The organism is Salinarchaeum sp. IM2453 (genome assembly GCF_019693215.1).
GTDB lineage: Archaea > Halobacteriota > Halobacteria > Halobacteriales > Salinarchaeaceae > IM2453.
On record NZ_CP081183.1, the window covers coordinates 57,672 to 115,342 of the forward strand.

Sequence of the window (57,671 nt, forward strand, 5' to 3'; positions counted from 1 at the left end):
AAACTCAGCAAGTTCATCGCCAGGGTCATTACAAAGAGTGTCATTCCAACAGCAAACAACGATTGATAACCGATACTCCCGACCGAGACATCGCCAGTGCCAACCTCAACCATGTATGCTGTCATCGTTTGAATCGGTTCAAAAATATTCGTTGTAATCTGCGGCTGCATCCCCGCAGCGAGAGTTACTGCCATCGTTTCACCAATCGCCCGTGACACGGCGAGCACATATGCTGAAACAATGCCAGACAACGCCGCTGGGGTAACGATTTGTGTTGAAACCTCGAACTTCGTCGCCCCAAGGCCGTATCCAGCATTTCGGAGTTCATCTGGAACAGCTGACATTGCGTCTTCACTCAAACTAGATACCATCGGGATGATCATAATGCCGACTACGATTGCACCAGCAGCGGCATTGAATGTTCCTGTCTCTGGGACGAATCGCTGAATAACTGGGGTAAGAAACGAGATTGCAAAGAACCCGTATACGATCGTTGGAATTCCTGCAAGGATCTCTAATGTTGGCTTAAGTATTGATCGAACTCGAGGTGAAGCATATTCACTAAGATAAATCGCTGTCAGTGTACCAAGTGGGATAGCAATAATTGCTGATCCAACAGTGATGACCAGTGTTCCCCAGATCAATGGCCAAATGCCAAATTCGCCGCTTCGTGGAGCCCAGTCAAGTCCGCTGAAGTATTCAATAATAGATACCTCGCGGAAGAAATCAATTGATCCGTTAACCAACACGAAGATAATACCTAGCGTAGTGAGAACCGTGATAAGAGCACAGGTTCCAAAGACAATACGGGTCAGCTGATTCATTCGCTTCTCACGCTGACTACCTGCTTGCGAAATATCAACCGACGATGCATCCGAGTTACTCATTGTGATCACCCCAGTGTTCATGCGCTTCTTCTGGCAACAGAATATATCCCTCATCTTCGTAGTCCAGTAACTCTTCTCGGGTATCTTGTTCAATAAGATTTAGTAGTCCACCGTGATGACCGTGCTCATTATCGTCATATTTGCCATCGTCAGCACCGAATAGACACAGGTGGATGGTCTCTTCATCGACTTCATAGAATTTGACCTCACGAGCAACGAACTGGGTCCAGCGTCGGTTCTCTATCTCATCAGTAGGACTAAAGTTAATTAGGTCAGCATAGAACTCATCATCGGCCATTGTAAAGAGGTACAGAACAAATGCAGCGACTTCAGTCCGTTGCAGCTCCTCAACGTTTATATATAGGTACATGTCTCTGGATAGTGGATATGTGCCTCTTCTGATTGTATCCTCATTTGGTTCAACGAAGGTGCCTGCTTCACCATCATCCGCCGGCAATTTGATCAAACCAAGATCGTCTTCATTCTCATAATAGTAGCCGGCTCCACCGAACCCAATTGCATACTCATCACCACGAACACCGCGCACAATATTGTTCGTATCAGTTGTTCCAGAATAATCATCCCGGATATTTCCTACTTCACCGGTCACCGACTCAGTAAAGAAATCAAATGTCCCGGACGCGGAGTCCCGGCCGTAGAGTGATATCTCTTCATCAGGCCAATCATCATCAATATCGGACCAATTATCAGAGATATCTCTCCATGTCTCAATTTCAGAGTCTCGTTCCCAGATTTCTTCCAACTGTTCCATCGTAAGCTGGTCGCACCAGTCATTATCTGGGTGTTTATAGATTGCAATACCGTCACGCAGTGCTGGGAGCTCAACCCACTCAATATCGTTGTCACGACATTGGTCTTGCTCCCCGTCAGAGATTCTACGACTGGCATTTTGTATCTCTGTTTCACCGAGAGAAAACCGTTGGAATCCAGCCCCTGTACCAGATCCTCGGATGGAAATAATCACATTACCATGCATCCATTGGAATTCTTCTGCGAGAACAGTTCCATGGGGTTGAACGGTATTTGAGCCATCTATAGTGAAATCACCTTCCAACGGGGAATTACGCCCGGAAGCAACACAACCAGCAATGCTGGCAATACCAGCGGCACCAGCTGCAGCGAGAAAGTTCCGCCGTGAAAGCCTTGGCGGGTGGCTATTTCCCATCACTGTAATAGTAGCGTAGGGGTATCTAAATACCCTGCTATTACTTCTATATAGTACTATATATCGAATATAGATATTGTTAGATATTGGAAGTACTATGAGCCGTATCATAGTATACTACATTCAGACCCTATCAGCAATAAAATACAAATATATATCTGAGGACGACTCTATATAATTTCATATACCGATCATGGAAACACGAAAGGTGCAGCTTACAGGAGGGTCTACATATACGGTATCACTACCCAAAGACTGGGCAATGGAACAGGGAGTTGAGTCCGGAAGTGAGGTTGAGTTTCATCAAGAGGGTCAGTCACTTTTACTCTCACTTCGAGATGAACGGGAACCAGCAGAAGGTACACTTGATGTATCCGGGCTGGAAGGTGATCGACTGATCAGTGCTGTAATGACAATGTATGTGAGCGGATTTGACACGATTATCCTTGAAGATAGTAATTTTACCCCAGACAGACGCCAGACGGTTCGAGAGGCGGTACAGAGCCTTGTTGGGGTTGAGGTGTTAGAAGAAACGGAAACACGGGTGGTAATACGAGACTTACTAGATTCAGCTGAATTATCAATTCACGATGCAGTCACCCGGATGCACTTAATCGCGCTCGGAATGCTTGAAGACAGCATTACAGCACTGGTTGAGAACAATGATAAGTTGGCACAAGATGTTCGTGGCAGAGATGATGATGTAGACCGACTATGGTTCGTGGTTTCTCGAACTTTCCGAGCAACGCTTCGATCGCCACAGGAATCTCAAGATTTGGGGCTCCCCCGTGAGGAATGCTTTGCGTATCATTCAAGCGCACGGCAGTTAGAGCGGATTGCGGACCACGCAACAAAGATCAGTAAACTTGCGCTTGATCTTGAGGAGATCAGTGATGAAGTCACTGACGCTCTCAAGGACTTGCTCTCGGATGCCCAAGCAATTGTTAATACAGCCATGGACGCATTGTTTGAGGAGGATAGTGATGCATCAACTGAGCTGGCACATCAGGCTCGAGAGTCAATTGTCGAGTTAGATAAGCACACCCGCCATATCGATCAACTGTTACGAACGCTCGATCCACGCGAAGCACAGTCAGTTGGGCTTATCGTGGACTCATTGTCCAGAAGCGCAGACTATGGTGGAAATATCGCTGAGACAGCACTGCAAAAAGCGGCACCAAAGCCGCAATAACGGACTTCAGGTCAAGCTTCGAGGCAGTTGCCTCATACCGCTTGTACAGCCGGAAGTGCTAAAAAATCACAATAATGTGAGCTATCCCTGTCTACTCGCCGCTGTTGGTGGATTGTTGGGGCAGAGGCCTCCTGATTCCACAACGCACTTTGTTACGGATATTCGGCTGACACCGGCCATCTGTGCATGGCACAGTCTTCGCGAGCATTGATTCGGCCATGCTCTGCTTATTACAGTGGCGACAGAAAAGGAAGTCTAACCGTGGGTATGATTCCACTCTAAGCCAGACTCATGGGATATATCTCTCACGGTGAACCATCGCCCTACAGGCAAGTTGAATGTATTGCGGTACCGAGCAGACGGCTGTATCACCATCCTACTCGCCCTCTTCAGTCGCTCCTTGAGAACGGGGACCTAGCCTGTAAATATTAAATGGAAAGCCAGGGTAACAATTATTCGACTAGAACAGCGTTCACCTGACCGGTCTGACCCGGGCGTGAGGTGACTTTCGCTTTTCCTTCCGATGTATCAATGACAGCTCCTTTTGTGATAATGTTACGGCGTGCGTAGTTTGGGTTGGCAGGGTTCTCAGATACAGCTTCAATATCGGCTCGAACCGTGCCGCTGTCGGTGGCAACAGTCGCAACGTTTGTCTTTAGCGCTCGGACTTTCTGATTGTCTCCACGTGCATCGACAGTCTTGTATTTCTGTTCCCCAACGCGAGGCTCAGTTGGTTCGGATCCGATTTCATGCTTTTTCCGGTCTCGAGATGGTTTCAGACGACCGCCAGTTCTTTTTCGAGAAGATCGACTATGTTCCATATCAATAATACAACCACAGACAGCACTTGAATGACTCGAATTACGCTAAGCTCTCTATGACGTTCAAGCTGGAAACAACAAGTAATTCCTTTCTCAAGAAACAGCTGAATCGTTATCATATTGTGAGTCGATAGATTACCAGTATACAATGAGCATACAGACAGCGGTTGCTGCACCGTTCAGACATCGAGGAACAACTGAGATGCCAGAACCAAAGTTTGTAGCGACCGTGGCAATGGAGTTAAAATGGTTCTCACCAGACCAGGCTAAACGACTGATTGATATCGCAGCCGGTGAAGGACTTCTTGAACGAACAGTGGATGGAATTGAGCCGACATTTGATGTCCGCAGTCAGACGATACCGGATGATTTTACCCCCGATGAGGATATTTTACAGAAACGATCTGTCTTTGAACGGATCTTGGATAAGCTCGTCAGTAATGGAATTGAAAAGCAAACTGCAGTTGCTGAAATAAACCAGTTACAAAGTAAAATAGGAACAACGATTGAAGCTGCCGCAATTGTATATGCTAGGCAACAGGGCATCGAGGTCAAAGAAGAAGCAGATCTAGCATTTGCTAAATTAACCGAACAATGATACCAGAAGGCTGTCCAGAAAACTACATACACGTGCGCACCGAATATATAGAATAGCTTATTGTAGGATGGTCCAAGAACGAATCACCGATGGTAACCGGATTGCTGAACTATTGATTGCGGAGATACGCGGCCGACAAACCGGCTCGTTCGAGACGCTATCAACGACATCACCAGCTGATAAGAATAAGATACACACAATTTGTGTGATTGATGAAGAGCTTGATTCACGCCGCGAGCCAAATACAGAAGTTATCAAATCAGAGATTGCAGAGATCATCATCAAAGAAAATAGTGTCCACATCGTCCCGAAACAAAACAAGCAAGCGGTACTGCGCAAAGCGAAGAATCAAGGATTAGATCGAAGTGAAGACGCTGTTATCGTCACTCAGGCCGCAGAAGTAAAGCGTTGCGTGGATACTATTTCGGCACTGACGGACGAATAGTCATAGCAGGTCAAGGCGAATACAGTTGAGAACACCCGCCTTTCTGTGAGGGAGAATATTCTGACCGCTTGTGACAGCCTCGAGAGCTGATCGGGCGAAAGGAAATGTCAACACTGCAAACATTCCTGTTCATGACTGTCTATGGACCCAGAATCTGTGTACTCACTACCGCACGATGACGGTACGCGTTTCAGTAACTGGAGAAATTGCCAAGGAAGGAAATGTAATCTCAAGGGTAAATTCGAGTTCATTGGTATCGCTTCCGAAGACAGCAGCCGGAATTGTTGTTATATCTTGTAAGTAGGTTTCTTTTGCGGTCATCTCAGCTTCGTTAACAGTCAAGCGTATACTGGCATTGGCTCCATTCCCACCGTTTCGGATGGTAAGCTCATAGATATCACGTCCATCAGAAGTAACAGTATCAGGAAATGACCCCCAGTCAACGGTAATCTGTGGGAGTTTGTTTGCAGCATTATAAATTCGTTCAGCCGCTGAATCAGGTAAACCAGCATTGGACAGTTGAGTTGGGGTGGCAGAGGCAACTTCTTCAGGGGTAGTATAACCAGCTGCAGCAAGCTTATTTGCTCTGCTGGTTCCGACGCCATCGATTTCAGTTAGCCCCACAGCATCGTCCCCAACACCGTATTCGATCCGAGCTTCAATCTGTCGAACACGGTTAGCCACTTTCGGCGTAGAGAATTCCTCACAAAATGCACCGAGAGCAGCAATTAAACGAAGAGCATTTTGTTTGATTACCCATGCATCGGAACGCAGCTCCGATGGCAGTGTTCCAGACATGGCCGCTCGAAGAATTGCGAGAACTTTGCGGTGACCGTCGCTAAGTTCCTCCCCTCGACTACCAAGAACGGCCTCAACGGCATCCTCTTCGTCACTACGGGCACTAACATCATCAAACTCGGCTGCTGTCGCAACAGTCCGAAGCAGATTTTTTGCCGTTGGCGAGCGCGTTGCACACTGTTTAAATGATATCGCGGTGTCAAGACGAAGATAGTACGTAGAAGTAAGCCGACCGAGAGGAGTTGGTGTGATCTGTAGGTCCTCATCTGTTTGTACAAACCCATCCTCAACTAAATTCGAAATTTTATCCCGGACAAGGTCTCGAATTTCGGAAGTTGATAGGGCTGCTTCACCGCGTTGAGATCGAACATACCAGTATGTGGTTTTAATCCACTTCGTAATATCATCAAGATCTTCGATCGTTCCTAGTGAAACTTCGGCAACAAGGTGTTCGCCTATATTAGAAACAAGATGCGATTCGATTTCTTTACCGTCCCTCAGCAAACTCCTGAACCGATCTGCATCCGATGGATCACAGATAATCCATCCATACCCAACATCATCATATCCCGGACGACCGGCCCGTCCAAGCATCTGGAGGATATCTAATGGGCTCATCTCGACTTTCCCCTCAAGCGGATCGTGATATTTTGTATCGCGGATGACCACGCACCGTGCTGGAAGATTTACACCCCAAGCAAGTGTCGAAGTCGAGAATAGCAAATCGATTTTTCCTTCACGGAACCACGCTTCTATTTTGTCACGATCATTCTTCGACAGCCCAGCGTGGTGAAAAGCCACCCCATCAAGAACACTCTTGCGTAGTTGGTCGTTGTCGAGAGCTGTCGTTTCTTGGTGGAAATCGTAATCTCCACGAGCACCAATTATAATATCACGTTCAGCTAACTCGTCACGTGCTTTTTTCGCAGCCTGAACAGCATCTTGACGGGAGGCAACGAAGACCAATGCCTGCCCATCTTCAGTGAGATGTGGTTCAGCGAGGTCTAACGCACGATATAATCGTCGATACTTGTCAGCAAATGAATTTTCACCGTGGCTGTAGGTACGGACACCAGAGTGGAGTTCAACTGGGCGATGTGATTCACTGAATGCAAATGTTGTTTCCTCAGGAGCATCAAGCCAATCAGCAATGTCTTCAATATTCTGCATAGTAGCAGAGAGCGCAACGAATCTCGGATTGCATAGTCGCTGAAGGCGTGAAACAATCACCTCAAGTGCACTTCCTCGCTGCTCTGAGTCAAGCAGATGAGCCTCATCAATGACACAGAGATCAATGTCATTGATGAAATCATATCGTCGCGTATCATGCTTTCGAGTTGCAGAGTCGACTTTTTCAGGCGTCATTACAAGAATATCAGCATGACGAGCGCGGCGAGAATTGAGATCTCGTTCACCAGTTACGACATACACTGAACGACCTACGGATTCAAACCGTTCCCACTCTCGCTCTTTTTCGTTTGTCAACGCACGCATCGGTGCAACGAACAGTGCTGTGCCACCACTATCAATTGTCTTGCAGATAGCAGACTCAGCAACAGCAGTTTTACCACTGGCTGTTGGTGCGCTAGCGACGATGTTATGATCAGTGTTGAGGATCGCTGGTAGAGTTTGTTTTTGCATCTCATTGAATTCATCAAAGGGAAATACTTCTGAATAGCCAGGAAAAACATCAGCGACCTCCATCACATTGAACGGGGACACCGGTGAACAAAGGACTTTCGCACTCCCGGTCAGGAACTATTTGCCAGCCTTGTGGGGCAATGTCAATATGCAAAAAGTGATACTTGTAGGTTTCATGCTACGCACTATGACAGTAAATGATGTTGTCGAGGAGTATTATAGAGTGCTTGACGAAGGAGAGTATGATCGGCTTCAGGAACTACTAACGGAGGATTTTGTTCATCAGCGCCCCGATATGACAATAGATGGTAGAGATGAATTTCTCAATTTTATGGCCGAAGATCGACCAGAGAAGACAACGACACACGAGGTAAATGACCTTCACTCTACGGACGAGACTGTAGTTGTTGAAGGGACACTATACAAATCGAGTGGCGAAAAATGGTTTTCGTTCGCAGATGTTCACAAAATAGTAGACAGCCAAATTAATACAATTCGTACGTACACAGGCTGATTATCGGACAAATGGAGAAATAGTTATTCGGTAAATTTGTGGTTATTCTTTTCGACCTTTACCGACTGCGGCTTCACCGACAGGCTCGTGTCCTTCGATAACCTCTTGACCACCCATATACGGTCGAAGAGGTTTAGGAACAGTTACGGTGCCATCTTCATTCTGGTAGTATTCGAGAATCGCAACCATCACACGTCCGACTGCTGTGCCAGATGCATTCAGTGTGTGCAAGTATTCAGCACTTTCGTGGCGTTCAGGTCGGTATCGGAGCCCAATACGACGTGCCTGGAAAGCCTTGAAGTTAGAAGCACTTGACACCTCAAGCCAGCGGCCACCAGTATCGGGGCCATCAGGCATGTCATCACCTGGTGCCCATACCTCGACATCGTAGGTTTTTGCTGATGCAAAGGTTAGATCTCCGGTACAAAGGTCAAGAACTCGATACGGCAACCCAAGTCGTTTGAGCACCTCTTCTGCCTCGGAAACAAGTCCTTCAAGTCGGTCCCAACTGTTCTCTGGTTTGACAAAGTTTACTAGCTCAACCTTATTGAACTGATGAACACGTACAATGCCCCGTGTTTCTGTTCCGTGTTCACCGGCTTCGCGACGGAAATTCGGTGTATAAGCCTGATGCTTAAGCGGTAGATCGTCGTCAAGCAAGATGTCATCAGCATACATATTGGTGACAGGAACCTCAGCAGTTGGACAAAGCCAGAGATCATCGTCGTCATACGGCTCGTTTTCATCTGCCCCGATACGATATGCATCGTGGGCAAACTTCGGTAGTTGACCCGTACCCTCCATTGAGGTACTTCTAATTGGAATTGGTGGGAAAAGATCTGTATATCCTTGTTCACGATGGATATCCATCATAAACTGGATTAATGCATGCTCAAGTCGAGCACCATCACCCTTCAAGAAATAAAATCCACTACCAGTCGTTTTGGCAGCGCGCTGTTCGTCAATAATATCTAGATCTTCACCAAGCTCATAATGCGGCGTCACTTCAGATGGTAAGTCACGAAGATCATCAAAGCCCCATCGGCGTTCTTCGACATTATCGCTTTCATCCTCCCCAACAGGGACTGATTCATCGGGGACTTGTGGGATTTCCATCAAGCGCTCATTCAGCGTTTCAGACAATTCATCTGCCTGATTTTCTACACGCTCAATCTCTTCTTTTAGTTCTTGTGAGCGTTCAATTGCCTCCTGTGCAGCTTCCTCATCGCCCTCTTGTTTGAGTTCGCCAATCCGGTCGCTGATCTCATTCCGCTCATGGCGAAGTGAGTCGCCCTCTGCTTTTAGCTCTCGCCACTCTTCATCGATTTCAAGTAACTTGTCAACATCAACATCCTCAATGCCCCGATCCGCTAGCATCTGTCGGATCTTCTCCGGGTCATCACGAAGAACACTCCGATCAATCATTACTACTTGCAAGTTTTTGTTGCCGATAGTAAAATCATATCGGTCACGTTGGCACAAGTTGATATCACCTACAGATATCAAGACTGTATGGAATCGGTTGGTTTTTCACATTCTATTTCAAGGATATGTGATATGCAACCAGGCGACGTTGAATTAGTCGAAAAGGGAGAGTGCACAGACATCTACTATATAGACACGGGGATGTATGACACGAATGAATACGGCTCTGTATATATTATTGACGCAGAGCGACCAGCAATTGTCGATTCGGGAATTGGGACACACCATGATCGAATTCTGAGTGCCTTATCAGAGGTAGGGATATCGCTGGAGGATCTTGAAGTAATCGCGCTAACACACGTGCACCTTGACCATGCTGGAGGGGCAGGACATATCGCAAAGGAATGTCCAAACGCGACAGTATATATCCATGAAAGCGGAGCATCGCATCTGATTGACCCAACACGACTAGTTGAAGGAACAAAACAAGCCGTTCAGGATCAATGGCAATACTATATCGATCCAGAGCCAGTACCAGAAGATCGAGTCAAGTCACTCACCGACGGCGATGAAATTGACTTGGGAACAAAGACACTTGTTGCTCATCATGCACCCGGACATGCACCACATCAGGTTGTGTTTGAGTCACCAGCAGATAGTGCTGTTTTCACTGCTGATGCTGCTGGAATCTACGTTCCTAGATTAGACCGTGTGATCCAGACAAGCCCGCCGCCGCGGTTTGACTTTGAGGGAGTGATTGAAGATGTAGAAATGATTGAAGATCTTTCACCGTCAACGCTACTTTACGGACATTTCGGACCGGCTCAGACAGCTGATCGATTATCTGTGTATAAAGATGTCATTACAGAGTGGTTTAATACCGTTCAAGATCGTCGTGTTGAGTACGAGACAGACGAAGAGTTAGCAGAAGCACTGGCTGCTGAACAAGATAAACAACTCAAGGAAGTGTGGACAGATCACAAAGCAGAGGCTGAAATGAAGATGAATACACGAGGTGTCTGTACATATCTAGACTACATTAACTCGAGTTAAGGTGTTCATCCTGAACCAGGTGTCTGCACAGACCTTGACATCCTCCACACGGCTGGAGCCGTGGAATTCCTCGGTGAGTGATCTAGACCGTGCCTAACTCTGTGCTAATATTCTCCTCGCGGATACTCCGGTTCGTAGGCTTCTCTTCTCGGTTCAGTTCAAAGATACTATAATGCCTTTGTGGCGACATTAACTATGGAGCAAATTGAATTGCCTAGTGCGGATGCTGTAGACATGGATATCGCCGCTGCGATCGATCAGCGTAAAAGTGTCCGCTCATTTGCTGATAAATCTCTCGATGCGACAGACATTGGGACGCTACTCTGGGCTGCGCAAGGAATAACCCATGAACAAAACCAGATAAAAATGCGTTCGGCCCCAAGTGCAGGGGCAACATATCCAATTGAGACCTTCCTTGAAGTCAAAGAAAACGGAGTAACAGACATTGATGCCGGACTATACCAGTATGATCCGACAAAACATACATTGCGGACAGAGATCGACAATTCAATTCGAGAAACTCTCGTTCCAGCAGCAAGTAACCAGCCAGCCGTTGCTGAGGGACAAGTGACAATCGGCATCACTGCGGACTTTGATCGAACATGTAGTGAATATCCAGATCACGGAGAGCGATACGTACACATGGAAGCGGGACATATTGCACAAAACGTTCATCTTATTTGTGAAGCAGTTGGCCTGGCCTCTTGTCCTGTTGGCGCATTCAACGATGAGAAGTTATGGAAAGCATTTGATCTCCCAGAGACACTGGATCCGCTATATTTAGTTCCAGTTGGATATCCACAAGATTGAAGGGAAATCTCGTAAATACAGATTCGATTCAAAAATTCAGGTGCTTCGACGGGCTTAACTCGAACGATAACGAATTTCTTCGGGAATGAGTAATCCGGAACTTGAAGTGATTGAGCTTCTTCTGACTGCTGAGGTTTATGACGAATCAAGGGCGCTTGATGAGGATGATATACCTCCACGATATCGGCGTGTTTTCTGGTCAGAGGGGACATTCGAACGACCACTTACAGTCACAGCTAGTATAGCACGATCAGCAACAGGGATAGACCAGCCGTGGGAGACTATTTCGGGACTGATGTTTACCGAGCGGGATCAATTCTCTGGGAAGATTTCCATTAACAATCGCGATATGGCTGAGGAATGGTTCCTATCGCGCGTTGATAGTGACCGGGTTCAGTCAAACCCGACACTTGCATACCGATTTGAAGATCATGAAGACGCTCCAGAAGGGATCGATTATGAGACAGCACGGGAGAATAATCGACCAATCCGTGCTGATCGGGTATGGATCGATTCTCTCTTGGAGGAGTATTTTGACGAGGAAGAAGAGCAGGATATGCTGGATCTCGTTGAAATTCGAGCCCCAGAAGAGATTGAAACAACACTGGATGATATTGTGCTAACGGATAATCAAGAAGCGGAGATTACCAAGCTTGTGAAAGCGATTGAGCATCGCGAGTATCTTGCAGAGATTGGTCTCAAAGAAGTCGGGAAGTTGCTATTTATCGGACCTCCTGGAACGGGAAAAACGTCTGCTGCTCGGGGACTAGCGCATGAATTAGACTTGCCATTCGTTGAAGTCAAGCTTTCAATGATCACAAGTCAGTATCTGGGAGAAACTGCGAAAAACGTCGATAAAACATTCGAAGTTGCCAAGCGTCTCTCGCCATGTATTTTGTTCATTGATGAGTTTGACTCAGTTGCCAAAACCCGAACATCAGATGAACACGCCGCAGTCAAGCGTGCGGTGAATACATTGCTCAAGTCAATTGATGAAGTTAGCCTGATTGACGATGAAGTACTGTTGATCGGTGCAACAAACCATCCAGACCAGCTTGATGCAGCAGCATGGCGAAGGTTCGATGAGATTGTTAACTTCCCGAAGCCAGATGTCAAAATGCGTGAGGATATTCTTCGGCTAATCACACACGACATGGAAATCAAAGACTTTGATCCAGAGGCTGTCGCAAAGAAAACAGATGGCCTGACAGGAAGTGATCTGCGAATGGTTCTTCGTGAGGCAGTTCTTGAAGCACTGACTGAAGAGCGCACTGCACTCACTCAGAGTGATTTGATGTCAGCGATTGAAGAATTCGAACAGCGAGACACATTGAAAAACCTTGACATGATTGAGGGAGATCACGAAGCATTGATCGCAGGAGGGCTTCCGGGAGAGAGTGACTCTGGTCACTCACACAATCATTAAGATAGAATGGAAATCACGTTGCTTGGCACCGGTGATACGACTGGGACACCCACTCCCGGTTGTGAATGTAAGACTTGCGAGTACGCTCGCAACAACGGAATCTCAAGGAGTCGGTTTTCAGTCCATGTTCGGAACGAAGAAACCAATGAGTGTTTACTGGTTGATTTCAGCCCTGACTTTAGAACACAGATTCTTTCGAATGACGTTAAATTACCGGATGCAGGGATCATTACACACGTTCATTTTGATCATCTTGATGGGTTAGGAAATGTCTATAGACTTCTGGGCAGCGCTAGATCTGGTGATTACTTCCCAGTGTATGCGGCAGATGAATATGATCCAAATACTGGAGAAACAGTAGCTGAGACGATTAATGACAAGTATGCATATTTAGATTCACTGGCAGTCAACGAGATTGCACCGTATGAGACGTTTGAGGCCTGTGGGTTTGATATTACTCTTGTACCAGTTGACCATCCACCGCTATTATGTTATGGCGTTGTTATCGAACAGCAGCAGACAAAAGCAAAACTGTCGATAACTGGAGACACAAGTTTCCAGATTCCAGAACGGTCACGGCAGACGTTATCTGATCCAGACTTGTTATTAGCTGACGGTATTGTTCCTCCAGAGTTTTGTAAACACCATCCAATCGGTGGTCGAGATGAAAATGGAGATGGTGTCCCTCGGACGTTCGGGACAAAGCACATGACCCGAGCAGGAGCTGAAGAGCTGGCCAACGAATTAAACGCGGCAAATCTTAGAATCGTACATGTTGCACACTATTATCCGGTTGATCAGGCATTCGATGATCAACTCGCAGTTGACGGAGAAGTACACACCATCTAGTCAAAACGCGATCAACTAGCAGAATCGGTCTAAACCTGCTTGCTTGTGCTGGTATCCAGTCGGGTTAGCTTTCCAAGGAGTCCGACGGTCTCGTTCGTCCGTCGGGTCATACTGATGAGTCGACTCATCGGAGCGTAGCGAGCAAGATACACAGTCACCAGATGGACTGACAACTTGCTGTTTTTCTACACAGAATGGGAGACAAGGAGTCCCATGTCGAGATTGAAAGTTACAAGACTGACATTCTGGTAAAGACGAAACACGCCATCCCTTTCCGTAGGCCCGTTCAGCAATTCGCTGTCGTGCCTGTTGCTTTGCTTTTTCAGAAACAGGGGAAATCTGCGAATGGTCTGAGTTATGGCTAACTAATTCAATTCCATAAGCATTCGGCTGTAGCTGCTCGGCTTGTCGAACAACTTCAATACCATCCTCTGGGGAATACACCCATACACCGACTTCTTCCGGGATACGGTTGAGATGGACATCTGTCACTCGTGTTGCTGTCGCTAAAATCACGTTGTCAAATAGCCCCAAACTAACATCAAACTGCAGTTGATCAATTAGTTTGCCGGGAGAAGAGAGATCTGGCTTATTTTCAATCCCAATAAGATTACTATACCAGCGATAAGGATACCGAACCACCTGTCTAATCTCAGCTGTACCACTATTCCGTCTTTTTTCAATAAAGCCAATTTCAGCGCCTCGTTCAATTAGATCCTGCCGGTGCTTAACAGGTCGATCAATAGCATCGGAGGCACTCCGAAACGTACCAGGACCAATCGGGGCTTCAATAAGATCAATGGGGATTGATTCTGCTGTAAGAGAGGCTCGAAATTCGAACCTCGGGCCAGGTTCAGCGATTGCAATATCGATAATACGCCGACCAGAACTATCAACACCGGCTCCAAGTTGCCGGGCAATAATCGCGTCTCGCTGTGTTTCAAGGTAGGCGCACAACGATAATTCAAACGTAAACTCGTCTTCAAGAATCATATCGACAGTGTCGGGCGAGATTTAGTTATGTGTCTGATTTTGGAGTTCCATCGAAGTGGTACTCTGCAGAATTGTCCTGTGGGTCGTACCCGAGTTTGTCCTTCGCTCGCTCAATCGAGTAGTATTTTCGATCATTGTCACTGATCCCGTAGACAATCTCATAATCATACTCAGCTTGTAAGCAACGGTCAAAAAGATGTGCACAATCACGATGGGAAAGCCACATGGCTTGTCCGCGATCATACTCGACTGGTGGGTGATCTTCCGTGAGATTGCCAATGCGGACACAAACCATCGATATACCGTGCTTATCATGGTAATACCGACCAAGAATTTCGCCAGTCGCTTTTGAAACGCCATAAAAGTTCCCAGGACGAGGTGGTTCAGTCCCATTGAGTCGAAAGTCATCGTCTTTCTGATACATGCTAGGAGTCCGGTCATCGGTTTCATACGCTCCAACTGCGTGATTTGAGGAAGCAAACGCGATTTTTTCGACACCCGCTTTAGTTGCTTGCTCAAAAACGACCTTAGTGCCATGAATATTATTTTCAAGAACACTGTCCCATGGTGCATCGCGTCGAGGGTCACCAGCTAAGTGAATAACTGCATTGACACCCTCAACCGCCTCTCGAACTGTTTCTGGATCGGTGATATCTCCAATAACATGCTCACCCGGTAACTCTTCTGATGGTGGCGTCCGATCAAGAAGCCGCCACTCGTATTTATTACCGATCCCACTAAGGATCGCTCTTCCGACACGACCGCTAGCACCTGTGAGTAACACCGGCCCTTCCATCAATTATATACTGGAAAACCACAGTTGAATATGTGACGCTTGTCGACTACCTCAACAACAAGAAACGTATCTGCTACACAAGTCAACTACCGTTCCAATTTTCAGTAGTCTTTGGCACCAATCAGATGTTATTGGTACTGCGAGCGGCTGGGCCTCACTCTCAATTTGACCACCATCTATGTTCGTGCTTCTCGGTCGGCTCACCGGGCGGCTCGTTGGCCTTTCAGGTGACGTTCCCAGCACCAGCGGAGCGCATGGTCGGTCATCGAAGCACGCACGCCTGCGGAACGGCAAGCAAGCGTGTGGGATGCTAACTGCCACGCTGACCGCCCAGAGCGTCCGTGGAGGCCGATGGTCGCAGTCATCGTGACAGCACAAGCTTCTGCCGCCACCAAGAAAATATTTGCCACCCATAGGAACGTGATCGTTGAGTCAGTACTAACTACTACCACATCTTACTGAATCTCCTAACAGGTACACAACCCCGGGATCGAGGCCCGAGGCAATCGGCTGTTTCTTCTGTAGAGCCACATTTATCACTGGATTTCAGGGAATTGGGATCATTGGAAGAGATTATATAAAACCAGATTACAACGGTAGCGAGGCGAGTACCTACTGCGTAGCCGAGAGAGACAGTCAAGGAGCACCGACAGCTATACCGTATCGGACAAGGTAAGTCAGAACAATGGATCCAACATCTGCGGAACAAACTTGTTTTGAGGCAGGAATCAAGTTTGGAACACTGTATCATCAGTTCGCTGGTACGCCAGTAAGTACAAAAAACAAAGAGAGTCTTGAGCAGGCCATCGAGGAGGCAATCGAAAACCAGCCATTTTGTGAAGATGTTTCAGTGACATTGGATGCTGACCGTATTGAACAAGCCATTCGAGATGCACCGGGCACAGCCACATATACGGAATTGACCGGATCGTTAATGCAGGTAGAGATGATAATCCAGCGGGAAGAAACGATTGTACAGACACAGATGACAATGAAAGACGGATACCCGCTTATGGAGATCGTTGATGTGACACGCTGATCAGGAGATATTTTTATTTCCCGGGTGTTAGTATCAGGATATGTCGTTGTCGGCACTGCGCAGCGTTGGGGATGCTCTTGACGTGACACGACAGTTTTTAATGCCAATTGCTGCACGAAAAATTGGATTACTTGCATTCATTGTCGCGTTCATGGGTACTGCAGGAACGCCTGTCCCAGCCAGCCCGCAGTTTCTTGATCCGCGTCTATGGCGAGGGTTAGAACAGACACCTGCTGAGACAGACATTGTGACTGGTATATCAGTCGGGGCAATTGGAGAGATATTAGCCGTATTACCCGCGTGGGCAACCCCAGTGATTATCGGGATTCTATTCATCGGGATCCTATATCTGATTACTGGGATGCTTATGCGGTTTGTGCTAGTTGAGGCATTGCAAACCGGGACAGTACGCATTATACAGCCAGCAAAAGCACATATCCGAGATGCATTTCAGGTTGTTGTTTTCAGAGCAGTTCTATGGGGATTACTGTTGCTACCGATTGGTGGAGCAGTATCTGTCGTATTGAATCTGGGCCCTGACTGGTTACCATCGGCTCCAGCGATCGTAGCTGTCGGCGGAGTACTGGCAATAGGCTTGTGGATTATTGATGTGCTTACAATACAATTCGTGCTGCCGGTAATGATTCACAAAGGAGAGGGGATCATATCTGCATGGCGCCGATTTACGCAGCCACTTCGTGCACATTGGATTGAATACGTGGTATATGCGGTTATTCGAGTACTACTTGGAGTTGCCGTAGGAATATTAGCGCTGATCGCGGTTGCTGTTGGAATACTTAGTATTGGTATTATTCTGGGAACAGTTGCTGGTATAATTATTCTATTAAGTGGAGGACTTGGGAGCTTTGGAGCAGGCACAACAGCTATACTTGGAATACTTGGGTTCGTATTTATTGTAGCAAGTATCGTCGTCTTTGCGGTTGTGAGTGTTCCGTTCCATACATATCTTTGGTATTATGCACTGCTTGTTTTGGGGGACACCGATGAAGATCTTGATTTAATTGCAGAGCAGCGAGCTACCGCACGTGAAAATGGAGAGTTAAGTCAAGGTGGTTTCAAGCACTGAGCAGTACACTGGAATGTGTTTAGGTCGAAGATTAGTGATCTTCTGAAAGCATTTGGTACTGTTCTTCATATCGAGCATGACAAGAAGGACAACAAAACGCCTTAATTTCGCCGTCAAATCGTGTGGTTATGCCATCTTCCCGGACACGGTTGTCACAGATAGCACAGTAGACAGCAAAGTCAGTGGCACTCACAGTTGGATCCCATGTGTGATTTTCAATATGTGTGAGATCATACGACTGGATGCTGGAAAGATCAATATGATTTCCCAGCCACGATAAGATATCACGCTGGGGAGCGTTTACATGCACAATGAGTGATCCATCTGAGAGACGAAACTGTTGTTCAACTCGATCAACAGCAGAGAGAGCACTAGAGACAGATTCGATTTTACTCGGATGTGGTTGCAGTGTCAGTACAGCAGGAACAGTATACTGAAGTTTCGATCGATCGATATGTGTGGTGAAACTTTTGATGATATCCTGCTCACGGAGTCGCTCAACACGATCGGAGACAGCTGGTGGAGATAAACCTACTTCCTCAGCGATTTCACTATATGGTTTCCGCCCGTCTTCAACAAGCAGCCGTAAGATTTCAAGATCGGTCTGGTCAAGATCACGCATATTATTGGACATCAAAGAGGCTATCCAGTAGTTATTGTCGATACAGTGATTTCCACGAGGTGCTCATGTCTTGGGCACAAATCACATTTATGCCATAACGAACGCCATTCTATTTCATACAGTAAGTTTGTGTAATGATTTTTACCTGTGCTGATAGAATCAGTCAATCAAAGCCTTCTGAGGAGTACAAATGCAAATATTTTAGCGCAAAATATTGCTACTATACAAAACGAAGAAATTATTGCTGGTTAATAGTTTAGATGTTTTATCCTTATAGTGTAAGTTTAAGTTGAGCTATTAGTTCGAAATAAATAAATAACATATTTTTTAAGGAAAATTTTATGATGCCCCGTGATTGTGTTGATTGTGGACATGCAGAGCAATACTAATGACGAAACTGTTGGACCTCCACTATTCACAGAATTAGGGATTGATGAGGAAATAGAAGATGGAAGGGACATCTTGTCTGCGGTTGATTACGACACAAATCTTGGTATATCAATGGGGCAAGATGCGAGGAAGGTCTCTGAAGGAGAGTTATCGAGCGAGAGATTCTGGGAAAAATATGATGAAAAAGCAAGAGAGGAATTCGGAGTAGATTACGAGAATACACCAAATCCAGCAGTTGACCACACGCAGGACCAAACGATCGATGAGGAAGTGGCAGAAAACCTAAACTGCGATAGCTGCTCTCTTGACTCAGTTGCTGGGCATGAAAACTTGACGACAAATCAAGCAGAAACATCAGAGAACAATACTCAAGAAGATTCTGAAAATACTGATGAGGAAGGGACACCACGTTGGGGGATGGTGATTGATTTACAGAAATGTGTTGGGTGTGAATCCTGTACGACAGCCTGCAAGGCAGAAAACCGCACACCACCCGGGGTCTCTTATAATGTCGTGATGGAACGCGAACATGGAGATTTTCCAAATGTTACACGAACACATGTTCCCCGTCCGTGTTTACAGTGTGAAAATCCACCATGTGTTCAGGTTTGTCCTGTTACAGCAACATATAAACTTGACAACGGCATCGTGACAATTGATTACGATCGGTGCATTGGATGCCGGTACTGTCTGATTGCTTGTCCGTACGGAGCACGGTATTTTGATTTTGGAGAGGATTACGAGGATGAGTTTACAATAGACGGGGAGACAAAGGTGGCTGAGTATGGAAAGGAACGGACCCGCGAGGATACAAGCGGGCATGCAATGAAGTGTAACTACTGCTATCATCGGTTAGAGCGTGGAGAAGAGCCTGCCTGTGTCGAAACGTGTATTGGTGATGCACGCTACATTGGAGACCTTGATGACCCAGACAGCGATGTAGCAGAGATGGCAAATGAACAGCGTGCATTCCAACTGCGCGAGGATCAAGGGACGAATCCGAACATGTACTACCTGCAGTAAACTATGTCAACGAAAGAGTACGATTTTGGGTTTTCGAATTCGAAGGTACGTGCCGGCTGGTATGCGTTGATTCTGATCGCAATTGGTATCGGACTGTACGGTGCATACTTCCGTTTAACTGCCGGATTAGCTGAGACAAACCTGTCAGCGACAGTACCATGGGGGTCGTGGGTTGCATTTTATATTTACTTTGTTGGGTTGTCAGCTGGAGCCTTCTTAGTCAGTATTATGGCCAGCGTATTGAATATGAAGCGGCTTCATGTCATCGAGCGTGATGCGCTGTTTGTCGCTATTATTAGCATGGGAATTGCCCTTCTGTTTATTCTTGCAGACTTAGGACGACCAGATCGAGCACTGTTACCGCTCCTTCACCGGCAGGGAATGTCAGTGCTCTCTTGGGAAGTCCATGCGTATTCATTGTATGTTCTCGTTTTGATGGGAGAGCTATACTTTTCAATGCGGAAGGATCTCGTAAAGATGAACGAAAACGGGAGCGGATTACGGGCAAAGTTAGCTGGAATCCTGACTCTTGGACGAACCAGTACATCGGAGGAATCGTTAAGATTTGACCGACGGTGGCTCAAACGACTCGGGTTATTTGGAATACCACTTGCTATCTTTTTCGTCCATGGTGGAACAGGACTGTTATTCGCGGTTAATCACTCAGTCTCTTACTGGCACACAGGAATATTCCCAGTAATCTTCATCGTCTCAGCTGTCGTTAGCGGACTTGGATTAACAATTGCTCTGTATATTGCACGGGCTAAGTTCTTCGGTGAACGGTTACAAACGGAGTTGCTTGACGGATTAGGCAAGTTGCTTGGAACATTCATTCTCATCGACTTCGGGTTAAAAGCATTAGACACGCTTGTCGGTGTTTATGGAATGGCACCAGCAAAGTTAGAGACGTGGGAGCAAATCCTCTATGGGGAGGCTGCTTGGGCATTTTATCTGATGGTGACGTTTGCATGGCTTGTTCCATTGATTTTGATTAGTCGACGATCATGGCGACGATCGCCAAAGGTAATGGCTGCGGCCGGATTGAGCGTCGTTGTGGGCGTGATCGGAACACGATTTATGATTGTTGTGCCGGCTTTGACTGTGCCAGATATGGAGGGGATGCCAGCCGGAACATACAGTGCGACAATAGAGGAGTGGGCCTTGGCTGTCGGGTTAATCGGGCTATTTGCATTGCTATACACAATTGGTTCTGAGCTTCTGCCGCTAAAACCACTGGAGGATCACTAATGAGCGATAATAACAATTCATCTACGGACGGTGGAACCGACGAACAGCTATCAAGACGAGACTTTGCCAAAGCAACGGGGACTGTAGGAGCAGCTTCTGTTGGAGGATTGAGTCTCTCAACAGCCTCAGACTTTGGCAGTCGGTGGCCATGGAGCGGCAATGGAGAGCGTGGCATCGGTGATTTCTTCGAGGAATATGGAGCAGAAGACGTTGCACATACGACATGTGGCCTCTGCCACGCAAATTGTCCAATACAGGTTCGGCTTGGTGATTCAGATGCCAGTGATGAGGGAACTGGTAGTATACGAAAAATTGCTGGAAACCCGTATGCGTTTCAGATGACATATCCAAACGGACAGATTCCATATGGGTACGACTTTGACGACGAGATTGCGATGGGAGGCGGAGAAAACACTGGATCAGTCCGGAAAGACGGCTGGTCACTTTCTGGTGGACGAGTCTGCTTGAAGGGTCAGTCAGGGATGCAAGTCGCATTTGATAACAATCGAGTTAGAAAGCCGCTCAAGCGGACAGGAGACCGAGGCGACGATGAGTGGGAGGAGATCAGTTGGGAACAAGCGATTAATGAGATCATCAACGGGGATGATGATCTGGGACACGACGGGCTAAAGGAATATGAAGGGTGGATTGATCGAGAAGAGGTACAAGATGCGTATGACGAGGTTATGGATGATAATACAGACTACGATGCAGATGATTTTGCGGATGATTACGCTGATGTACTGGTTGCAGACAAGGAGGAATTAAGCGAAACCCCCGAACTTTGGGAGCTAGGCCCAAAATCAAACCAGATTGTCGATATGGGCGGATATCGTCGTTTCCACACCATACGACCACGGCTCTGGCGAAACGGACTTGGATCAATTAACAGCTACCACCATGCCGGAGTCTGTGGCATTACCTGTCTGACAGCGGCTGCTTCAGGTCATAAAGGTGGCAAAGGGAAAGGCTACCAGCATCCGGACATCAGGAACTCAGAATACATTATCGCATGGGGAGCAAATCCGCTTGTAGCAACGAAGGGGCCAGTCTGGACAGCTTCACAGATTTCAAACGCTCGACAAAACGGGCTACGACTTGATGTAGTTGATCCTCGGATGTCAGAGACAGCAGAAAAAGCTGACAAGTGGGTCCCTGTCAAGCCAGGCGCAGATGCTGCACTCGCATTTGGCATGGCTCGGTGGATTATCGAGAATCGTCGGTACGATGAAACATTCCTTACAAATCCAAGCGAGCAGGCAGCACACGAAGACGGCGAAAAAAACTGGTCCGATGCCACACATCTGGTGCTTGTTGAAAAAGACGCACACAAAAAGCGGTTCAATGAGGAACATCCAGCCCATGAGTATGACCCCGATGTTGAATTCCCGAATGGTCCAAAAGCTCGTCCAGAGGACCTTGGGATAGATGGAAGTGGATTTGTCGCTAAAGATCAACAGACTGGAGAACTCCAAGCAACAGAGGAAGCCGCATTCGATGGAGAGCTGTTTGTTGATGAAACAGTGACTGTTGATGGAGAAGACATAGCCGTTAAATCAGTATTCCAGTTGTATCGAGAACGTGCCGAACAATATGAGCTCGAAGAGTATGCAGAGATGGCAGGAATTGATGTTGAGGATATAGTTGAACTAGCTGATGAGTTTACAAGCCATGGAAAACGAGCTGCCATATTTCCATTCCGCGGGCTCGCGCAGCATCCACATGGGTTTTACAACTCCCGATCTGTACTTGCATTACAACACCTAATCGGTAATTACGACTGGAAAGGAGGGCAGATAACCCCAGAAGGAAACATTGGGACGGAGTCTGCAGAGTATAATAAAGGCAGCGGACGATTTGATCTTGGAGCAATTCCAAACAAACACGACAAAGATCCTAGAGCACCGTGGGGTGTACCGCTTACCAAAGGGGGGATGGTCAACTATGAGGAGAGCCCATTCTACGATGATGGCACGTCCCATGAAGCGAATTATCCAGCGGAGAGACCATGGTTTAACCTAAGTGTGCAGGAGATTCAAGAAGTATGGCCAGCGGCAAAAGAAGAGTACCCGTATGGAGCTAAGGCTCTTATGTTTCGCGCATATGGAGCAAATAATGTCACTTCTGCATCAGCCGGCGATACAATTCCGGAGATCATGCAGGATCAAGATAACTTCGAGTTGATTGTTGCGTCAGACGTAATTATCGGAGAAACAAGCCGGTACGCAGATTACATCTTACCGGAGCCAACGTATCTGGAGCGATGGGAAAGTTTCGATGCGAATCAGAACAAGGTGCTCAAAGACGCAAAGATTACGCGCCCAGTTACCCGTGCGTTTGGTGAGATACCAGAGGAGAATCATCCGGATGAATATGACGGACCTGTCCCGTTTGAGAACGTCCTTATTCACATGTGGAAAGAGATGGAACTCCCCGGTGTCGGCGAAGACGCAATGATGGACGACCCCACATACCGAGACGAACCAGAGACATATTCACTTGATCGAGCAGAAGATATGTGGCTCAAACTGGTTGCAAATGTGGCATATGATGAGGACCCAGTTGCACAAGCAGACGAGGAAGAAATCGAACATCTTGAAAGGTCAGTTGAGAAAGGATTGGGGACGACAACAGCAGGCAACAGTATAACTGAAATGTGGAAAGATGCGCTTAATACTGAAGAGGATTGGCGGCGCGTTGTTACGGTATTGAATCGAGGAGGCCGGTTTGAACCACCCGCAGAGTCGGAGAAAGAAAGTTATGAAGAAAAATTCGATCGACACGGGTATGATCAGGAATATGTCGACCGAGATCCGGACAGCAATGCGTATGATGGGGACCACATGAAATACCGGCTCGAAACGCGAGCAGACTTCTATGATGAAACGCTTCCAGAGCAGTTCCATTCTGCATCTGGTGAACCTCTTGATCCAATGCCAGCAGTCTGTGATGGAGAATTTTACAATGGAGAGACACAGTTACCGATCGTCAGTAGTGACGACGCCCGAGAATCACACGGAGACTTGCAACTCATTAATTGGAAACAGACAGCCATGGGGATTCAACGAACAATCGGAGCACCGTGGCTTCGTGAAATACAGGCAGAAAATCCCCTTTGGATCAATCCAAAAGATGCAGACGAGCGGGGTATAGAGGATGGGGACACCGTTGTTGTGCAGAATCAAGACCGGGAAAACAACGATGTAGGAGCCAAAGAAGAAGTAACTGCTACAGCCCGAGTTACAGAAGGAATCAGACCTGGTGTTGTCGGAGGTGCATTTGCATTTGGTCGCGAAACAAATGGAGCAGTTGGAGCAACAATTAACGGCGACGGGGACAGTGCCAATATGCCAGAGTCACCAGTCGATGACTACGGCCATTTTGACCATGACCCATATGATCCTGCTGAAGACACGACTGGGTACGCCAAAGGTCAAAACACCGGATTTGCGGTTAACCATCTAATGGACATTGATCCGGAGCTTGGCGATACGGGAGTAAGCGATGTTATAGGCGGAAGTCACGCACAGTATAGTACATTTGTCGACGTCGAAAAGGCGTGAAGTGCCGCACCAAGGTGGCTCGTGGGACTTGCACTGCTATCTTCTATAAGCAAGAAATACATCTGACCGCGAACAGACCTCTTTGATTGTAGCTGTTTCTCTAGTTTGCTCTAGGAAAAGCTGACGCAAAGAGCAAACAGAGAACTGAAAGAAGTAGCTATTCTTTGACAACCGTAACGGGTACATCGACAGATTCCATGACAGATTCTGTTGCACTACCAAAGAGAATCTTTCCTGAAGTTGTCTTTTCGCGTCCAACCATCAGGACATGATCAACATCCAACTCCTCAACTTGGTTCACGATTTCTTCTGGAGGATACCCATTTTTAATAGTAGTCTCAACTTCACATCCTGCTTCCTCCAGTTGGGCAGCGGCTGTGGTAACGCTTTCTGGAGCTTCGGTGGCACCGTTTTCAGATACATAGAGAATCGTTGACCGAAGATTATCAGAGTCAGTCGGAAAGTCACGAACAGTATTTACCGTTTTCTTTGCACGATGGTTACTTTCGTCGATTGGTAAGAGGAGGTGGTACATCATCGACAGGTTTGTCTGGGGTTAATAAAAAGGTATGAGTTCTCGGTCACCACTAGAGTAGTACATCAATTGCTCTGAACCGCCCTGGACTGCTCCGACTGTAGAGTATCCGGTGCTGTGTATCTCGACAGAAGTATCTCTGTGGGATCGTTCTTTCTGGAAGTTTGCGAGGGAAGAAAAACTCCCTTCAGGGGTCATGCAGAGGTTATTTATTTCCTATGCGAGGGAAGGGATTCGAACCCTTGGACCCCTACGGGAGCGGATCTTGAGTCCGCCGCCGTTGGCCAGGCTTGGCTACCCTCGCACTTGTACGCACATATTGATATACGTTGAAGCCTATTAGTTACAGCGATTCAATGTGACATAGGTCAGGAATGAGTTTGTGGTGCTGAAGTTAGTCGCTGGGTTTCTTTTCGAATTAGATGAGGGACGATAAGGATAATTCCAAATGCTACCCCGGCCCACAACATTGTCACAAGCGGATGGGTGATGGAGGTATGAATAGCATACGCAATCGAAAGGAGAACACCAGCTCCTGCAAAAACAGGCATAGTTGTCTTTCCGCTAACATTAAACTGCCAGTCTGTCCGCTGCCCAAGATACAGGGTGACCATTCCACCAACTGCACCTCCAAGGGCAATGTTGCGGTTGCTTCCGAGTATTCCCTCCCAAGCTGGAACAGCAAATCCGTTACTATGAACCCATACACCAAAGAACGCGAGGGCTGCAGCGAACGCAAATACAGCTAATGTACCACGGTCGAAGTGTCGGCGGGTGCTAACAACAGTTCCAGCTAAAATTATCCCCAGTGCAATCCCGCCAATAACATCAATAGGATAGTGCACAGCCAAGGCAAGGCGTGAATAACCGACAAGACCAATAACAGCAGCTCCGACGAGAGCACGATTTCGAAGGGTACTGATTCGAAGGTCAAAGATCATCAGAGTAATAATTGCCGTTGCGATCATTGCATTTCCGCTTGGGAAGCTTGTTGTGGTTATTCCTGCTCCATGGCCATGCAGCCATGAGAAAACACCGGGAAACCACTCTGCACTAACATCAGCAACTATTGGCGGACGATCAGCTGAGTTTAGAGACTTGATCCCACCCATCAGCCCGTAGTATCCACATACTGTCGCGATCCATGTAGCCATACGGTTCGGGGCCCAAAAATATGCGAGAATAACGGCTGGAACGACGACATAGACGCTACCAAGATGTGTGAGTACGGTGAGAACTATGCCAATTGCTTCGGGAGTTCCATGTACAATTGTCTCCAAAATTGCATCCTCAAACACAGGATGCCAATCACCGTTAGACATGTAATAGTATTAATTTGTTGTATGTATTTGAGTATTCTGGGACACTACTCAGAGGAGAAATTAGCTAAAATGTCCGTGATACCGAGGTGGTCTCTTTGATTCGGAATGCAACAGGATATTCCCATACTTTGCCTTGTAGTGCGCGCACGACGGCGACTGCTGTAAACAGTAATGTTCCACCAAGCATGATAAGACCGATTATTGGCCCCCAGATTGCCGGGCGAAAGTCAGAGAATAAGACTGCAATGCCAGAAAGGAATCCGGCAACATACATCCCTATACCGAAGGTCAGTTGCCAGTTTGCAGCGTGTCTGGCATGTTCTTTTAGATAATCGGACCGGGAGAGCCACATAACAACAAGTGGACCAATTATCCAAGTGAGCAAAGCAAGAAGGTGAATACCTGCTGCAAAGATCCGAGGACGATAAGAATCCGCGGGCGGTAAAGACTTGTTTTCCATGTACACAAACTATCATGTACAGCGTATGAAAATACTGGTTTAGCGTCAACTGTCCTAGAGAGATAACCTTGGTATCTTCCTCAGTGCACCATGTGAACTACCCCTGCCTACTCACTCACGGCTATCGCCGGTCGCTCCTTGAGGTGGGGGCTTCTCACCCAATCTGCTAATCAAGTATCCTGTAAAAATTCCCTAAAAGTTTCCACGATATTCGACCTATCTATCAGCAGAAATGGGAAGAGGTAGCTAACGAATGCTTAAGTAGACCAATATGTGATGGATATGTGATGCAGATGTCTGACCTGACGATATTGCAGTCTGTTGCAGTGCATCGTGAAGATATCGTACGTGCGTATGAAATGCAAGTGCGTAAAGAGGAAAAGGCGGTCCTTCGGGTTACACCTCCATTTAGCGCTAAAATGAGAGGCCGGATCCACATTGAGTCAGATGATGACTATATGGTGGGTGATGATAGTGGAAAGCCAGTACATATTTCTCCAGAAATCTTGCTTAACGACCCACCAGTATTTCCAACACCAGACGAAACCGCTGATCAGTTACGATCAGACCCGGATGTAAAATACACTCGTGATCGACATCATCAGCTCCACGAAGAACGGGTCAATCAGTGGAGAGAAACGATTGCAAATTCGATTGCTAATCAGGCAACGATCGGGGTTGCAGGAAATGAAAACCAGCAGCAAGTGGACATAATTACTCTTGGTTCTTGGCCACCTAACAATACATCAGAACGCTAAAGCGCATTGACTGCTGGTATGACGAGTATGGACTATGATCGTGCTACCGCTGAGCGAGTTTGGTTAGCTATTACTGGTGGAATAGCGGTAGTATTAGTTTTCGGGTCAATATTCGCTGAACGACTCGTATATGATCGATTTATTTGGCAATACTTCTGGGGTCCCGTTGTCGCAGATGGGAAAGGAGAGGATTGTGTTGCACGTCAGGACGGGGAAACAGTAGTTCCAGAAACATGCACAACAGCAGAGGGAATCGTTGCAGAACCTGGATATACAGTTATTTCAACAGCAAGCTATGGGATAGTGTTGGTATTGCTATTGATTGGTGTGTACTTTCTTGCCGTCCGATTAGACATCGGAGACTCATTGAGTATCATATATGCTCTGTTTCCATTTGTACTGTTAGGGGGGGTACTGCGGACGGTTGAAGATGCGAGTTTAGCTGTACTTGAAGAAACAGGAACTGCTGCAATTGCATTCCCTTACTCTGCCATTCTGATCAGTCCACTGATCTATTTTTTCATGTTTGCTCTTGCGTTGTCTGCGTTGGGTATTAGTATTGTGCTGGTAAGACAAGGAATAGCCAGACGGTATGAGTATCCTCTTGCTGGGATTGGATCAATGCTATTAGGCGGAGGCTTAGCGTATCTGGGTTATCTAGCAGTTACAACCGAGGCACTTGGATTTACTCTCTCATTTCTCGTTATAACGCTTGTAGGAGCAACAGCCATTACTGCTGTAGCTTGGATTGTTATTGATCGATATTTCCCTGTTGTAAACTCTGGGACAGGATACGTTGGTGCAGTAATTATCTGGGGACATGCAGTTGACGGGGTTGCAAACGTACTCAGTCTTGACTGGGCAGCAACGTTTGATTTACCGGAGTACGGGCCTAAACATGTTATCAACAGTGCTGTACAGGATATTACTGCGGTAGTTCAGCCGACATGGCTATCGGATATGATCGGAGTTACGTGGCCGTTTCTGCCGTTGAAAGTGATTGCAGCTGCTATTGTAGTCTATGCTTTCAACGACGAGCTATATGATGAATTGCCTCGATATACAGTTATTATGTTACTTGCTGTCCTTGCGGTCGGGCTTGGGCCAGGAACTCGTGACATGCTTCGGGCTACCTTCGGAATATAGCGATCCTCTAGTTTAGGGATATGGATGGTGAGGGTGATCTGGCATAAAAGAAGCCCCAAATGTATTTGGAACCGTAGTAATTCGCTCGCTAAATTGTTCGGTGTTCATAAAGAGTGGTTGAGCCGCTGGAACAACAACACGAACCGCTTCGAAGCTAAGCGAATCAAGATCAACGGTCGTAATACGGGAAGCATAGGCTGTCAGTCCAAGGCTAGAGATTTGGTCAAGCAGGAATTGAAGCCCCATGTTCTGTGGATCATGCTCCGGATTTCGGGCAGATATAGACTGATCAGGGCCAACGTATTCAGATATCGTGTCCGGATGATTACTGTAATGGCCAATCTTTCCGCTTAGTGTTGCTGCTTTTTCTTTTCCGGCCGATCGAAGTTCCATCCAGTTCTGGAGTGCTTCAGAGAGAGATCCAATTGCTGCGTCAGTATATGTACTGGCGGCGTCAGCACCGATAGCAAAACGCGGCCAATCATCCCGGTATACTGCAGTACTGACCACTGGGATATCACTATCATGTCGGACTCGAAGTGGTGTAACTTCTAATCCCTCTGCACGGGCACGTCGGGCAAGCGTATTGAACGTACTATCCTCAATTTCAAGTCTATGAGGAGACCCACTTGCATACCAATCAATCATCGTTGCATCTCGCTCGATAACTTCGGTAAGACCAGAAACAACTGCTTGTGTCAGAGAAGTTCCTACACCGAGTCCAGTGGTAATTGGATAAAGATACCGAATTTCTGGTGGGGGAAAATACACGGCTTCTGCTGGTATCCAGACTTGATTCTCGTTATGTAGATTAATACCACGGCGCCATCGTATGGCTGTATCAGAATGTTGGTCAGGCGCGTCGTCAGATGCACTTGCGAAAGCGGCTGGTGGAACGCATCGTTCAAGCTCCGATGGTGTATCTGTGTGTAGATCTTCTGCTTGATAAGTTGCTGCAGCATGCCGCTCAAGTGCTTCACCAGTTGCCTTCATATATGCCTCATTCCAGTCAATTGCAACACCGGCAGCCTGTGCTGGAATGTTACGAGATGTAAATCGTTCAGGATTACTCAGTGTCGAAAGGTAATACGGAGCTGGAAATGACTCAACTTCTCCGACATTAGTAATAATACCGACACGATCATCAACAGCTAACTCAGCTCGATTAAGTGCTTCCTCAAGTGTAACATCTTGGTATGTCAGTTCAAATTCTCCGCTTGGTGGAGAAAGACAACCGCACGCCGGAGAAGGGGTAAATCGACGACGACGCTGAGGATATTCGATAATATGTCCAAACACCTGCGAAGGAGCATTAAGCACTGTAACAGCAGCCAGTGCGCCCAATAGGAATGAACCACCAGTATGAGTCGAACGATCAGAGTTGTCCTGCGAATCTGAAATACGGTCAGTTAAACATTGATAGCAGCCGGTTGCTGGTGTAAACCCGGCGATTGATCCGTGAACATCTCCAACATTAGCACCAGCAATACCACTTTCCTGAATCGCGATCCACTGGTCAAATTTTGCATTTGCCTGGGAAAAGATATCGTCATCAACAGCACCAGCTACAACACCGATCACATTCTCAGGAGATTCATTAATATTCCCAAACTCTACATTACTCTCAGAATGTGAAACGACCGCTGAAAAGGCATCAATTGCTGTATCTAATGATCCTGTGGCATAGAATTCCATACAGTATATCTTAATGTATCTATGTGGCTCTAAAAGTAAATAACAATGGTGAGAAGAGTAAGCCCCCTTCTGTTTTTGGCATTTAGCTAAGCGTCGGCACCACTGCCAAGCTACCTTTTTGGCGCCGACTTGCACCAGTGGGGTTTCGCCGTTCCATCGATCCTTCCTGATCTATCCTCGGCTGGTTAGCTCCTGATCCTTTCGGAGTCGTTCGCAAGCCTCATTGGTTACGGGAAGACGTGTCGTTTCTGTTCCAGAGCCGGCAGTCTCCTGCCCCAGGCTTGTGCCTGGCCACCCGCTTGGCGGTGGGGGGACTTTCCTCACGCGTATCGAGTGATACCCGCGGAAGCCATGCTTTCTCTCCATGCAATAATACGTTGCCAAAGTAATTATCGGTGTTGGTTCTGAGGTCCTCCCGCCGCCGAAGCGTGATCCTTGATCTCTTCCACACGGCTAAATCTGGTGGGCGTTCACCTCGCAACCGCTGTAATCCTGAAACATTCACCCAGATATTCATAAATGTTGTAACTACAATCAAAAATAATTCAAAATACTGGTATGCATGTGATATCTGGTATTGAGACGGGGAACCACATCGCCAAGTTGAAGGATGATTCTCCCATTGATGTGGCTATGGCTAAAGCCACGGGGGCGACATTGACATATGAAGATGGCGCTCAAGCGGTAAAATTGGCACGTGAGGCAGTCGAATCCTTTGTACAGAACGGGAAACGGGAGCATCCCGGAAGTATGCGTGATGCATTTTACGCCAAAACAGGGGCATTTGTGCGACTTGAGTCAACACGAGGACGAGGAAGTTTACGTGGATGCGCCGGTAGGTACGGTATCGATGAGCGACTAGGGCACGTAATTGTTGATGAGGCAATTCGAGCAGCAAGTGATGACTCATGTGGGTCAGAAGTCACGACAACAGAACTCGATAGTATTACAATCTCATTGTACACAGTTAATGAGCGTATTCAAGCTGAAGACCCTGTAGAAGATCTACAGATTGGTACGCATGGTGTTGCCATAGAGAGTGAGAAAGGAAGAGGATGGTTGTACCCTACAGTTCCGGTTGAGCACGATTGGAGTCCAAGAGAGTATCTTGACCGAACATGTCGAAAAGCAGGTCTACCGCCGAACGAGTGGAACAGCGATTCAGCGCGCGTTATTCTATTTGATGGGCAAATATTTAGAGAGCGAGAACCAAATGGGAGCATCCAAGAGTTGTGAGAGCGCGATTCTGAGTTGTCCACGAGATGACCAGACCGAGTAACACGGGGATTGATGCCAAAGTCGTAGACGATATTACAGCGGTTGCAAGGCGATATTCTCACCGGGGATCGGGTATTGTAAATTCAAAATTACAGTTCTCAAACCACATTGAGCAGCCAGTCTGTTATTTGAACAGCCATCTCATGGAAGATCATGTGTAGCGACAGAGCAATTTGGAAGCAGCCAGTATAACGGATATGTCCCTCGAAAGTGATAAGACAGCAATTATCGTGGTTGACATGCAAAATGGATTTTGTCATCCAGATGGCAGCCTATATGCGCCAGAAAGCGAGAACGTGATCGAACCAGTTACGGAACTGGTATCGAAGGCTAAAGACGCGGGCACACAAGTGATTTACACGAGGGATGTGCACCCTCCTGAACAGTTCGAAGACGCACATTATTATGATGAGTTTGACCGGTGGGGAGAACACGTTGTGGAAGGATCATGGGAGGCGGAATTAGTCAATGAGCTTCCAGTAGGTGAAGAAGACCATGTCGTTGAAAAACACACATACAATGCGTTCTATCAGACAGAGCTGGATGGGTGGCTATCAGCCAGAGGAATTAATACGCTTGTATTCTGTGGGACGCTGGCAAATGTCTGTGTCCTACACAGCGCTGGGGCAGCTGGGCTAAGGGATTACCGCCCGGTGTTGATTAGTGATGCAATTGGATACATCGAAGAAGATCATAAAGAGTATGCGCTTGATCATGCTGACTGGTTATTCGGAGAAGTAATGACGAGTAAGGACATAATGTTCGGTTGATATCTATTGTTGTCAACTGTGTCAGGCCATCCGCCTCTACAGAGAACCAAGCCAAGTGCCTTGCGGCTTGACCCCGAGATACTTCACAACCTGTGAACTGCCTTCCCTTACTTGCAACCATTTTCCGGGGCCTTGCAGGAGGAGACATAGCGCCCTCACCGCACCGTTAGAGTATAAAAATTGATCGCGAACACTTTGTAAACATCTCTTCCGCTCTACAACGATAGCAGGCAGAGTGCATTTGGATTGTACGGAAAACTGCGTCTTCCGTGATGACGATACAAAAGGGGATCTCGAATCACTTGTCACCGAGGCAGTTGGCTGGAACGGGTTATCACCGGAAAGCGATTCACCTTGGACCGCACAAATCGTGTGACGTCAACGCAGAGATAAAGATAATGAAAAACAATTATATATTTGCAGAATAATATAACAAGTATGTCGACAAAGCAGTCGACACCTACGACCTCACGGCATCGATGCGAATGTGGAGAAACATTTGAATCTACAGAAGAGCTTCTTGAACACGTCCGTGAGGTACACCGATTTACACCGCTTTGACTGCTTTAGTGCTAAAAGTATAGTTATTTTCTGCTATCGGTCACTTGACTCAAGCAACCACCCGAACCGTTTTTCCCAGTGTTCTTCACTTGGTGGTTTCTTGCTCTGACCGTGTGTCTTGTGATCACGCAGTCGTCGCTCCATTACGTCGCGTGCTTCGTTTAGTGCCTGTTTGGCACCGAAGCCTTCTCCAGAAGCCATGAATAACCCTCGATCAGTATATAGACGCATTCGAGCAAGAATTAGTGGGGTCCCCCGGCGTTTTTCATCGTGCTTGTGAAGGTGAATCTTTGCATCTAACACACTCATGCCTCCATCGCGCTCATCAAACTGATCGACCATATTGACGACCCAGTCATAGTCGATCTGGTCCAGATACTCGGTCCCATACACCTGCACACCACGGTTGCCTCCGGCCTCCCATGTCAGGGAGTCAAGAACGTCGGTTGTTGTTAAAATCCCGACCGGGTTCTCGTTGCTGTCAACGACAACAAGCGATGCGCTTTTGGATTCGAGCATTCGCTTAGTTGGTGCATCAAGTGTTTCATTTAGCGTCGCTGTTCGTACTGGAGAAATCATCATATCACGGACGGGAAGATCTAGAATCCGCTGACTTTCACCTTCACGTGCGCCGTATCCGCCACGGCGAGATCGAGCAGCGCTGCTCGAAATCTCACCGCCATGTGGATCCGTGCCGCCTGGATCTCCACCTTGGCTCTGAGATGTTGATCGAACAGTAACATCCGTAATATCGTAAAGGCTGAGGATACCGACCGGTGAGTTGTTCTCGACAACAGGAAGGTGTGTAATCCGATTTTCACGGAGTACATTCAATGCTTTTGAGAACTTTGTATCAGGTTCTACACTGACTAATTCCTCAGTGTATGCATCTTCGACAGTTACTGCATCAAGATATGACTGAACGTGCTCTAAGATTGCATCTGACGTAACTGCCCCAACCATTTCGTCTCCCTCGATTACAGGGAGAAAATGCGAATCACTATCAATCATCAATTGCGCTACCTTGCGAATTTCCTCATCTGGTGCAAGCTGTGGAACGTTACGAACAATTGACGCAAGCTTCTGGTCGGGTTGATGCTGGGTAGTTGCGAGTTGTCGACGGGTAACAACTCCCTCAAACCCTTCATCTGACTCCACAGCAACGCCTCGTACTGACTGCTCTTCAAAGACTCCAACAAGTTTCGACACTTCTGTATCCGGCGTGAGCGATTCATAGTCGCTCGACACAATGTCGGCAATGTCCATATCAGAATAATTCCACCTCTAGCGTTTAACTCTTATCGGTCAGTCTCAACCATCGCCGGAAGATACAGAGATTGACATAGATACGGCGTCAGCGTTTATAAGGATCGATACACATGTTAAAATATGTTCAGAAGTTATCGGGTAGGTACATTATTTGGTATTCCACTGAAACTAGATATCTCACTTCTGATAGTGCTTCCATTTTTTACGGCGGTTATCGGGGCACAAATCGATCAGATCGTAGAGCTTCTTGACGGAGTAATTGGTCCAACAATTGACACAGATGCTCTGTCTGGAGGTCTGCTTCCGTGGATACTTGGATTAGCGGCTGCTCTTGGGTTGTTCGTTGGGGTTTTTCTACACGAACTTGGTCACTCGCTGGTTGCAATGCGATATGGATATGAGATCGACTCAATTACACTATGGCTTCTTGGTGGCCTTGCCCAGTTTACCGAACAACCACGTCAGTGGTCACACGAATTTTTGATTGCGATTGCTGGACCAGTTGTAAGCGTTGCGGTTGGAATTGTTTGTTACATTGGCGTGCTACTCATCCCAGAGAGTTTCGACTCCGTTTTGTTTGTGCTTGGATATTTAGCAGTACTGAATGTTTTCTTAGCGGTGTTCAATATGATTCCCGCATTTCCGCTTGACGGAGGAAGAGTCCTTAGATCAATACTTACAAGATCAAGTTCGTTTACTAAAGCAACAGAACGAGCTGTGCGTATCGGGAAAATTTTTGCTGTCGCACTAGGATTGCTTGGCCTGCTCACATTTAATATCTTTCTTGTGATTATTGCGTTTTTCATCTATATGGCTGGATCGGCTGAGGGACGGCACACTGTGATTGCGTCAGTGTTTGAAGATGTGAGGGTTAAAGAGGTGATGACACCAAAGGACCGATTCCAAACAGTGTCGCCGGAGCTTCCACTTGATGAATTCCTGAATACGGTAATGAACCACCGACACTCTGGATATCCGGTTGTTGAAGGGAACCGAGTTGTAGGTATCGTTACTATGAGCGATTTCAAGGAGGTGAGCCCTGATGAAAGACAAAAAAAGCGCGTCGCAGATGTTATGACACAAGATCTGAAGACAATTAGTGCAGATGAAAGTGCGATGGAGGCATTTACGGAACTATCTCGACAATCAGTCGGTCGATTGTTGGTCACGAACGACCGTAACGAAGTTGTCGGGCTGCTTACTCGAACAGATCTAATTCGCGCATTCGAGATTCTTCAGCAACGAAAACTTCAGCCCAGTAGTGAGGCAATCCAAGTCCCGCTTGAGCAGCAACAGAGGTGAAAATCTGAGCGTTAACAACCCCCGTGCACAGTAGTTCAAAACACCCGAAAGCCTGTATTCTAGCGACAAAGTTCCAACGAAATTGTAAACTGTATTTAAGGCTTCAGTGAGATACAATCCATACACATCCTATGAATCCATCTCGAGTCAATCCCCGGAGAAGTCAGCTTGTACCGCATAATTTCACCTAAGCAACACGCCTCAGTATCGAAAGGATTTCGTGATTTTTCCGAACCGACGTACAGTCTAATATTGTACTTTTTTCCCAAAACTATAAATTACTACAGATGTATATTTATAGTATATGTCGACTGATTCAACGCAATCATCAGCAGACGAGCCAATTCACATTACCGGATCATCACATTTCGATTCGGTCATTGAAGAACACAATCTTGTTTTAGTTGATTTTTATGCTGACTGGTGTGGACCGTGTAAGATGATTGAACCGACACTTGAGGTACTGGCTCAGGATACGCCTGTAACTGTTGCTAAAATTGACGTTGATGACCAGCAGCAAATGGCCCACCAGCACGGAGTGCAGGGTGTGCCAACTCTTAAGCTCTATTCAGGCGGTGAGGAAGTTGAAACGATGGTCGGAATTCAGTCAGAAGAACAACTTCGATCATTAATTCAGCAACATACCTAACACTTCTGCTCACGATCCCTGTATTTGACATCCATGGCCGAAGGCCGAGGGATTCCTCGATTGGTGATTTAGGCCGATTCTGAATCTGAAGCAAAATTCTCCTCGCAGGTACTCCGGTTTGTGGACCCCTCTTCGGTCGCTTGACTTCGGAGGAATCACGGCGAAGGTAGCGTACGGCGGATTGCGTCTTCATGTCTCTCGCTCAGATCCGTCCCTGAAGGGAGTGGGTTACCTCTCCAACTGTGTCATTGACATCGGCAGTATTTCGAGAGGTAACTATACTCAAAAATGTTCGGGAGTGACATACTGATATGGCAGATTCTGTTAAGGAATTTCTTGAGCAGACTCAATCATGTGAAGAAGTACTGGATTGTTTTCATGGTCTAAACGGTCTTGATAAAGAAGTATATGGTACTGTTGCCAATACAGATAGACCACTTACAGCGGAGGAGATTGGGGAACAAGTTGATCGAGATCGGTCAACAGCATATCGGTCGGCACAACGGTTAAGCGATGCTGGGTTCGTGACCCGACAGCAACAAACTGGATCCGATGGCGGATACCGATACGTATATTCGCAATCCGATACAGATACAGTAGCAGATGAGATGCAAGAGATGGTTAATGACTGGCAGCAGGAGATGACAAAATTGATTGAGTCATTCCGTCAGGAATATTAAACGATATGGGGCGTTTTAACTTTTACAGGCTACGTCCCCGTCCTCAAGGAGCGACCGAAGGGAGCGAGTAGGGCGGGGATACAGCCGTTCGCTCCTTTTCCCGAATGTTCAAGTGACAGGCAACCCAACAGATTAGCAGTGGTTGAGGAGACGTTCAAGTACGCTGCAACGCCGGAAGACGCCGAGACAGCTACTGCTGCATGGGCCGATATTCAAACGTGTCGGGAAGTATACAATCACGCGCTCACACAAGAATATCGGCCACGTCCCGACTCCGACAACCCGTCGTACACGGCAATGCAGAACAAACTCACCGGCCCTGACGGATGGAAACAGCGGTGGCCAGAGTGGAAGGATGTGTATTCCAAGTGCCTGCAAATGGCGATCCGGCGCATCAAACAAAGCGAAACAGTGCTTGAATCACTCCAAGACCGAGGGTACGACGTTGGACGGTTGAAATGGAAACCACCGCGAGAGTTCCGCAGCATCGTGTACAACCAGTCCGGTTTTGACGTGAATCATAACACGGACCGGGCTGGTCATGCGATTGTGAACTTCTCCAAAATTGGTGACTTCCATCTCAACTACCACCGCCCACTCCCCGACGACGGCGAGATTACACAAGTCATCCTGAAAAAAGAGAAAACCGATGACTGGTCCGTCAGCATTGTCGTTGATTACGACCCGGAATACCCGGACAAACCACCTGTCGAGAAGATTGACCCGGCAGATACAGTTGGGATTGATCTCGGCATCACGACGTTCATTCACGACTCGGACGGTCGGTCGTTCGAATCACTTGACGAACAGCGTGCCCGTGACCGAATCGAACGCCGACACCGCAATCTCTCCCGAAAAACATACGACTCGAACAACTGGAAGACAGCTCGGCGGAAACTCGCTCAGGCATACGACCGGTTGCAGAACCGTCGTGAAGACTACCGGGAGAAACTCGCCCATGAATACACCACTCGGTATGACGCAGTGTTTCTCGAAGACCTAGACGTGAAAGCGATGACAGAAGATGGTGGGAACAGTCGGAACATTGCATCGATGTCGTGGCGGGAAACGATTCAGGCATTCAAACGTCATGGGGAGAAAAACGGGTGTCACGTGATTGAAGTGCCGCCAGAAGGCACGACGAAACGCTGTTCACAATGTGGGTGTGAGACAGACAAACCGTTATGGGTACGTGAGCATTCCTGCCCGGCGTGTGGGTTCGAAGCTGACAGGGACTACAATGCCGCGCTCGAAATCAAGCGTCTGGGGCTGGAGCAACTTGGAGTGGAAGCACAGACGATGACAGTAGGTCAGGGCATGGCCGAATCAACGCCTGCAGAGACTGCGCTCCCTGGGGAGACTGAGGAACCATCCGATGATGTGTCTCCAAAGCGCGTCGTTGAACCAGGAAGCCCCTGCCTCAAGGAGCCGCCAACGGCGGCGAGTAGGCAGGGGTAGTTCACGATCAGTCAGTAAGGCATTTTGTCTGATTTTTCTGTAAAAATGATCTCTTCTTGACTTAAGACAAATAAGCTATATGCTGTCGGGGATCACTATATAATATGGCCTCTGACGGGGATTTTTTAACACGTCGTCAGATATTAGCAAGAGGCGCAGCATCTGTCGGAATCTCGGGAATAGCTGGAGCATTTTTGTCCTCCCCAGATATTCCAACACCGGAATCAGGGCAGAACAATAACACTGAACAAAATAACGAGGTAGATAGAGACGAAATCCCATATACAATTTGGCAATACGCCAATGAGTCTGATGGTTTTCGAGCAACAGCGCCAATTAATCTAGTATTTCCACTGGAAGATGCTACACAAGAAACTGTAATTGATGTGTTTCGGGATGCAGGATGGGTGGCATATCCAGCAGAATATCGACGGTATGGCTGGGACCGATCGGCCGAAGAATACAGATTACAGCAGTGGACTGGAGCAGAATCATTTTTTGGACAGGTGGGCCGGTACCATGTACGCTGTTTTGCAACAGATGGAACATTATCCATACAGGCACACCTAGATACTGCCCCACAGCCAACGCATGGAATTGCTTCCTATAGCGATGGAAAATCAGTTGTTGAGCAACTTTTTATCTCAGACGGCTGGGCGTGTGGCGAGGATGAGTTGTATCTTGGGAATGAACAAAGCGATCATAATGGATATGCAACGGTGATCAGACGATCAAAATGAACTGGGTAAATATTGATCACTCATTATTTGGGATCGATCGAAAGAAGACAAAGGCGGGAATAGCGGTGGTTGTTGTAGTAGGAATTCTTGTCATAACTGCATCGATCTTACAACGGATTGAAATTATTAACACAGCAACCGTCTCCGAACTCACGGATTCTGTGACAACCGTAGTAATCTTAATCAGCATTCTGATGACATTCATAGTATCAGTGATATATGCACTCTGGAATGGAGGAGCAGTATTGGCTGGGGCACTTCCTGTTGTTGCCCCTCTTACTGGATTAATAGTAAATGGGAGTCATACAGTCACTATTGATCTCGCAGTGGGATTATCGATGGGTGCTCTTGGGGCAGTATTAGCAACATATAGGCAGTACCAAACCATCCAAAACGATGGATGGTCTCATCGGTCAGTTGCTAACGGGATGGCGGTTGCCACAGGAATGACAGTAATTGCTGCTGCTGCAATGTACTCAGTTCAATATGGACCACACATTGGGGCAGCATATTATACGGGGATAATGGTTGTTAGTGGAGCGGTGATCGGAGTGGGCATAGCATGGTGGAAAATGCTATTTTGATATCAAACAGTTAAAATGGGATTTTGAAGTCAGTTGATAGATTTAGAATTGTTTCGAATATGATTTGTGAGTTGAAGATATTACTACGTACCGATGCGAATTCATACGGTAGGCGATGGTTCTCCAGAGGTTGCTATTATTGGTGGTATCCACGGAGATGAGCCATGCGGTGTGCAAGCGATAAAGCACGTACTTCATGCAGATGTCTCATTTAGTAGGCCAACTAAATTCATTATTGCTAATGAACGGGCATTATCACATAATACGCGGTATATTGATAATGACCTGAACAGAGTTTTTCCCGGAAGTCGACACGCACAATCACATGAAAAACAGCTGGCAGCAAGATTACTCAGCGAAATAAAGGACACAACAGTCCTTTCACTTCATTCTACACAGTCATATACAGAAGCTTTTGCACTTGTCTCAGAGTCGCATAGATTAGCACGGGAAATTGTACCAGAGCTACCAGTCACCGCAGCTGTTCGTCCGGGCGATTTTATTAATGGTTGTCTACTGCGAATGGGAGATGTAATTGAGGTTGAAACAGGCTTACAGCAGTCAAGGCAGGCAGTAGAAAATGCAAGGCAGATAATTTGGGCATTTTTACACGCCATGAATGTCGTCGAAGAGCCACAAGTAATCGACAGACAGACACTGTTAGATCCGACAACAGCAATCAAGACGGGGCCACGAGTACTCGAGGAAAGTGCAAACAAGGTACCAATGTTTGATATGGAACAGCCAATCCCAAAAGACCCAGGTATAGACTATACAATTCAAGCAGATAACTTCAGGCGGGTAAAGAAAGGAGAGACCTATGCAACGGCTGGTGGAAAGCCATTGGTGGCTGAGCGTCCATTTTATCCAGTTTTGATGTCCTCAGAGGGATACAATGACATCATTGGGTTCTCTGCGCAACGGACAAAATCAATAACGATGTGATTACTCGTCAGATGGCAGTAGTGCAAGTGTTAAGTCACGATCAATACGACAGTCTTCATGTGGTGGATCTCCGATAATCTCGCTGATTTTATAGTCACGGTCAAATGATCCTGCTTCTGGCTCGCAGTACTGATGACTTGGACACTCAGTGTATGGACACGAGCCAGGAAGTTGAACACGGCTGCCTGCATATGCATTTTTTGCATATATATTTGCGCGAATCGGTGCAGGTTCAACTTCAACGGCTCGAACCCCCTGGTCATGGACCTGACACTCTAGTGTTTGGGCGTTATCACGAGTATCGACCACGCGGTACTTGATATCTTCATCAAGGTTCAAGCACTGATTTTGATACGGACAACCATCACACGACGGACTGCTGCCGCGATATACAAATTCTTGCCCAGATTCAGCGAGCCGTGTTCCAATTAGCGTGACTGTGCTCATGTGTGGAATACCAACTGATACTATTGTATGTGTTGTAGCTATTTCCAAACTTCGGTTGTATCCAACAAGGGAAATGTGTATTACTTCTTTGGCGGGCCTTGATCCTCGTCATCAGTTTCTACATCTAGTCCTTGCTCTCGGCGCCATTCAGTAATCTGTCGTATTCGTCGCTTAAAGTAGAAGAATCCACCAATGGCAGTGACCCCTAAGACAGCAATCGTACTCCAGAAAAGCATCTGGGTTCGGGGTGTATAAAATCGCAGTGAAAGAGAGCTATCAACTTCCTCAATGTGCAGGCTCATTGTGTCATTCGCTTCATCAATTGTTTCATCAGATTGGCTTGGTGAGACACTACTGAGGAGGAAGTCTCCAACCCGGTAACCTTCTGGGAGTTCAACATGATATGTTCCCTCTACATACGCAGGAAGACTCAACTGTCCGTCAGATCGGGTTGCGGTAAACGCAAGTTTACCGTCTTCTTCTGGTAACATAATATGTAACCGGCCACCACTTTCTTCATACTCAAACTGATCAGGATTATCGGCGTATGTATAAACATCACCTGATGTAGTTTTGAATTGCAATGCTTCGACAGAAAGAGGGCTATCTCGAGTAAACGATTCTCGATATAGTTCGACCTCAGAAGTGCCATCAATCCGATATACAGCCTCAAACCTGCTGCTTCCAATCCATCCGCCTTCTTCGAGCGTCAAATCAGCATCAACATTATCGGAGACATTCCAGTCATACTCTTTTTCTTCAGCAAACGCCTCGTCATCGACAGACGACCCTAAGCATCCAGCTGTAAGAGCAATAAAGCCAACCGCAGCGAGCGTAAGGATAATTCGTCGGTTCATAGTCCTATCTCAAGGAACGACAGCGCGAAGTTCAGCTGGTAAATATTCACCAATCGCCGCAATTAATCCTGGCGGATCGGTATCTTCAGTGCAAATAATACTTTGTTCGAGCAAGCCGAGTCGTTCAACCGTGATAATATCATTCGCATGTCCGGCTCGGTTAACTGTTGCTCGAGCTTCTGACCGAGTTACACTGTTTACATTGACTCGTCCATTTCCACGTTGCCACTCATAAAGGCGATCACGTTCAGCATCAGTAAGAGAAGATGGAGACCCATATTCAAACTCCATTGGCAGGTGTTGTACGAGACCGAATCGTTCCCGAAGTTGAGATGGCTTTCCTGGCCCGAGTCCTAGCCGATCAGCTGGAATTTCAACGTTGGTACCGGCATCAAGGGTAATGCTCGTATCGCTCCATTCTTCTAGAGTGCCGATATATGTGTTACCTTCTTCAAGCTGGCTTGGAATTTCCCCGAATTCATCGCGAAGCAAGTTACGAGCAACGACTTCATCTGGGCCAGAGACAGTCACAGATGGGAAAGAATCATGTCGGAGTCCAATATCAACATCGACATCGAGATCAGTAAAGAGGTTATTCACAATCGACTCTAGTGATTGCATTGCACGTGTCTGTGCCTGTCCTTCAACGTAGATTTTTGTTGCAATAACGACCATCAGTTATCTGTATCCTTAGATATGTTTAGCTCATTTCGCAGTTCGGAGATGCGCTCATCAATGGCGCTAATCAGCTGTTCGTTGTCCATCGGCTCAAGTGGCGATCCACATTCCGGGCACTCAAAGCCAAATTCCATTGCCTCGTCGAATTCAAATCGAATTGAATCGATTTCACAAAGGTAGAATTCATTTTGCACTTCGTAGTCACGGCGTTCGTCAAGGGCCTGTTCAAGACGCTCCATTTCTTCCTCTAAGTTCTGTGGAATCTTCTCATATTCAAATGTCCAGAGATATGTTAGCCATCCAGAGTCTTCATCCCGAAGTCGGCGGTATGATGCGAGATCATTCTCATAGAGAATAAAAAGGGCGCGGCGAACATCGTTCAATTCCATATCAAGTTGCTGAGCAAGTTCTTCGTCGGTTACTTCTCCGTCCGGCGGAGCAGCAGCAACTTGCATTCCCTGCGGTCCAACCAACTCATGCAGGTACTTTTGAATTACAGGATCCTCCAGAAGTTCCTCAAAAGCCATATCGGAATGTGGCTTCCAGACCGGTTAAAAGCATCGAAGCACTTGATGGTTCAATTGTCGTCTATGACGTCTTCAACTTTTTTTCCAGTTTTTTTGGGAATAACTTTCTTTTCAGCACTTTCCCAGGACCGATCTAGCTCATCACCATCGAAAAGTCGGTCAAGGAATACTGCTAAGGCAGCAATTTCAGAATGTGGTTGGTTTGTTACGCCAATATTCCAGTCAGCTTGCTCGTACACTTCAAACGGGACTTTCCCAGCACCAACTACGATCATCAACGGGTCTTCCTGTATTGATTCCTGGATATCTTCTTCAACAGACTGTACTGGCTCTCCGTACATAGTTAGATGTGCAATACTCCCATCCCAGCGACGTAATCGGCCGAGTAACTCATCAGTTTGCTCTATCTCGAATGGACCCCCAAACCGATTAGTTACGTCCGTTGCCGTCTGAGCTGCATCTGATGCCTTATCAGGGAGAATTACTCTATCTGCTCCCAAAGCCCGAGCCGTCAGAGCAACGTGGGTTGTCATCCGCTCATCTCGTCCGGGACGATGGCTCAATCGAAGTACTACAGTCTCCTCATATTCGTCCATATGCACATATAGTCAAAGCGGATTTTTAGTTGCATCGTCACCGATTGACATCCTCCTCCGCCTGAAGGCGGAGGAATCCCAAGCGTTGGGATATTACGGTTTGCAGACTCCCTGTTCTCTCGGTGTGAACCGTCCGCTCTCGCGGTCGAACAGGAAGACTCCGGGCTGTGCCAACCAGCCGTTACTCATATCCCCCGTTGGGGGACTCTGAGTTATCTTTCTGCGAATGTTCACTGCACCGTTCACGTCCGCGTTCATCGTCGTCTCACACGACTCACAGACGTACAGCCCGCGCTCCACGCGGTTCGCATCTCGAATTTGCCCGCAACACGAACACGTCTTTGAGGTGTTCTCCTCGTCTACCCGGTCAACGAGGATACCGTGTTCTTCGGCTTTGTATTCGAGGAGACGGGCGAATCGGTCGAACTCCCATCCGTGGAGTTTCTTGTTCCCAGACTGCCCCCACTCCCACGAGTCACCGTTCTCATCCTCGCGGATGTCGCTGAGGTCGCCAACCGCGATCTTCTCCACGCCTTCGTCGACACACCGCTCAACGATGTGTTTCGAGAGCGTGTGGAGGAAATGGTCTTTGCGTCGAGAGAGTTTCCGGCGAGCCTTCAACGCACGTTTTGATGGGCCGTTCTTGCCTTCGGTCTGGTACTCCTCGCGGGTAAAATAGTGCTTGTCCTCTTTCAGCGTGTTCCCCGGATACAGTTCCGAAGGGCCGTCCTCGTAGTCGATGGCGAGGTAGTTGCTGATACCGAGATCGATACCCGCAGTGTTGTCGCCGGGTGCGTCTTCGACTGGAATCTCTTTCTTGCAGACGAGGTGGAGTTCCCACTCGTCTCCGTTCCAGACGGCACGCACCTGCTGGATGTTCTCGACTTCTACGTCGGGGCGGGTTTCGTACTCCGGGAGGACGAAGTCTGACCGTCCGTCTTTCAGATTCCAACCTTTCGAGAGGCGGAGTTGACCGTGTTTGGCGTCGTGTTTGATACCTTTCTGTTTCCACGTCACGGTGGATCGCGGGTGTCGGTCGCCACGTTTCCGGTAGCCCGGTGGGTTGTTGCCGTCGTCGGAGTTATACCACCCGTTGAACGCCTCAGCAAGCTCTTCAAGAACTCGCTGACTTGACTGAGAATGCAGGTCACTATAGCGTTCGTGGTTTTTCAACTCCGATTTCAATTCGGCTTCATCGGGTATCTCACCATCGTCATCCCACCGTTCTTGGATGTAATAGCGTCCGACGTTCCACAGTTTCGATGCAGAGAACCCGCACTGGTCGAGGTCGTCACGAACCTGACTGTAGTTCGTGATGCGTGCGACATAGGTGCGGGTCGTCTCCAGCATCGTACTGTGTTCATAACTAGTTATGAACTAGGGTAGATTAACTACTACGTTTGACGTGGAATATCCGGGCCTGTCGGTGCCGGCGGAATGTGTCACTAAGTGACGGCGCGTATCCACGGCCTGAAAGCCGTGGTATTGCGCCTGATCCGCCTATAAGTGAAGAACCATGTTAATTAGCTCATTCCGATTGCACGCTCACAGCAGTTCCAGTCACTTCAGGCGTTGATTTGAACTGTCCCATCCCTGCTCGATTATGACAGTACAATAGAGTCTGACCACAGGTAGTCACTATGGTCCACACTCATAACTAGATCCTGTCACAACTTGTCGTTGATTGATATGCTACCCGACTATATTGATTGGGCTGTGCAGACGGTATGTCCACACCATACTCGCTCCATTCGGTCGCTGTTTAACCACGGAAGACTTACTGTGAACTACCCCTGCCTACTCACTCACGGCTATCGCCGGTCGGTCCTTGAGGGTGGGGGCTTCTCTCACAATCTGCTAACAGATTAACACTTACAGGCAAGGTCTGCATCTTCAAGGAACGACCCGCATCAGTGGTGAGTGAGTAGAGGTGGTTCACAAACAAATGATGCAAATAGCAACTAGTATCAAGTTTTGTTGTTAGTCAATGAGGACGATACATCAGTCTGTGTTCTCAAGGGCAAGTTCAAGCGACCAAAAAAACGCAAAGTAAGCAACAATGCCAGTTGCCAACAAGAAATAGTACGCCCAATCTGGTCCATCGACAAACTGGAAAATACCATGGATCAAAGTTACCCATGCGATGGCAAATACAATATCGACAAACATCCCTCGTCGATTTTCTTGAACGTGTGCTTTGAGTTGTTCGACAATGCCCATTCTTTACCCCTATGTGAAATTTGTATGTGGAAGTGAACTAGTCGTTGACTTTTACCACGAGGACAGGAACATCAGAAACGCGGATTACTTTCTCAGTGACACTCCCAAGTAGCATACGGCGGACTCCTGACCGACCGTGAGATGCCATAACGATAACATCAATATCGTTGTCTGTGGCATAATCGTTGATACTGGCATGTGGACGGCCAGCTCGTGCACCTTCAATGCATTCGATACCGCGTTCACTTGCCTGCTTGGCAATTTCTCCGGTTGCTGACTCGACGCGTTTGCGGATTTCGTCCATCTCTTTATATCGGCCTTCTTTGATACGCTGTACTTGCTCTGTTCCAAGCCCGATATCGACTGCTTCTAAGTCAATTACGTATAGGGTATGGATCGTTGCATTATATCGATCCGCAAGTTCGAGTGCGTGATCCAGAGCTTTCTGTGACGTTTCGCTTCCATCCGTTGGAATGAGAATGTTATCGTACATTGTTAATCAACTACTATATATGAATTTATTTGGCTAGTTATTTATGAGTATTTAATCATCCGACGATTCTTCGATCCCACCATCTGTGGCAACGTCCTCTGCACTGTCCATCTGATCCATTGGTTCAGGACTGTGACACTGACGCACAAGTCGCTTGACATCTTCTGGTGGATCTTCGGTCACAAAGGATACGCCAATGATCACTGCGAAGACAATTGGAACACCAACTAGTGCAGATGAAACTCCCGGAACGGTCTCAGCCAGCGTTGGGATTAATGCATCAGCTGCTTCGATGTTTGCGGGATCAACCCCTTCGATGTACATTGGATAAATAGTATCGTTGATAATTGCACCAAAGGAGATGAACATCCCAACCAGCATTCCAGTGATTGCTCCTTCGCGAGTCGTGTTCTCCCACCAAAGTCCGAGGAAGAACACAGGGAAGAAGATACATCCAGCAATTGCAAACGCCATTGCAACTAGTTCACCGATGAGTGCCGGTGGGTTAAGGCCAATCAACGTCACCAGAATGCCGACTGCAAGGATCGTGGATCGACCAACGATCATCTGTTCTCGTTGTGTTGCGTTAGGCTTGTACAGGTTAGTGTAAATATCATGAGCGGCTGCAGATGAGGCAGTAATAAATAGCCCGGCAGTTGTAGCCAAGGCAGCGGCGACAGCTCCAGCAGCGACAAGTCCAACTAGCCACTCTGGTAGCCCAGCGAGCTCGGTCGTTAGAACGACAAGAGCGTCAGCATCCTCACCCGACATGTGCATGAAGCCCTCACCTTCCCCGCCAGTTGCCACAAGACTCGATTCATCATACAGGATGCCACCAAAGACAGCGTAAATAGCTGTTCCCCAGTAGAGGATACAGATGAAGAACAGTCCCCAGACGGTCGACCAGCGTGCTGTGCGTTCGTTCTCAACTGTGTAGAATCGAACTAGAACGTGAGGAAGACCACAAGTACCGACAATGAGACTGAATGCTAATGCAATCCAGCCATAGTAACTCGTAAAGGCGAATGGTTCGACCAACTGTGTCTCAATATCAGCAGCAGCAGCAGTCTCTGGTCCTGCTTCGAGGTACGGGAACACAGTTGTCCAGCCCTGACTCCAGCCGGTTGCATATAGGCCGACAGTAAACGCGATAATGAGGATAATATACTGGACAGCCATGTTCTTCGTCGTTCCAAGCATACCCGAAAGAACAACATATCCAATTGTCACAGCCATCAGTAGGATGACACCGACCTCATACGAGACACCGAAAATATATCGACCCATTAGTCCCATTCCGCTTGCCTGACCAATTGCGTAGACAAATGCAATTGCGAGCGTTGTGAATGCCGCAATAGCACGGGCGCGTGAAGAATAAAATCGATCGCCAACAAAGTCAGGTGCGGTATACTTTCCGAATCGACGGAACTGTGCTGCCATGAAAATTAGCAGCAGGAAGTATCCAGTTGTCCATCCAACGACGTATGCTAATCCAAAGTACCCAACTGTTGCAACCAAGGCTGCAACGCCAAGGTATGAAGCAGCACTCATCCAGTTTGCACCAATTGCCATTCCATTTTCAACAGGTCCGATCGATCGTCCAGCGACCCACAGTTCATCAACGGCAGCAACGCGGAAGAAGTATCCAATGCCAAGGAACAGGGTCAGCATGGCTGCTACCAGAATAGTTGGGACTAAACGAAATTGATCAACCTCAAGCGCCGTATCCAACAGGACAACCTCAATCATTGTGATTCACCTCCATCAGTAGCAGTAGATGCTTCAGCCTGTTCAGCAGCCTCTGGGTCGTGAGAAATATTGTACTTCTTGTCGAGACGGTCACGTTGCCATGCGTAGACAGCAGCAAGGACCAAAGCGCCAAGCGGTGTGAATATCGCTCCAGCAAAGAAGTGGAGTGGATAGCCTCCAAGGATTGACGTTTCGGTCATGAACTCCTCAGCGACCCACGTTGCCGTTGTTGGGCCAAACACAACAAGCACCCACGCAGCAAACGAGATCCAAATAATTCTTAGATGATCTCGCATGAACGGCGTTGCCGGCTTAAATAAGTTAATTTCTTTTTCAAGATATGCTTCTGTCGCTACACCCCCATCTGTTTGTTTTTCATCAAAATCTTGGTTGTTATTCTCTGACATTTTGATACGTACCTCCATGATTGACTGTCATAGTTTGAGATTTGAGAAATATTTAGCAGACGTTACGACCTATTCTCCGTGTACTTTTTCTCGAATTTGTTCAGGAACACTTGGATCGCGAAGCGTTGAGGTATTACCAAGAGACTCATCATTTGAGATCTCCTCCAGCAGCCGGCGCATGATTTTACCGGAGCGTGTCTTTGGTAATTCATCGACAAAGATGACATTTGCTGGACGGGCAAAGGCACCAATCTCATCCTCAATTGCTTCGTAGATTGCTGATCGAACCCCATCAGATTCTTCGACGCCTTCGCGAACAGTTACATAGACATCTGGAACCTCGCCTTTCTGATCATGTTCGCGAGCAGCGACAGCTGCTTCTGCAACATCAGAAACCTCAGCAGCAGCAGACTCAAGTTCCATTGTACCAATCCGATGTCCGGCAACATTCATTACATCGTCGAGACGACCCAGAATGCGGAAATAGCCGTCAGTTTCGTGTACCGCTCCATCGCCAGCTTTGTAGTTCCAGTCACTCCAGTCGCTACTTTCAGTATCAGAGAAATCCTCCCAGTAAGTCTCGATAAACCGCTCATCGTCACCATAAACTGTCTGTAGCATGCCTGGCCACGGGCGTTTAATAACCAGATTACCAGCCTGTCCGGTCGCTGGTTCAATTTCTTCACCCTGATCATCAACTAAGCCAGCCTCGATTCCAGGACACGGGATACCAGCACTACCTGGTTTCATGTCTTTAAGTGCTGGAAGGTTGGTAATAAGGTGTCCACCAGTTTCAGTTTGCCACCATGTATCAACGATAACTGCATCCTCGCCGCCGATATGCTCATAGTACCACTCCCAGACCTCTGGTTGAATTGGTTCCCCAACAGTTGTGAGATGTCGGAAATCAAAGTCATAGTTCTCTACAATTTCTTCGCCCCATTTCATGAACATCCGGACAGCTGTTGGAGATGTATGGAAGATATCAACATCATACCGCTCTGCCATCTCCCAGATGACACCCTTATGTGGTGCATCAGGAGCGCCTTCGCGCATTACTGATGTCGTACCCAAGGAGAGTGGCCCATATACAATATATGAATGACCTGTAATCCATCCGATGTCAGCAGCACACCAATATGTGTCTTCTGGCTTGATGTCTAGAACATATTTTGAGGTTCCAGTAGCATACGCAAGGTACCCGCCAGTACGATGTTGACACCCCTTCGGCTTGCCAGTTGTTCCAGAGGTGTACATCAGGAAAAGCGGATCTTCAGCATCACGAGAAACAGGATCAACACGAGCACCTTGGAAGTCTTCAAGAAGCTCTTCTGCAAGGATATCTCGACCATCTTCCATTTCGGCTTCCTCGTGAAGGTTTTCAGGACCATGGCGAGTCCAAACAAGAACGTCGTCAACATCCGTTTCAGCCATTTCAACGGCTTGGTCGGCTTTTTGCTTATGATGAAGGAATTCCCCACGTCGATAGTACCCATCTACAGTTACAACGATATCACTTTCTGTATCATCAATACGCGTCGCAAGTGCATCTGCGGAGAAGCCAGCGAACACCTCAGAGTGCGGAGCTCCGATGCGCGCACAGGCAAGCATTGTAATGGGGAGCTCCGGAAGCATCGGCATATGCAGGGTTACGACATCATCCTCTTCAACACCCAGATCTTTGAGGGCAGCTGCTACCTCATTGATCTCCCGGTAGAGGTCCTGATAAGCGATACGACGGCGCTCGTCAGTGTCTTCGCTTTCCCACAAAAGCGCGGTCTGATCTCCCCGTTCATCGAGATGACGATCAACGCAGTTGTATGAAGCGTTTAGCTTGCCCCCTACAAACCACTCAAAGAACGGCGGGTTAGAGCCGTCAAACGTCTCATCCCAGTATTCATCCCAGTCAAGAAGCTCGGCATACGCCTCAAATCCTTCTGGAAACTCGTCAAACTGATCGTAGATGGCAGGATCAGAAGCATTTGCCTGCCCTACGAACTTTGCTGGTGGCCGGTAGTAGTCTCGGTCACCAAGTTTTGCTTCGAGTTCATCATCCGTCATAGTCAATCACTTTCCGATTGTGTATATACAAACAACCAACTAAACCCCTGCGCTAAATAGCTTAACAAAAATCATAGTCGAATTAACTATTACACCTAAATAAATGAACACTACTGGCACTTCAGCCGCGGGATATTCTACTAAAACCGAAAGACGGCTAGTGGTTCAAAGTATTTTAACTTATCCAAGCTATGTCCCTGTCCTCAAGAAGTGACCGAATGGAGCGAGTAGGCAGGAGTATTTCACCCACAGATTAGTGAGATACAGAATGGTAGAGTTCATATATTATTATAAATTCAAAAGGTAACGAATACTTCAGTCTATGAAAATACATTAATTCGTATTCTCGGAGTCAAGAGCGACAGATAACAGCCGATGTAATCCCTGGCGCAGATGCTTGTGAAACGTTGGAGATGAAATATCAAGCGAGTCAGCAATCTCTTCAGCTGTACTACCACGTGGCCAGTCGAAGTAACCACCAAAGAATGCTGCCTGCAAAACATCTTGTTGTCGTTCATCAAGTTCACTGTTTATTGATCGGTCTACCGGTTGAGTAATAGAAGAAGGTCTCTCCCGAGTACGTTTTCCAGCAAGTTCAGTTTCTGGAAAGTGGGATCGAAGGTCATTGGTGATTGAACGAACATCTGTCCCCTCAGGGTAGTGAACTACAAGCTGGGCCGTATTGTCGTCAATTGATACAGAGTCAATGTTACCTCCAGCATCCAATAGTACTGAAATAGGAGAGGTACCCGTGATGGTTAATTCAAAAGATACAGACTCTGTGCCTCGTTCAATAAGCCGATATTCCTGGATATTGGAGAGGTCTTCAGTGCTCCTTACGACAACAGAAGGATCTGCACACTCAATAGAAACAAAACAAATAAATTCGGCGTCATCAACGCGAATTAATGACTCAAGTTCCACAGGACAGGTGAGTTCACGACTAAGTTGGATGAGAGGGGCATTTGGACTTTGGCAAGCAAATTCGAGTTCAGTAACAGCATCGGATTCGATGAGTGCCTGTCGCCGGTTGTCTGAAATAGTTCGTGCAATTTGTTGCCCAAAGAGTGCCAATTGATCCTGCTCATGTGAAGGTATTGTTCTCCCCTCAACAGGGAATACAGCCATGACACCAGACGGACGTTCGTTTAAATGAACAGGGACAAAAATGACCTGATCGGTGGTAATTTGATCTGCGATTTGAGATACCGGAGTTGCCAAGTGCACAGATGAAGATTTTAAAATTGCTTCTCTGATGTTTTCATCAATGGAAGAGGCAGAGCGTCGCGCATCTTGTAGACCGATCCCATCAGCGGTTTGGACGTGAATAGACGAGTATTTGGGCCCCCATCGTGCAAAGTAAGCTCCGATATAGGCTTCTTTCTCAGCAATCGTCTCGCACACTTTTTCAGTCAGTTTAGAGTTAGATGTAGTGTCGATCACTTGTTGCATTGCATGGGTGAGTGTCTTCGTGCCTTCAGAGGCAGCGGCTGCTGTGGTCTCATTATTAGCAAATGCAGAGACGATCTCCTCAGTATCTACTGAAGGAAGGTACTCAGAAAGAGGTCCATTAATTTCCCATCCACCGACCGAACACAGAACCCGGAATGGGATTTGCTCATCGAAGAGAGCAGAGTAAGCAAAATACTGACGGAGAGTCTGTCCAGTAACTGCAGAGAGAGACCGCTTGCCAGTTTGTTTTGCAGCTCTGTCAGCAGTTTCATCAAGAATCATCTGTACTCTTCGGGAAGAAATATCGATCAGTGGCTGGTCCTCGTCAATGCCTCCGCTGTTGGCATAGCGTTCAATTTCACGTCGTAGAGAAGTTGGCAGATAGGCAGTTCGGCCATTAACGTGCAGCACAAATTGAGGCGGGGTTGCTTGAACACGTTCGATATCCGCAGGACAGATAGTGGGAATCTCAGAAGTTGTAAGTCCAACCTCTCCAGCAAGGCGGATAATAAGAGCAGCGCGATGAGTAACAGCAGCATCACGTAATGCTGTATAGTCTCCGGTAGTGAGAGGTCGTCGAGATGAGTTCGTCATTATTTCGCTTTTATTGTATATTATGAAATAGCTTTCGGGACAGAATTAAAAATCAAATTTTCCATATACGGTGTCGAGGGCGCTATATGGAGATTTCATTTTGTATTTGGTTCGCTATATTTTCATAAAGCGAAATGAACTTATTTCTCACTCAGTGCTGATTCAATTTCTCCGACAATTTCCGGGTTCCGTAGAGCGGAAGTATCACCGTACTCATTGTCGTTGGAGATATCTTCAAGCAGTCGGCGCATAATCTTTCCAGAACGTGTTTTTGGTAGGTCCGGCGTAATAATGACTTGGCCAGGATGAGCAAGTTCACCAACAGCATCCTGAATTCCCTGTTTTACTTGTTCCCGGATATGCTCTTTGTCGATTTTTCTATCCTGCTCTGTTGTGACGTATGCAAATACAACTGTTCGGCCAGCCTCATCTCGGCCACCAACAACGGCAGTTTCAGTAACGCCTTCGATATCAAGAATTTGAGACTCAATTTCAACAGTACGGAGTCGACGACTAGAAACATTGATCACATCGTCAACCCTGCCAAGAAGTCGAATATATCCTTCATCATCATATTGCGCGCCGTCACCAGTGAAGTAGGCCCATGTGTCAGTATCTGGGTCAGAGAACCGCTGCCAGTATTCTTCGATAAACCGATCGTCGCCACCATGAACAGTTCTGGCCATGCTTGGCCAAGGTCGATTAACAGTTAGGTATCCAGCTTGGCCTGTATCTACTGGATTCCCATCAGGGTCAACGACCTGGATATCATTACCGGGCAATGGGGGTCCAGCGGCTCCTGGCTTCATGGTGTCAACGCCGGGTAGGGTAGATATCATGATACTCCCTGTCTCGGTCTGCCACCAAGTGTCGACAACCGGAGTCTCGCCGTCTCCAAACGTTTGTCGGTACCAGTGCCATGCATCACTTCCAATTGGCTCTCCAACAGTCCCAAGCAGACGAATTGAGGATAGGTCGTAGTCCGTATCTGGAGGGTGTCGTTTCATCATTGACCGAATCGCTGTTGCCGATGTGTAGAAAACGTTAATATCGTACTCATCAATGACAGATTCAATATGTTCTCTGTCCGGCGTATCCGGAGCGCCCTCATACAACACGGTGGTAGCACCTAGTGCAAGGGGTCCATAAACAGTATATGAGTGTCCAGTAATCCATCCAATATCGGCCGCAGTCCAGATTGTGTCACTGGAATCAAGATCAAGTACTGCTTGTGTGGTCCATGCTGTCTGTGCAAGGTATCCACCAGTAGAGTGTCGAACCCCCTTCGGCTTACCGGTCGTCCCAGAGGTATACATTAGGAATAACATATCCTCGGCGGATCGACTTACCGGATTAACTTCTGTACCAGTGAAAGAGTCGATGAGACGTTCATAATCGTGCTCGTTATCATGGAGTGCATGCGGATACTCATCTCCTAATCGGTCAACCACAATGGTTTCGTCAACAGAGTGGTCTACTTGCAGAAGAGCGTCATCAACGCGCCGTTTCTGATTGATGGCATCACCACGTCGATAAAAACCATCACACGTGATGAGGTACTCCGAAGAAGCAGCATCAAGGCGTGTGGCAAGCGCATCAGCTGAAAAGCCCGCGAATACAACAGAATGTGGCGCACCAATACGGGCACACGCAAGCATCGCTATAGGTAATTCCGGAACAACGGGGAGATATATGGTAACAACATCGTCCTCAGACACTCCAAGATTTGACAATGCTGCTGCTAATGCATTTACCTCATCATACAACTCCGAATAGGTGTATGATCGTGTCTTGCCTAAGTTACCAATCCACTCGATGGCTACATTATCAGCATCTACATGACGGTCAATACAGTTGTAACATGCATTTAATTCCCCATCTGGAAACCAGCGGTAGAAGGGAGGGTTTGAATCATCCAGGATTGTCTCATACACTGTATTCCAGTCAAGAAGGTCGGCCGCCTCAGTCCAACACTCTGGCCACGACTGATTAAATGATGTTCGAATATCAGACTGATTAATATTTGCTTGTGCTTGGAACCACTCAGATGGTTCAATAGCTGCAGGATCACCTGAGGATCCGTCCCACCCAAGGTTCGTCTTCACCATCTGTTAATGGTTACACACCCGATGTGGTATAACTATTGCTTCTGATGAAATTTGTTACGGATATGATTGTTGTAAAAGAACACGTATGATCTGTCACCGAAGCACCTTGCAACGTCGGATGTGTTTCTGTGAGCTATCCCGCTCCGCTTCCCGCCGTCGACGACTCCATAGACACAGGGACGTAGCCTGTAAATGTTAATCGATACCTCTTTTCTCTTTGCAATAAAAATAGTACAGTGTGCAGATTGTCGGATACGACGTAGGTTCTCCAGAAAGATCAAGTAAGTTACTGTTTGCGCAGGGAAAAGAGATTCATCAGCAGGCACTTGTCCCAGGCAATGAGTTAGAGTACATGCTTCAATCACGACGGTGTGCTGGAGCCATCGAAGAAAATACACACATTGCATGTACGAACGAAGAGGCACCATACTGTCCACAACACACCGATATCTGGCCGTGTGCTCGATGTCGAGGCGATTGTTCAATGCCGGTTGCTAATTGTCATAAACCACATGTACTGTATCTTGCAGTGTTTGCACCAGCGATATACAAGGTTGGCGTGACAAAGAAGACGCGGCTTGAGCAACGGTTATATGAACAAGGGGCAGACAGGGGAGCATATCTGACATCATTTCCGAACGGGCGAGCTGCTCGAAAACGGGAGGCTGAGTTAGCAACAGAAATTGGAGATCGAATACAGGTTTCACAGAAAATTAAAGGACTAGATCGATCGGTGGATGTACAACAGTGGGAAGAGTTGCTATCACAATTTGACACGATTGAACGATACAATCTTAACTACAATATTGAACTGGAGCATGCCCCAATTCAAGAGACAATGGTATCGGGGACAGTACGCGGGGTAAAGGGACGTATATTATTGGTTGAGAATAACAATACAGTATATGCTACAGACCTTCGTGACTTGGTTGGATATATTGTTGAGGAAGGTTCGACAGACCAGAATCGACAATCGAGTTTGGACGCTTTTTGAACGGAAGCAAGGTTACCCTAACTGACTTTTTCTCTGGAAAGGATAGCAGTGCAAGTTCATGGTTACCGTTTGTGGGAACGTTACAGCGGTACCAAGGCGAAGGCCCCAGCTTCAGCCGTTGGAGGCTGTCATAAATGGGTGATTTGTGTATCTGACTTTCGGCAGTGGAGTTCGAGTTATGTGAAATATAAACGTACCTCGGAACGGTTGTCTTGACATCCTGTACTGAAGGCCGACACACTGACATTATTCTCAGACGTACAGACCGATGTGGACCGAATTGAAGTCAGCACGGTCGTATATGTTTCCGCAGAAGAGGCATTTGAGTTCCTTGTTGACTTTCCAAGATATGCTCAGTACTCCAAATATCTTGACTCAGTACAACAGCATGGGACTGGTGGAGCAGGGACAAAGTACGACCTTACATTTAGATGGTGGAAATTAACGTATACAGCACGATCCGAAGTAACGAGTATAGAGGAAAACAAAAGAATTGATTGGGAACTAGTTAACTCACTCGACGCAACGGGTTACTGGGGCATTGAGCCGCTACCAGAAGAGACAGAAACGTCAGACAACAATGCCGTGAAAGTCCGGTTTGTTGCTGAATTTGACTCAAATTCGATGACGTGGGACTTAGTCAATGTTCCTCGGTTTGTCTCAACAGATTGGATCGTGAGAAAAGTAAAACCACTTATTGTAAAAGAGGCTAAGCGGATTGTTGGCCGTGTGGTGGCTGATCTCGAAGGGGAATCCCGGGAGGTGACACTTACAGTGCATGAGACTCCGGATACAATTTGAAGTTCAGTAAATCAACACCTGTCCGCGTATTCATAACTACTTTTGGTTAGGTCCTAATTACAATAATCAAGAAAGCTTGTATGCATATAATTATCATCGGTGCTGGAGTCGTTGGACAAACGTTGGCGGAAAATCTTGATAATAGTCATGAAATAGTAGTAATCGATCAGGATGAGGATCTAGTCAAGACAATCTCATATGAACTTGACGTGCTGACGATGAGCGGTGACGGAACAAAATTAAGCGTGCTGCGGGAGGCTGGTATCGAAGATGCGGATCGAGTTATTGCATGTACCGGAGACGAGCAAACCAACATCGTTGCTTGCGGAACTGCGAAAACAGCTTCAGAGGTATTTACAATTGCTCGAGTAAAGCGTCGGGACTTACTTGAAACATGGAAAGAGAAGAAAGAGGCATACAATGTTGACCACATGGTTTGCTCAGACTTGCTTGCCGCCGAGGCAATTTTCCAAATTGCTGGACTTCCTGGAGCTCTAGATACCGATACATTTGGAGATGGCGTAGTTCGGATGGCAGAGTTCAAGGTGGCATCTGAAAGCCCATTTGTGCACCGTTCTGTAGCTGAAATTGATGAAAAAAATAGCCTAACAATTGCAGCAATTTCACGGGACGGAGATGATTTTATTATCCCGGACGGGGATACAGAGATTAATGCTGATGATCGCGTTATTGTGATCGGCCCTCCAGAAAAAATACGTGCAACGACGGAGCAAATCACTGGATCAGATGTAACGCTACCGGATGAGGTTGTGCTCATTGGCGGTACCGAGGTTGGGTTCCACGCTGCACAAATCTTCAACGATCATGGGTATAAAACCCGGCTAGTCGAACAAAACGAGCAGCGTGCTCGGCAAATTGCGGAAGATCTCCCGGATACAACGGTTATGCAACATGATGCAACTGATATTGATTTTTTGGAACGTGAGCACATTGGGGAGGCAGACCTTGTTGTATCAGCATTAACAAGTGACGAGAAAAATTTGCTTGCAGCACTGCTCTCAGAACGAATGGGTGCAGCACGGACAGTGTCGTTAGTGCATCAACCAGCATATTCTCGATTGTTCGAAACGGTTGGGATTGATGCGGCAGTGAGCACACAGGAAGAAAC

Annotated in this window: 54 protein-coding genes, 1 tRNA gene and 1 other RNA gene (2 of these 56 cut by a window edge); 28 read left to right on the forward strand and 28 right to left on the reverse strand. The window is 47.2% G+C overall.

Features of this window, described 5'->3' with window-relative positions; genetic code table 11:
• A protein-coding gene (pstC, locus tag K0C01_RS00270; protein ID WP_221170092.1) for a phosphate ABC transporter permease subunit PstC crosses the window boundary here: on the reverse strand, nt 1-887 show its 5' portion. Its footprint begins 37 nt before the window's first position; the window shows 887 of its 924 coding nt (coding positions 1-887); it begins with the start codon at nt 885-887; its stop codon lies off the left edge, out of view.
• On the reverse strand, nt 880-2,073 hold the full coding sequence (locus K0C01_RS00275; protein ID WP_221170093.1) for a PstS family phosphate ABC transporter substrate-binding protein: 1,194 nt from the start codon (nt 2,071-2,073) through the stop codon (nt 880-882). Before K0C01_RS00275 ends, pstC begins: the two co-directional genes overlap by 8 nt.
• Nucleotides 2,074-2,266: 193 nt before the next feature.
• On the opposite strand from K0C01_RS00275, the gene K0C01_RS00280 reads away from it, so the two are divergent.
• On the forward strand, nt 2,267-3,265 hold the full coding sequence (locus K0C01_RS00280; RefSeq protein WP_221170094.1) for a phosphate signaling complex PhoU family protein: 999 nt from the start codon (nt 2,267-2,269) through the stop codon (nt 3,263-3,265).
• A 452-nt stretch (nt 3,266-3,717) separates the two neighbouring features.
• Here the strand turns inward: K0C01_RS00280 and K0C01_RS00285 are convergent, their stop codons facing one another.
• Nucleotides 3,718-4,086 carry a 30S ribosomal protein S8e gene (locus K0C01_RS00285; RefSeq protein ID WP_221170095.1) on the reverse strand — a complete coding sequence of 123 codons (369 nt, stop codon included), beginning with the start codon at nt 4,084-4,086 and terminating at the stop codon, nt 3,718-3,720.
• A gap of 148 nt (nt 4,087-4,234) precedes the next feature.
• On the opposite strand from K0C01_RS00285, the gene K0C01_RS00290 reads away from it, so the two are divergent.
• Nucleotides 4,235-4,684, forward strand: a complete 450-nt coding sequence (locus K0C01_RS00290; RefSeq protein ID WP_221170096.1) for a DUF2240 family protein — start codon at nt 4,235-4,237, stop codon at nt 4,682-4,684.
• 67 nt (nt 4,685-4,751) lie between these two features.
• Nucleotides 4,752-5,129 (forward strand): DUF7993 family protein, encoded by a 378-nt coding sequence (locus K0C01_RS00295; protein WP_221170097.1) that lies wholly within the window; start codon nt 4,752-4,754, stop codon nt 5,127-5,129.
• Between the two features lie 165 nt (nt 5,130-5,294).
• Here K0C01_RS00295 and K0C01_RS00300 read toward each other — a convergent pair whose 3' ends face one another.
• On the reverse strand, nt 5,295-7,631 hold the full coding sequence (locus K0C01_RS00300; protein WP_221170098.1) for a DEAD/DEAH box helicase: 2,337 nt from the start codon (nt 7,629-7,631) through the stop codon (nt 5,295-5,297).
• Between the two features lie 124 nt (nt 7,632-7,755).
• On the opposite strand from K0C01_RS00300, the gene K0C01_RS00305 reads away from it, so the two are divergent.
• Nucleotides 7,756-8,082 carry a nuclear transport factor 2 family protein gene (locus K0C01_RS00305; RefSeq protein ID WP_221170099.1) on the forward strand — a complete coding sequence of 109 codons (327 nt, stop codon included), beginning with the start codon at nt 7,756-7,758 and terminating at the stop codon, nt 8,080-8,082.
• 42 nt (nt 8,083-8,124) lie between these two features.
• Here the strand turns inward: K0C01_RS00305 and serS are convergent, their stop codons facing one another.
• Nucleotides 8,125-9,507, reverse strand: a complete 1,383-nt coding sequence (serS, locus tag K0C01_RS00310; protein WP_221171151.1) for a serine--tRNA ligase — start codon at nt 9,505-9,507, stop codon at nt 8,125-8,127.
• A 132-nt stretch (nt 9,508-9,639) separates the two neighbouring features.
• On the opposite strand from serS, the gene K0C01_RS00315 reads away from it, so the two are divergent.
• The 4 genes from K0C01_RS00315 to K0C01_RS00330 all read left to right on the forward strand — a co-directional run bounded on the left by K0C01_RS00315 (nt 9,640) and on the right by K0C01_RS00330 (nt 13,645).
• Complete coding sequence (locus tag K0C01_RS00315; RefSeq protein ID WP_221170100.1) at nt 9,640-10,560, forward strand: MBL fold metallo-hydrolase; 921 nt, start codon at nt 9,640-9,642, stop codon at nt 10,558-10,560.
• 195 nt (nt 10,561-10,755) lie between these two features.
• On the forward strand, nt 10,756-11,370 hold the full coding sequence (locus K0C01_RS00320) for a SagB/ThcOx family dehydrogenase (RefSeq protein WP_221170101.1): 615 nt from the start codon (nt 10,756-10,758) through the stop codon (nt 11,368-11,370).
• An 85-nt stretch (nt 11,371-11,455) separates the two neighbouring features.
• On the forward strand, nt 11,456-12,796 hold the full coding sequence (locus K0C01_RS00325; RefSeq protein ID WP_221170102.1) for an AAA family ATPase: 1,341 nt from the start codon (nt 11,456-11,458) through the stop codon (nt 12,794-12,796).
• Nucleotides 12,797-12,802: 6 nt separating this feature from the next.
• Nucleotides 12,803-13,645: an MBL fold metallo-hydrolase gene (locus K0C01_RS00330; RefSeq protein ID WP_221170103.1), complete on the forward strand. Its 843-nt coding sequence runs from the start codon at nt 12,803-12,805 to the stop codon at nt 13,643-13,645.
• Between the two features lie 15 nt (nt 13,646-13,660).
• On the opposite strand, the gene K0C01_RS00335 is transcribed toward K0C01_RS00330, so the two are convergent.
• A complete protein-coding gene (locus tag K0C01_RS00335) occupies nt 13,661-14,638 on the reverse strand; it encodes a DUF5787 family protein (protein WP_221170104.1) in 978 nt (325 codons plus the stop codon).
• A 25-nt stretch (nt 14,639-14,663) separates the two neighbouring features.
• Nucleotides 14,664-15,434: an NAD-dependent glucose-6-phosphate dehydrogenase Azf gene (gene azf, locus K0C01_RS00340; RefSeq protein ID WP_221170105.1), complete on the reverse strand. Its 771-nt coding sequence runs from the start codon at nt 15,432-15,434 to the stop codon at nt 14,664-14,666.
• A gap of 685 nt (nt 15,435-16,119) precedes the next feature.
• Here azf and K0C01_RS00345 point away from each other — a divergent pair.
• Both K0C01_RS00345 and K0C01_RS00350 read left to right on the forward strand, forming a co-directional pair.
• Nucleotides 16,120-16,473: a dihydroneopterin aldolase family protein gene (locus K0C01_RS00345; RefSeq protein ID WP_221170106.1), complete on the forward strand. Its 354-nt coding sequence runs from the start codon at nt 16,120-16,122 to the stop codon at nt 16,471-16,473.
• A 40-nt stretch (nt 16,474-16,513) separates the two neighbouring features.
• On the forward strand, nt 16,514-17,560 hold the full coding sequence (locus K0C01_RS00350; protein WP_221170107.1) for a DUF7544 domain-containing protein: 1,047 nt from the start codon (nt 16,514-16,516) through the stop codon (nt 17,558-17,560).
• Nucleotides 17,561-17,591: 31 nt separating this feature from the next.
• Here the strand turns inward: K0C01_RS00350 and K0C01_RS00355 are convergent, their stop codons facing one another.
• The gene (locus tag K0C01_RS00355; protein WP_221170108.1) at nt 17,592-18,182 is read right to left on the reverse strand and encodes an Lrp/AsnC family transcriptional regulator; all 591 of its coding nucleotides are present in this window, start codon (nt 18,180-18,182) and stop codon (nt 17,592-17,594) included.
• A 372-nt stretch (nt 18,183-18,554) separates the two neighbouring features.
• Between K0C01_RS00355 and K0C01_RS00360 the strand changes: the two genes are divergently transcribed.
• From K0C01_RS00360 to K0C01_RS00370, 3 genes are read left to right on the forward strand one after another with little or no spacing between them, the layout of a single operon-like run.
• Nucleotides 18,555-19,595: a 4Fe-4S dicluster domain-containing protein gene (locus K0C01_RS00360; RefSeq protein WP_221171152.1), complete on the forward strand. Its 1,041-nt coding sequence runs from the start codon at nt 18,555-18,557 to the stop codon at nt 19,593-19,595.
• A gap of 3 nt (nt 19,596-19,598) precedes the next feature.
• Nucleotides 19,599-20,843, forward strand: a complete 1,245-nt coding sequence (gene nrfD / locus K0C01_RS00365; RefSeq protein ID WP_221170109.1) for an NrfD/PsrC family molybdoenzyme membrane anchor subunit — start codon at nt 19,599-19,601, stop codon at nt 20,841-20,843.
• Nucleotides 20,843-24,406: a molybdopterin-dependent oxidoreductase gene (locus K0C01_RS00370; RefSeq protein WP_221170110.1), complete on the forward strand. Its 3,564-nt coding sequence runs from the start codon at nt 20,843-20,845 to the stop codon at nt 24,404-24,406. Before nrfD ends, K0C01_RS00370 begins: the two co-directional genes overlap by 1 nt.
• Nucleotides 24,407-24,563: 157 nt before the next feature.
• Here K0C01_RS00370 and K0C01_RS00375 read toward each other — a convergent pair whose 3' ends face one another.
• From K0C01_RS00375 to K0C01_RS00390, 4 genes are all read right to left on the reverse strand, one after another.
• Nucleotides 24,564-24,944 carry a universal stress protein gene (locus K0C01_RS00375; protein WP_221170111.1) on the reverse strand — a complete coding sequence of 127 codons (381 nt, stop codon included), beginning with the start codon at nt 24,942-24,944 and terminating at the stop codon, nt 24,564-24,566.
• Nucleotides 24,945-25,160: 216 nt separating this feature from the next.
• Nucleotides 25,161-25,245: transfer RNA gene (locus K0C01_RS00380), tRNA-Leu, on the reverse strand.
• A gap of 64 nt (nt 25,246-25,309) precedes the next feature.
• Nucleotides 25,310-26,263, reverse strand: coding sequence for a phosphatase PAP2 family protein (locus K0C01_RS00385; protein WP_221170112.1), 954 nt, complete (start codon nt 26,261-26,263; stop codon nt 25,310-25,312).
• Nucleotides 26,264-26,327: 64 nt separating this feature from the next.
• Nucleotides 26,328-26,723 (reverse strand): DUF4870 domain-containing protein, encoded by a 396-nt coding sequence (locus K0C01_RS00390; protein WP_221170113.1) that lies wholly within the window; start codon nt 26,721-26,723, stop codon nt 26,328-26,330.
• 293 nt (nt 26,724-27,016) lie between these two features.
• Here K0C01_RS00390 and K0C01_RS00395 point away from each other — a divergent pair, with 293 nt between their 5' ends.
• Nucleotides 27,017-27,481, forward strand: a complete 465-nt coding sequence (locus K0C01_RS00395; RefSeq protein ID WP_221170114.1) for a DUF8009 family protein — start codon at nt 27,017-27,019, stop codon at nt 27,479-27,481.
• 27 nt (nt 27,482-27,508) lie between these two features.
• Nucleotides 27,509-28,627 (forward strand): DUF63 family protein, encoded by a 1,119-nt coding sequence (locus tag K0C01_RS00400; RefSeq protein ID WP_221170115.1) that lies wholly within the window; start codon nt 27,509-27,511, stop codon nt 28,625-28,627.
• Nucleotides 28,628-28,639: 12 nt separating this feature from the next.
• Here K0C01_RS00400 and K0C01_RS00405 read toward each other — a convergent pair whose 3' ends face one another.
• Nucleotides 28,640-30,322 (reverse strand): YcaO-like family protein, encoded by a 1,683-nt coding sequence (locus K0C01_RS00405; protein ID WP_221170116.1) that lies wholly within the window; start codon nt 30,320-30,322, stop codon nt 28,640-28,642.
• A gap of 46 nt (nt 30,323-30,368) precedes the next feature.
• An RNA gene (rnpB, locus tag K0C01_RS00410) (RNase P RNA component) lies at nt 30,369-30,687 on the reverse strand.
• A 268-nt stretch (nt 30,688-30,955) separates the two neighbouring features.
• On the opposite strand from rnpB, the gene K0C01_RS00415 reads away from it, so the two are divergent.
• From K0C01_RS00415 to K0C01_RS12615, 3 genes are all read left to right on the forward strand, one after another.
• Complete coding sequence (locus K0C01_RS00415) at nt 30,956-31,558, forward strand: TIGR00296 family protein (RefSeq protein ID WP_221170117.1); 603 nt, start codon at nt 30,956-30,958, stop codon at nt 31,556-31,558.
• A gap of 239 nt (nt 31,559-31,797) precedes the next feature.
• Nucleotides 31,798-32,370: a cysteine hydrolase family protein gene (locus K0C01_RS00420; protein WP_221170118.1), complete on the forward strand. Its 573-nt coding sequence runs from the start codon at nt 31,798-31,800 to the stop codon at nt 32,368-32,370.
• A gap of 438 nt (nt 32,371-32,808) precedes the next feature.
• A complete protein-coding gene (locus tag K0C01_RS12615) occupies nt 32,809-32,931 on the forward strand; it encodes a hypothetical protein (RefSeq protein ID WP_255568322.1) in 123 nt (40 codons plus the stop codon).
• 33 nt (nt 32,932-32,964) lie between these two features.
• Here the strand turns inward: K0C01_RS12615 and K0C01_RS00425 are convergent, their stop codons facing one another.
• Nucleotides 32,965-34,197: a CBS domain-containing protein gene (locus K0C01_RS00425; RefSeq protein WP_221170119.1), complete on the reverse strand. Its 1,233-nt coding sequence runs from the start codon at nt 34,195-34,197 to the stop codon at nt 32,965-32,967.
• A 123-nt stretch (nt 34,198-34,320) separates the two neighbouring features.
• On the opposite strand from K0C01_RS00425, the gene K0C01_RS00430 reads away from it, so the two are divergent.
• The 7 genes from K0C01_RS00430 to K0C01_RS00460 all read left to right on the forward strand — a co-directional run bounded on the left by K0C01_RS00430 (nt 34,321) and on the right by K0C01_RS00460 (nt 40,558).
• Nucleotides 34,321-35,502: a site-2 protease family protein gene (locus tag K0C01_RS00430; RefSeq protein WP_221170120.1), complete on the forward strand. Its 1,182-nt coding sequence runs from the start codon at nt 34,321-34,323 to the stop codon at nt 35,500-35,502.
• A 304-nt stretch (nt 35,503-35,806) separates the two neighbouring features.
• Entirely contained in the window at nt 35,807-36,151 is a 345-nt protein-coding gene (trxA, locus tag K0C01_RS00435; protein WP_221170121.1) for a thioredoxin, read from the forward strand.
• Nucleotides 36,152-36,462: 311 nt separating this feature from the next.
• The gene (locus tag K0C01_RS00440; protein ID WP_221170122.1) at nt 36,463-36,831 is read left to right on the forward strand and encodes a helix-turn-helix domain-containing protein; all 369 of its coding nucleotides are present in this window, start codon (nt 36,463-36,465) and stop codon (nt 36,829-36,831) included.
• A 138-nt stretch (nt 36,832-36,969) separates the two neighbouring features.
• The gene (locus K0C01_RS00445; protein ID WP_255568323.1) at nt 36,970-38,289 is read left to right on the forward strand and encodes an RNA-guided endonuclease InsQ/TnpB family protein; all 1,320 of its coding nucleotides are present in this window, start codon (nt 36,970-36,972) and stop codon (nt 38,287-38,289) included.
• Between the two features lie 104 nt (nt 38,290-38,393).
• On the forward strand, nt 38,394-39,029 hold the full coding sequence (locus K0C01_RS00450; protein ID WP_221170123.1) for a hypothetical protein: 636 nt from the start codon (nt 38,394-38,396) through the stop codon (nt 39,027-39,029).
• The gene (locus K0C01_RS00455) at nt 39,026-39,613 is read left to right on the forward strand and encodes a hypothetical protein (protein WP_221170124.1); all 588 of its coding nucleotides are present in this window, start codon (nt 39,026-39,028) and stop codon (nt 39,611-39,613) included. The genes K0C01_RS00450 and K0C01_RS00455 overlap by 4 nt, the downstream gene beginning before the upstream one ends.
• 93 nt (nt 39,614-39,706) lie before the next feature.
• Nucleotides 39,707-40,558, forward strand: a complete 852-nt coding sequence (locus K0C01_RS00460; RefSeq protein WP_221170125.1) for a M14 family metallopeptidase — start codon at nt 39,707-39,709, stop codon at nt 40,556-40,558.
• On the opposite strand, the gene K0C01_RS00465 is transcribed toward K0C01_RS00460, so the two are convergent.
• The 13 genes from K0C01_RS00465 to acs (K0C01_RS00525) form a co-directional block, all read right to left on the reverse strand.
• Nucleotides 40,559-41,005: a UPF0179 family protein gene (locus tag K0C01_RS00465; RefSeq protein ID WP_221170126.1), complete on the reverse strand. Its 447-nt coding sequence runs from the start codon at nt 41,003-41,005 to the stop codon at nt 40,559-40,561. It lies immediately after the preceding gene.
• A gap of 80 nt (nt 41,006-41,085) precedes the next feature.
• On the reverse strand, nt 41,086-41,862 hold the full coding sequence (locus K0C01_RS00470) for a DUF5803 family protein (RefSeq protein WP_221170127.1): 777 nt from the start codon (nt 41,860-41,862) through the stop codon (nt 41,086-41,088).
• 9 nt (nt 41,863-41,871) lie between these two features.
• Complete coding sequence (locus K0C01_RS00475) at nt 41,872-42,537, reverse strand: DUF2110 family protein (RefSeq protein ID WP_221170128.1); 666 nt, start codon at nt 42,535-42,537, stop codon at nt 41,872-41,874.
• The gene (gene tfe / locus K0C01_RS00480) at nt 42,537-43,067 is read right to left on the reverse strand and encodes a transcription factor E (protein ID WP_221170129.1); all 531 of its coding nucleotides are present in this window, start codon (nt 43,065-43,067) and stop codon (nt 42,537-42,539) included. Before tfe ends, K0C01_RS00475 begins: the two co-directional genes overlap by 1 nt.
• Before the next feature lie 50 nt (nt 43,068-43,117).
• Nucleotides 43,118-43,663 carry a tRNA (cytidine(56)-2'-O)-methyltransferase gene (locus K0C01_RS00485; RefSeq protein ID WP_221170130.1) on the reverse strand — a complete coding sequence of 182 codons (546 nt, stop codon included), beginning with the start codon at nt 43,661-43,663 and terminating at the stop codon, nt 43,118-43,120.
• Nucleotides 43,664-43,756: 93 nt separating this feature from the next.
• Nucleotides 43,757-45,013, reverse strand: a complete 1,257-nt coding sequence (locus K0C01_RS00490; protein ID WP_221170131.1) for an RNA-guided endonuclease InsQ/TnpB family protein — start codon at nt 45,011-45,013, stop codon at nt 43,757-43,759.
• Between the two features lie 651 nt (nt 45,014-45,664).
• On the reverse strand, nt 45,665-45,883 hold the full coding sequence (locus K0C01_RS00495) for a DUF8119 family protein (protein ID WP_221170132.1): 219 nt from the start codon (nt 45,881-45,883) through the stop codon (nt 45,665-45,667).
• Nucleotides 45,884-45,920: 37 nt separating this feature from the next.
• The gene (locus K0C01_RS00500; RefSeq protein ID WP_221170133.1) at nt 45,921-46,376 is read right to left on the reverse strand and encodes a universal stress protein; all 456 of its coding nucleotides are present in this window, start codon (nt 46,374-46,376) and stop codon (nt 45,921-45,923) included.
• Between the two features lie 51 nt (nt 46,377-46,427).
• A complete protein-coding gene (locus tag K0C01_RS00505) occupies nt 46,428-48,125 on the reverse strand; it encodes a sodium:solute symporter family transporter (RefSeq protein WP_221170134.1) in 1,698 nt (565 codons plus the stop codon).
• The gene (locus tag K0C01_RS00510) at nt 48,122-48,532 is read right to left on the reverse strand and encodes a DUF4212 domain-containing protein (RefSeq protein WP_221171154.1); all 411 of its coding nucleotides are present in this window, start codon (nt 48,530-48,532) and stop codon (nt 48,122-48,124) included. The genes K0C01_RS00505 and K0C01_RS00510 overlap by 4 nt, the downstream gene beginning before the upstream one ends.
• A 69-nt stretch (nt 48,533-48,601) precedes the next feature.
• A complete protein-coding gene (acs, locus tag K0C01_RS00515; protein ID WP_221170135.1) occupies nt 48,602-50,593 on the reverse strand; it encodes an acetate--CoA ligase in 1,992 nt (663 codons plus the stop codon).
• A 333-nt stretch (nt 50,594-50,926) separates the two neighbouring features.
• Nucleotides 50,927-52,639: a bacterio-opsin activator domain-containing protein gene (locus K0C01_RS00520; RefSeq protein WP_221170136.1), complete on the reverse strand. Its 1,713-nt coding sequence runs from the start codon at nt 52,637-52,639 to the stop codon at nt 50,927-50,929.
• Nucleotides 52,640-52,779: 140 nt separating this feature from the next.
• Nucleotides 52,780-54,747: an acetate--CoA ligase gene (acs, locus tag K0C01_RS00525; RefSeq protein WP_221170137.1), complete on the reverse strand. Its 1,968-nt coding sequence runs from the start codon at nt 54,745-54,747 to the stop codon at nt 52,780-52,782.
• A 238-nt stretch (nt 54,748-54,985) separates the two neighbouring features.
• Here acs (K0C01_RS00525) and K0C01_RS00530 point away from each other — a divergent pair, with 238 nt between their 5' ends.
• The 3 genes from K0C01_RS00530 to trkA form a co-directional block, all read left to right on the forward strand.
• On the forward strand, nt 54,986-55,741 hold the full coding sequence (locus K0C01_RS00530) for a DUF2797 domain-containing protein (protein WP_221170138.1): 756 nt from the start codon (nt 54,986-54,988) through the stop codon (nt 55,739-55,741).
• 270 nt (nt 55,742-56,011) lie between these two features.
• Nucleotides 56,012-56,542 carry a type II toxin-antitoxin system RatA family toxin gene (locus tag K0C01_RS00535; RefSeq protein WP_221170139.1) on the forward strand — a complete coding sequence of 177 codons (531 nt, stop codon included), beginning with the start codon at nt 56,012-56,014 and terminating at the stop codon, nt 56,540-56,542.
• A gap of 80 nt (nt 56,543-56,622) precedes the next feature.
• Nucleotides 56,623-57,671, forward strand: partial view of a Trk system potassium transporter TrkA gene (gene trkA, locus K0C01_RS00540; RefSeq protein ID WP_221170140.1) — the 5' portion only. The gene runs 289 nt beyond the window's last position; the window shows 1,049 of its 1,338 coding nt (coding positions 1-1,049); it begins with the start codon at nt 56,623-56,625; its stop codon lies off the right edge, out of view.

Coding starts and splice junctions, on each gene's coding strand:
- K0C01_RS00275 (WP_221170093.1), bottom strand. CDS start 2,073: ATGGGAAATAGCCACCCGCCAAGGCTTTCACGGCGGAACTTTCTCGCT.
- K0C01_RS00280 (WP_221170094.1), top strand. CDS start 2,267: ATGGAAACACGAAAGGTGCAGCTTACAGGAGGGTCTACATATACGGTA.
- K0C01_RS00285 (WP_221170095.1), bottom strand. CDS start 4,086: ATGGAACATAGTCGATCTTCTCGAAAAAGAACTGGCGGTCGTCTGAAA.
- K0C01_RS00290 (WP_221170096.1), top strand. CDS start 4,235: ATGAGCATACAGACAGCGGTTGCTGCACCGTTCAGACATCGAGGAACA.
- K0C01_RS00295 (WP_221170097.1), top strand. CDS start 4,752: ATGGTCCAAGAACGAATCACCGATGGTAACCGGATTGCTGAACTATTG.
- K0C01_RS00300 (WP_221170098.1), bottom strand. CDS start 7,631: ATGGAGGTCGCTGATGTTTTTCCTGGCTATTCAGAAGTATTTCCCTTT.
- K0C01_RS00305 (WP_221170099.1), top strand. CDS start 7,756: ATGACAGTAAATGATGTTGTCGAGGAGTATTATAGAGTGCTTGACGAA.
- serS (WP_221171151.1), bottom strand. CDS start 9,507: ATGATTGATCGGAGTGTTCTTCGTGATGACCCGGAGAAGATCCGACAG.
- K0C01_RS00315 (WP_221170100.1), top strand. CDS start 9,640: ATGCAACCAGGCGACGTTGAATTAGTCGAAAAGGGAGAGTGCACAGAC.
- K0C01_RS00320 (WP_221170101.1), top strand. CDS start 10,756: ATGGAGCAAATTGAATTGCCTAGTGCGGATGCTGTAGACATGGATATC.
- K0C01_RS00325 (WP_221170102.1), top strand. CDS start 11,456: ATGAGTAATCCGGAACTTGAAGTGATTGAGCTTCTTCTGACTGCTGAG.
- K0C01_RS00330 (WP_221170103.1), top strand. CDS start 12,803: ATGGAAATCACGTTGCTTGGCACCGGTGATACGACTGGGACACCCACT.
- K0C01_RS00335 (WP_221170104.1), bottom strand. CDS start 14,638: ATGATTCTTGAAGACGAGTTTACGTTTGAATTATCGTTGTGCGCCTAC.
- azf (WP_221170105.1), bottom strand. CDS start 15,434: ATGGAAGGGCCGGTGTTACTCACAGGTGCTAGCGGTCGTGTCGGAAGA.
- K0C01_RS00345 (WP_221170106.1), top strand. CDS start 16,120: ATGGATCCAACATCTGCGGAACAAACTTGTTTTGAGGCAGGAATCAAG.
- K0C01_RS00350 (WP_221170107.1), top strand. CDS start 16,514: ATGTCGTTGTCGGCACTGCGCAGCGTTGGGGATGCTCTTGACGTGACA.
- K0C01_RS00355 (WP_221170108.1), bottom strand. CDS start 18,182: ATGCGTGATCTTGACCAGACCGATCTTGAAATCTTACGGCTGCTTGTT.
- K0C01_RS00360 (WP_221171152.1), top strand. CDS start 18,555: ATGCAGAGCAATACTAATGACGAAACTGTTGGACCTCCACTATTCACA.
- nrfD (WP_221170109.1), top strand. CDS start 19,599: ATGTCAACGAAAGAGTACGATTTTGGGTTTTCGAATTCGAAGGTACGT.
- K0C01_RS00370 (WP_221170110.1), top strand. CDS start 20,843: ATGAGCGATAATAACAATTCATCTACGGACGGTGGAACCGACGAACAG.
- K0C01_RS00375 (WP_221170111.1), bottom strand. CDS start 24,944: ATGATGTACCACCTCCTCTTACCAATCGACGAAAGTAACCATCGTGCA.
- K0C01_RS00385 (WP_221170112.1), bottom strand. CDS start 26,263: ATGTCTAACGGTGATTGGCATCCTGTGTTTGAGGATGCAATTTTGGAG.
- K0C01_RS00390 (WP_221170113.1), bottom strand. CDS start 26,723: ATGGAAAACAAGTCTTTACCGCCCGCGGATTCTTATCGTCCTCGGATC.
- K0C01_RS00395 (WP_221170114.1), top strand. CDS start 27,017: ATGTCTGACCTGACGATATTGCAGTCTGTTGCAGTGCATCGTGAAGAT.
- K0C01_RS00400 (WP_221170115.1), top strand. CDS start 27,509: ATGGACTATGATCGTGCTACCGCTGAGCGAGTTTGGTTAGCTATTACT.
- K0C01_RS00405 (WP_221170116.1), bottom strand. CDS start 30,322: ATGGAATTCTATGCCACAGGATCATTAGATACAGCAATTGATGCCTTT.
- K0C01_RS00415 (WP_221170117.1), top strand. CDS start 30,956: ATGGCTAAAGCCACGGGGGCGACATTGACATATGAAGATGGCGCTCAA.
- K0C01_RS00420 (WP_221170118.1), top strand. CDS start 31,798: ATGTCCCTCGAAAGTGATAAGACAGCAATTATCGTGGTTGACATGCAA.
- K0C01_RS12615 (WP_255568322.1), top strand. CDS start 32,809: ATGTCGACAAAGCAGTCGACACCTACGACCTCACGGCATCGATGCGAA.
- K0C01_RS00425 (WP_221170119.1), bottom strand. CDS start 34,197: ATGGACATTGCCGACATTGTGTCGAGCGACTATGAATCGCTCACGCCG.
- K0C01_RS00430 (WP_221170120.1), top strand. CDS start 34,321: ATGTTCAGAAGTTATCGGGTAGGTACATTATTTGGTATTCCACTGAAA.
- trxA (WP_221170121.1), top strand. CDS start 35,807: ATGTCGACTGATTCAACGCAATCATCAGCAGACGAGCCAATTCACATT.
- K0C01_RS00440 (WP_221170122.1), top strand. CDS start 36,463: ATGGCAGATTCTGTTAAGGAATTTCTTGAGCAGACTCAATCATGTGAA.
- K0C01_RS00450 (WP_221170123.1), top strand. CDS start 38,394: ATGGCCTCTGACGGGGATTTTTTAACACGTCGTCAGATATTAGCAAGA.
- K0C01_RS00455 (WP_221170124.1), top strand. CDS start 39,026: ATGAACTGGGTAAATATTGATCACTCATTATTTGGGATCGATCGAAAG.
- K0C01_RS00460 (WP_221170125.1), top strand. CDS start 39,707: ATGCGAATTCATACGGTAGGCGATGGTTCTCCAGAGGTTGCTATTATT.
- K0C01_RS00465 (WP_221170126.1), bottom strand. CDS start 41,005: ATGAGCACAGTCACGCTAATTGGAACACGGCTCGCTGAATCTGGGCAA.
- K0C01_RS00470 (WP_221170127.1), bottom strand. CDS start 41,862: ATGAACCGACGAATTATCCTTACGCTCGCTGCGGTTGGCTTTATTGCT.
- K0C01_RS00475 (WP_221170128.1), bottom strand. CDS start 42,537: ATGGTCGTTATTGCAACAAAAATCTACGTTGAAGGACAGGCACAGACA.
- tfe (WP_221170129.1), bottom strand. CDS start 43,067: ATGGCTTTTGAGGAACTTCTGGAGGATCCTGTAATTCAAAAGTACCTG.
- K0C01_RS00485 (WP_221170130.1), bottom strand. CDS start 43,663: ATGGACGAATATGAGGAGACTGTAGTACTTCGATTGAGCCATCGTCCC.
- K0C01_RS00490 (WP_221170131.1), bottom strand. CDS start 45,013: ATGCTGGAGACGACCCGCACCTATGTCGCACGCATCACGAACTACAGT.
- K0C01_RS00495 (WP_221170132.1), bottom strand. CDS start 45,883: ATGGGCATTGTCGAACAACTCAAAGCACACGTTCAAGAAAATCGACGA.
- K0C01_RS00500 (WP_221170133.1), bottom strand. CDS start 46,376: ATGTACGATAACATTCTCATTCCAACGGATGGAAGCGAAACGTCACAG.
- K0C01_RS00505 (WP_221170134.1), bottom strand. CDS start 48,125: ATGATTGAGGTTGTCCTGTTGGATACGGCGCTTGAGGTTGATCAATTT.
- K0C01_RS00510 (WP_221171154.1), bottom strand. CDS start 48,532: ATGTCAGAGAATAACAACCAAGATTTTGATGAAAAACAAACAGATGGG.
- acs (WP_221170135.1), bottom strand. CDS start 50,593: ATGACGGATGATGAACTCGAAGCAAAACTTGGTGACCGAGACTACTAC.
- K0C01_RS00520 (WP_221170136.1), bottom strand. CDS start 52,639: ATGACGAACTCATCTCGACGACCTCTCACTACCGGAGACTATACAGCA.
- acs (WP_221170137.1), bottom strand. CDS start 54,747: ATGGTGAAGACGAACCTTGGGTGGGACGGATCCTCAGGTGATCCTGCA.